Annotated in this window: 53 protein-coding genes, 1 tRNA gene and 1 pseudogene (2 of these 55 only partly in view); 28 read left to right on the top strand and 27 right to left on the bottom strand. The window is 57.9% G+C overall.

The features are described from left to right. The 6 genes from FGE05_RS05070 to FGE05_RS05045 form a co-directional block, all read right to left on the bottom strand. On the bottom strand, nt 1-1,650 hold the 5' portion of the coding sequence (locus FGE05_RS05070) for an ATP-binding cassette domain-containing protein (RefSeq protein ID WP_139642060.1). It extends 162 nt beyond the left edge of the window; the window shows 1,650 of its 1,812 coding nt (coding positions 1-1,650); the start codon lies at nt 1,648-1,650; its stop codon lies beyond the left edge, outside the window. Beyond that, on the bottom strand, nt 1,643-2,476 hold the full coding sequence (locus tag FGE05_RS05065) for a branched-chain amino acid ABC transporter permease (protein WP_139642058.1): 834 nt from the start codon (nt 2,474-2,476) through the stop codon (nt 1,643-1,645). The genes FGE05_RS05070 and FGE05_RS05065 overlap by 8 nt, the downstream gene beginning before the upstream one ends. Nucleotides 2,477-2,534: 58 nt before the next feature. Beyond that, nucleotides 2,535-3,698, bottom strand: coding sequence for a substrate-binding protein (locus FGE05_RS05060; protein ID WP_139642056.1), 1,164 nt, complete (start codon nt 3,696-3,698; stop codon nt 2,535-2,537). Between the two features lie 35 nt (nt 3,699-3,733). After that, nucleotides 3,734-4,630, bottom strand: coding sequence for a nitrilase family protein (locus FGE05_RS05055; protein ID WP_139642055.1), 897 nt, complete (start codon nt 4,628-4,630; stop codon nt 3,734-3,736). A gap of 379 nt (nt 4,631-5,009) precedes the next feature. Continuing rightward, nucleotides 5,010-6,245, bottom strand: a complete 1,236-nt coding sequence (locus tag FGE05_RS05050; protein ID WP_139642053.1) for an SRPBCC family protein — start codon at nt 6,243-6,245, stop codon at nt 5,010-5,012. 257 nt (nt 6,246-6,502) lie between these two features. Next, nucleotides 6,503-7,471, bottom strand: coding sequence for a LysR family transcriptional regulator (locus FGE05_RS05045; RefSeq protein WP_139642051.1), 969 nt, complete (start codon nt 7,469-7,471; stop codon nt 6,503-6,505). A 331-nt stretch (nt 7,472-7,802) separates the two neighbouring features. On the opposite strand from FGE05_RS05045, the gene proV reads away from it, so the two are divergent. The 9 genes and pseudogenes from proV to FGE05_RS05000 all read left to right on the top strand — a co-directional run. Continuing rightward, complete coding sequence (gene proV / locus FGE05_RS05040) at nt 7,803-8,963, top strand: glycine betaine/L-proline ABC transporter ATP-binding protein ProV (RefSeq protein WP_139642049.1); 1,161 nt, start codon at nt 7,803-7,805, stop codon at nt 8,961-8,963. 96 nt (nt 8,964-9,059) lie between these two features. Continuing rightward, the gene (gene proW, locus FGE05_RS05035) at nt 9,060-10,013 is read left to right on the top strand and encodes a glycine betaine/L-proline ABC transporter permease ProW (protein ID WP_139642048.1); all 954 of its coding nucleotides are present in this window, start codon (nt 9,060-9,062) and stop codon (nt 10,011-10,013) included. Between the two features lie 55 nt (nt 10,014-10,068). Then, complete coding sequence (gene proX, locus FGE05_RS05030) at nt 10,069-11,097, top strand: glycine betaine/L-proline ABC transporter substrate-binding protein ProX (RefSeq protein WP_139642046.1); 1,029 nt, start codon at nt 10,069-10,071, stop codon at nt 11,095-11,097. Nucleotides 11,098-11,409: 312 nt separating this feature from the next. Continuing rightward, complete coding sequence (locus tag FGE05_RS05025) at nt 11,410-12,729, top strand: FAD-binding oxidoreductase (protein ID WP_139642044.1); 1,320 nt, start codon at nt 11,410-11,412, stop codon at nt 12,727-12,729. Nucleotides 12,730-12,866: 137 nt separating this feature from the next. Beyond that, nucleotides 12,867-13,769, top strand: coding sequence for a dihydrodipicolinate synthase family protein (locus tag FGE05_RS05020; RefSeq protein WP_139642042.1), 903 nt, complete (start codon nt 12,867-12,869; stop codon nt 13,767-13,769). A gap of 1 nt (nt 13,770) precedes the next feature. Continuing rightward, nucleotides 13,771-15,261 (top strand): aldehyde dehydrogenase, encoded by a 1,491-nt coding sequence (locus FGE05_RS05015; RefSeq protein WP_055135259.1) that lies wholly within the window; start codon nt 13,771-13,773, stop codon nt 15,259-15,261. Nucleotides 15,262-15,405: 144 nt separating this feature from the next. Beyond that, a complete protein-coding gene (gene dddP, locus FGE05_RS05010; protein WP_024778802.1) occupies nt 15,406-16,752 on the top strand; it encodes a dimethylsulfonioproprionate lyase DddP in 1,347 nt (448 codons plus the stop codon). A gap of 10 nt (nt 16,753-16,762) precedes the next feature. Further along, complete coding sequence (locus FGE05_RS05005) at nt 16,763-17,719, top strand: GlxA family transcriptional regulator (protein ID WP_175361452.1); 957 nt, start codon at nt 16,763-16,765, stop codon at nt 17,717-17,719. 38 nt (nt 17,720-17,757) lie between these two features. After that, a pseudogene (locus FGE05_RS05000) lies at nt 17,758-18,726 on the top strand (GlxA family transcriptional regulator); the annotation flags it as partial. A gap of 96 nt (nt 18,727-18,822) precedes the next feature. On the opposite strand, the gene FGE05_RS04995 reads toward FGE05_RS05000, so the two are convergent. From FGE05_RS04995 to FGE05_RS04965, 7 genes are all read right to left on the bottom strand, one after another. Continuing rightward, nucleotides 18,823-19,818, bottom strand: coding sequence for an isopenicillin N synthase family oxygenase (locus tag FGE05_RS04995; protein WP_053193808.1), 996 nt, complete (start codon nt 19,816-19,818; stop codon nt 18,823-18,825). Nucleotides 19,819-20,097: 279 nt separating this feature from the next. Next, nucleotides 20,098-20,340 (bottom strand): ribbon-helix-helix protein, CopG family, encoded by a 243-nt coding sequence (locus FGE05_RS04990; RefSeq protein ID WP_024778806.1) that lies wholly within the window; start codon nt 20,338-20,340, stop codon nt 20,098-20,100. Nucleotides 20,341-20,387: 47 nt separating this feature from the next. Then, on the bottom strand, nt 20,388-21,005 hold the full coding sequence (locus tag FGE05_RS04985) for a dimethylsulfonioproprionate lyase family protein (RefSeq protein WP_139642038.1): 618 nt from the start codon (nt 21,003-21,005) through the stop codon (nt 20,388-20,390). A gap of 43 nt (nt 21,006-21,048) precedes the next feature. Next, nucleotides 21,049-22,077 (bottom strand): Ldh family oxidoreductase, encoded by a 1,029-nt coding sequence (locus FGE05_RS04980; protein WP_139642514.1) that lies wholly within the window; start codon nt 22,075-22,077, stop codon nt 21,049-21,051. A 58-nt stretch (nt 22,078-22,135) separates the two neighbouring features. Further along, on the bottom strand, nt 22,136-23,035 hold the full coding sequence (locus FGE05_RS04975) for a glycine betaine ABC transporter substrate-binding protein (protein WP_139642036.1): 900 nt from the start codon (nt 23,033-23,035) through the stop codon (nt 22,136-22,138). A gap of 202 nt (nt 23,036-23,237) precedes the next feature. Further along, nucleotides 23,238-24,173, bottom strand: a complete 936-nt coding sequence (locus FGE05_RS04970) for an electron transfer flavoprotein subunit alpha/FixB family protein (protein WP_139642033.1) — start codon at nt 24,171-24,173, stop codon at nt 23,238-23,240. Beyond that, entirely contained in the window at nt 24,173-24,922 is a 750-nt protein-coding gene (locus FGE05_RS04965; RefSeq protein ID WP_024778811.1) for an electron transfer flavoprotein subunit beta/FixA family protein, read from the bottom strand. Before FGE05_RS04965 ends, FGE05_RS04970 begins: the two co-directional genes overlap by 1 nt. 211 nt (nt 24,923-25,133) lie before the next feature. On the opposite strand from FGE05_RS04965, the gene FGE05_RS04960 reads away from it, so the two are divergent. From FGE05_RS04960 to FGE05_RS04950, 3 genes are read left to right on the top strand one after another with little or no spacing between them, the layout of a single operon-like run. Beyond that, nucleotides 25,134-27,170 (top strand): NADH:flavin oxidoreductase, encoded by a 2,037-nt coding sequence (locus FGE05_RS04960; protein ID WP_024778812.1) that lies wholly within the window; start codon nt 25,134-25,136, stop codon nt 27,168-27,170. A 57-nt stretch (nt 27,171-27,227) separates the two neighbouring features. Then, nucleotides 27,228-28,352, top strand: coding sequence for an S-(hydroxymethyl)glutathione dehydrogenase/class III alcohol dehydrogenase (locus tag FGE05_RS04955; protein ID WP_033034517.1), 1,125 nt, complete (start codon nt 27,228-27,230; stop codon nt 28,350-28,352). A gap of 45 nt (nt 28,353-28,397) precedes the next feature. Then, a complete protein-coding gene (locus tag FGE05_RS04950) occupies nt 28,398-28,781 on the top strand; it encodes a VOC family protein (protein WP_024778814.1) in 384 nt (127 codons plus the stop codon). A 44-nt stretch (nt 28,782-28,825) separates the two neighbouring features. Here the strand turns inward: FGE05_RS04950 and FGE05_RS04945 are convergent, their stop codons facing one another. Both FGE05_RS04945 and FGE05_RS04940 read right to left on the bottom strand, forming a co-directional pair. After that, nucleotides 28,826-29,611, bottom strand: a complete 786-nt coding sequence (locus FGE05_RS04945; protein ID WP_139642031.1) for a pyrroline-5-carboxylate reductase — start codon at nt 29,609-29,611, stop codon at nt 28,826-28,828. Beyond that, nucleotides 29,608-30,309, bottom strand: a complete 702-nt coding sequence (locus FGE05_RS04940) for a TetR/AcrR family transcriptional regulator (protein WP_024778816.1) — start codon at nt 30,307-30,309, stop codon at nt 29,608-29,610. The genes FGE05_RS04945 and FGE05_RS04940 overlap by 4 nt, the downstream gene beginning before the upstream one ends. Nucleotides 30,310-30,762: 453 nt before the next feature. Between FGE05_RS04940 and choW the strand changes: the two genes are divergently transcribed. The 7 genes from choW (at nt 30,763) to FGE05_RS04905 (ending at nt 38,793) form a co-directional block, all read left to right on the top strand. After that, nucleotides 30,763-31,611 (top strand): choline ABC transporter permease subunit, encoded by an 849-nt coding sequence (gene choW / locus FGE05_RS04935; protein WP_024778817.1) that lies wholly within the window; start codon nt 30,763-30,765, stop codon nt 31,609-31,611. Beyond that, a complete protein-coding gene (gene choV / locus FGE05_RS04930; RefSeq protein ID WP_053193827.1) occupies nt 31,608-32,831 on the top strand; it encodes a choline ABC transporter ATP-binding protein in 1,224 nt (407 codons plus the stop codon). The genes choW and choV overlap by 4 nt, the downstream gene beginning before the upstream one ends. A 29-nt stretch (nt 32,832-32,860) precedes the next feature. Continuing rightward, the gene (locus tag FGE05_RS04925) at nt 32,861-33,799 is read left to right on the top strand and encodes a LysR substrate-binding domain-containing protein (protein WP_139642029.1); all 939 of its coding nucleotides are present in this window, start codon (nt 32,861-32,863) and stop codon (nt 33,797-33,799) included. Between the two features lie 128 nt (nt 33,800-33,927). Next, nucleotides 33,928-35,184, top strand: a complete 1,257-nt coding sequence (locus FGE05_RS04920; RefSeq protein WP_139642026.1) for an SRPBCC family protein — start codon at nt 33,928-33,930, stop codon at nt 35,182-35,184. Between the two features lie 9 nt (nt 35,185-35,193). Beyond that, entirely contained in the window at nt 35,194-36,330 is a 1,137-nt protein-coding gene (locus FGE05_RS04915) for a hybrid-cluster NAD(P)-dependent oxidoreductase (protein ID WP_139642022.1), read from the top strand. Nucleotides 36,331-36,573: 243 nt separating this feature from the next. Next, entirely contained in the window at nt 36,574-37,488 is a 915-nt protein-coding gene (locus FGE05_RS04910) for a LysR substrate-binding domain-containing protein (protein ID WP_139642021.1), read from the top strand. A 351-nt stretch (nt 37,489-37,839) separates the two neighbouring features. Further along, a complete protein-coding gene (locus FGE05_RS04905) occupies nt 37,840-38,793 on the top strand; it encodes a glyoxylate/hydroxypyruvate reductase A (RefSeq protein WP_218938864.1) in 954 nt (317 codons plus the stop codon). A gap of 40 nt (nt 38,794-38,833) precedes the next feature. Here the strand turns inward: FGE05_RS04905 and FGE05_RS04900 are convergent, their stop codons facing one another. Then, nucleotides 38,834-39,775 (bottom strand): LysR substrate-binding domain-containing protein, encoded by a 942-nt coding sequence (locus FGE05_RS04900; RefSeq protein WP_139642019.1) that lies wholly within the window; start codon nt 39,773-39,775, stop codon nt 38,834-38,836. A gap of 201 nt (nt 39,776-39,976) precedes the next feature. On the opposite strand from FGE05_RS04900, the gene FGE05_RS04895 reads away from it, so the two are divergent. Continuing rightward, on the top strand, nt 39,977-40,357 hold the full coding sequence (locus tag FGE05_RS04895; protein ID WP_024776544.1) for a nuclear transport factor 2 family protein: 381 nt from the start codon (nt 39,977-39,979) through the stop codon (nt 40,355-40,357). A 303-nt stretch (nt 40,358-40,660) separates the two neighbouring features. Here FGE05_RS04895 and FGE05_RS04890 read toward each other — a convergent pair whose 3' ends face one another. Genes FGE05_RS04890 through FGE05_RS04880 form a run of 3 tightly spaced genes read right to left on the bottom strand, consistent with a single transcriptional unit; the run spans nt 40,661 to nt 42,665 of the window. Continuing rightward, nucleotides 40,661-41,293 carry a VOC family protein gene (locus tag FGE05_RS04890; RefSeq protein ID WP_139642017.1) on the bottom strand — a complete coding sequence of 211 codons (633 nt, stop codon included), beginning with the start codon at nt 41,291-41,293 and terminating at the stop codon, nt 40,661-40,663. Between the two features lie 8 nt (nt 41,294-41,301). Then, nucleotides 41,302-42,120, bottom strand: coding sequence for a helix-turn-helix transcriptional regulator (locus FGE05_RS04885; RefSeq protein WP_024776542.1), 819 nt, complete (start codon nt 42,118-42,120; stop codon nt 41,302-41,304). Nucleotides 42,121-42,125: 5 nt separating this feature from the next. Beyond that, nucleotides 42,126-42,665, bottom strand: a complete 540-nt coding sequence (locus tag FGE05_RS04880) for a kinase inhibitor (protein ID WP_069018530.1) — start codon at nt 42,663-42,665, stop codon at nt 42,126-42,128. Between the two features lie 410 nt (nt 42,666-43,075). Between FGE05_RS04880 and FGE05_RS04875 the strand changes: the two genes are divergently transcribed. Continuing rightward, nucleotides 43,076-43,480: a hypothetical protein gene (locus tag FGE05_RS04875; protein ID WP_139642015.1), complete on the top strand. Its 405-nt coding sequence runs from the start codon at nt 43,076-43,078 to the stop codon at nt 43,478-43,480. 249 nt (nt 43,481-43,729) lie between these two features. After that, on the top strand, nt 43,730-44,122 hold the full coding sequence (locus FGE05_RS04870; protein ID WP_139642014.1) for an ester cyclase: 393 nt from the start codon (nt 43,730-43,732) through the stop codon (nt 44,120-44,122). A gap of 58 nt (nt 44,123-44,180) precedes the next feature. Here the strand turns inward: FGE05_RS04870 and FGE05_RS04865 are convergent, their stop codons facing one another. The 7 genes from FGE05_RS04865 to FGE05_RS04835 all read right to left on the bottom strand — a co-directional run bounded on the left by FGE05_RS04865 (nt 44,181) and on the right by FGE05_RS04835 (nt 49,310). Next, nucleotides 44,181-44,423 carry a YceK/YidQ family lipoprotein gene (locus FGE05_RS04865; RefSeq protein ID WP_241802178.1) on the bottom strand — a complete coding sequence of 81 codons (243 nt, stop codon included), beginning with the start codon at nt 44,421-44,423 and terminating at the stop codon, nt 44,181-44,183. Between the two features lie 357 nt (nt 44,424-44,780). Then, nucleotides 44,781-44,856: transfer RNA gene (locus tag FGE05_RS04860), tRNA-Gly, on the bottom strand. A 63-nt stretch (nt 44,857-44,919) separates the two neighbouring features. Then, the gene (gene pgsA / locus FGE05_RS04855; RefSeq protein WP_139642010.1) at nt 44,920-45,480 is read right to left on the bottom strand and encodes a CDP-diacylglycerol--glycerol-3-phosphate 3-phosphatidyltransferase; all 561 of its coding nucleotides are present in this window, start codon (nt 45,478-45,480) and stop codon (nt 44,920-44,922) included. Nucleotides 45,481-45,512: 32 nt separating this feature from the next. Beyond that, entirely contained in the window at nt 45,513-47,336 is a 1,824-nt protein-coding gene (gene uvrC / locus FGE05_RS04850; RefSeq protein ID WP_139642008.1) for an excinuclease ABC subunit UvrC, read from the bottom strand. A 2-nt stretch (nt 47,337-47,338) separates the two neighbouring features. Beyond that, a complete protein-coding gene (gene uvrY / locus FGE05_RS04845; protein ID WP_024781217.1) occupies nt 47,339-47,980 on the bottom strand; it encodes a UvrY/SirA/GacA family response regulator transcription factor in 642 nt (213 codons plus the stop codon). A 126-nt stretch (nt 47,981-48,106) separates the two neighbouring features. Then, complete coding sequence (locus FGE05_RS04840; RefSeq protein ID WP_139642006.1) at nt 48,107-48,541, bottom strand: N-acetyltransferase; 435 nt, start codon at nt 48,539-48,541, stop codon at nt 48,107-48,109. 10 nt (nt 48,542-48,551) lie between these two features. Beyond that, nucleotides 48,552-49,310 carry a carbon-nitrogen hydrolase family protein gene (locus FGE05_RS04835; protein ID WP_139642004.1) on the bottom strand — a complete coding sequence of 253 codons (759 nt, stop codon included), beginning with the start codon at nt 49,308-49,310 and terminating at the stop codon, nt 48,552-48,554. Nucleotides 49,311-49,915: 605 nt separating this feature from the next. Between FGE05_RS04835 and FGE05_RS04830 the strand changes: the two genes are divergently transcribed. After that, nucleotides 49,916-50,986, top strand: a complete 1,071-nt coding sequence (locus FGE05_RS04830) for a 3-deoxy-7-phosphoheptulonate synthase (protein WP_139642002.1) — start codon at nt 49,916-49,918, stop codon at nt 50,984-50,986. Here FGE05_RS04830 and FGE05_RS04825 read toward each other — a convergent pair. Beyond that, nucleotides 50,965-52,068 carry a hypothetical protein gene (locus FGE05_RS04825; RefSeq protein ID WP_257225586.1) on the bottom strand — a complete coding sequence of 368 codons (1,104 nt, stop codon included), beginning with the start codon at nt 52,066-52,068 and terminating at the stop codon, nt 50,965-50,967. The genes FGE05_RS04830 and FGE05_RS04825 overlap by 22 nt on opposite strands. Before the next feature lie 327 nt (nt 52,069-52,395). Between FGE05_RS04825 and FGE05_RS04820 the strand changes: the two genes are divergently transcribed. From FGE05_RS04820 to FGE05_RS04800, 5 genes are all read left to right on the top strand, one after another. Next, nucleotides 52,396-53,274 carry a triacylglycerol lipase gene (locus FGE05_RS04820; RefSeq protein ID WP_139642000.1) on the top strand — a complete coding sequence of 293 codons (879 nt, stop codon included), beginning with the start codon at nt 52,396-52,398 and terminating at the stop codon, nt 53,272-53,274. Nucleotides 53,275-53,368: 94 nt separating this feature from the next. Further along, nucleotides 53,369-53,650: a peptidylprolyl isomerase gene (locus FGE05_RS04815; protein ID WP_016774509.1), complete on the top strand. Its 282-nt coding sequence runs from the start codon at nt 53,369-53,371 to the stop codon at nt 53,648-53,650. Nucleotides 53,651-53,785: 135 nt separating this feature from the next. Next, entirely contained in the window at nt 53,786-55,654 is a 1,869-nt protein-coding gene (locus FGE05_RS04810) for an extracellular solute-binding protein (RefSeq protein ID WP_139641998.1), read from the top strand. Further along, a complete protein-coding gene (locus FGE05_RS04805; protein ID WP_139641996.1) occupies nt 55,654-56,712 on the top strand; it encodes a microcin C ABC transporter permease YejB in 1,059 nt (352 codons plus the stop codon). Before FGE05_RS04810 ends, FGE05_RS04805 begins: the two co-directional genes overlap by 1 nt. Further along, on the top strand, nt 56,712-56,995 hold the beginning of the coding sequence (locus tag FGE05_RS04800) for an ABC transporter permease (RefSeq protein WP_139641994.1). It continues 739 nt past the right edge of the window; the window shows 284 of its 1,023 coding nt (coding positions 1-284); the start codon lies at nt 56,712-56,714; its stop codon lies off the right edge, out of view. The genes FGE05_RS04805 and FGE05_RS04800 overlap by 1 nt, the downstream gene beginning before the upstream one ends.

The following is a 56,995-nucleotide window of genomic DNA, read 5'->3' as shown; positions in this document are numbered from 1 at the left end:
CAGCAGGCAGCAAAGCTTGTAGCGATGTGCGAGTAGGGAGATCACTACGCCGATTTGCGTACGCTCGGTTTTTGTCAGCCCTGCAGTAGGCTCGTCGAGAAGCACGACGCGAGGTTCCAGGACGAGAACCATGGCCAGTTCCAACGCTTGCTGTTCACCATGGGACAAGTCGCGAGCGACCACATCCAGCATGGTTTCCAGCCCGGTGACTCGCAGCACGTCCAGGGCATAAGATGGCAAGGCCAGTGTGTCCGCCCGACTGAACAACAGAGGTCGTTCGTGAAGGGTACTCGCCATGCGCAGGCACTCGGCTACAGTCAGCGATTCGAAGATATTGGCGTTCTGAAATTTGCGCCCGAGACCAAAACGAACGCAGGCCTCAGCCGGCAGTCGACGGATATCGTTGCCGCAGAGATGCACCGCGCCTGAAGTACGATCGGCCCCGTCGCTCATGCAACGCATCAACGTAGTCTTACCCGCGCCATTGGGGCCGATCAGTCCAACCAGATCACCTGCCGCAGCCGTGAGGTTGATGCCCTGTAGAACCTTGAGCGAGCCATAGCTCTTCGTTACGTCCTCCATGACAAGTGCAGCACGCCCACCCGCCTCAGGAACAGCTCTGACTGCACGCTCAACCAGCGTGGGCGCTCGTCGCCCATGGGCACCGAACCCGAAGGGTTTGAGCAGCGCAGGCACGATGCCCTGCGGGAGCAGGACGATAACCAGCACAAAAGAGAGACCGAGGATGAGTTGCCACAAGAACGGCATCCGACTGCCCAGGTACGCGGTGGCAACGTTGATCAGAATCGCCCCGGCCATGGGGCCCCACAAAGTCCCACGTCCACCCAAGGCAACCCAGATGATCAATTCGGTTCCCAGGACGAAACCGGATAACTCGGGAGCGACCACGCCACTGAACGCGCCATAGCCAAAGCCTGCGATCCCTGTAATAGCAGCGGTCACGATCAGCAATATGATTTTGATGGAAGGAACGTTGATCCCCAAATAAGCACATCGGGACTCGTTGTCACGAATTGACGCCAGCACACGACCTGCGTCACTGCGTACAAATAGCCAGGCGAAAAGTCCTATCAGTGCAAGGCCAGCACCAGCGATCCAGTACCAGGTTTCCAGAGACAGGTCGAACGTTTCATAGCCGGTCAGGCCGGAGCTGGAACCTGTCCACTCCCCACCGGAAAGAAGCAGTTGGGTCATTACGATGGGCAGCACTAACGAGATCACCGTCGCGAAAAAAGGTGACGCTCCCCGGTAGAAAGAGAGCCACCCAACCAGGCCTGCAACCACCACGGGGACAACGACGGCCAACCCGATTGCGGTGGCAATCGTACCGGGCGACAGACCAAAGTGAGTGAACACCAATCCGGCGGCATACGCACCGATGCCAAAGAACGCCGACTGCCCGAAAGTCAGGTAGCCCATATAGCCCCAAAGCACATCCACCGTGAGGACCACGACTGCAAACAGAAATGCCTTGATCAACAGATTTAGGACATAGCTGTCGAAAATCCATGGTCCTGCGACCAGCAAGGTAATGCTCACCAAAGCCAGCACTACGGAGCGACTCCATGCCCCCTCTCGACTGGATCCCGTGGGTTCGGTATTTACCGCGTGCAAGGTAGTGTCAGACATGTGCGAACCCCTTTGGACGAATACGCAAGGTCAACGCCGCCAAGACGGCAATCGTGAGTCCGCCCAGCACTGGGCTCGCATAGGTACTGACGAGAACCTGGCATGCGCCAAACACCGCGCACGTCACTATCAGGCTGAGCATCGAATGCCCGGAAACCATCACCAGCATGAAGGCTGAAACCAGCCAGGTGATCCCCATGCCCGGGTCAATGCTCGAAAGCGGACTGATCAAAGCCCCTGCCAATGTGCCCAGGCCAGCGCCCAGGCTGAAGGTGATGAATCGTATGCGTCCGGCGTGGATGCCCAGGCCGCTGGCCAACTCCTCGTTCATGATGACCGCCCGGGTTTTGACGCCGAAGCGTGTACCGTTAAGGAGCGCCGTCAGTAATGCGCACAAGCCGAGAGCCAAGGGAATGAGCAGCAACCGATAAGAGGAGTAATTCGCCCCACCCAACGACCAGGTTCCTGTCAGCGGCACGTCTGCGAACTTCACATCCCGACCAAAGCCGATGATGATCAACTGACCTATCACGATACCCAGGCCCCAGGTTGCCAGGATGGCATCCAGGGGACGTTTATAAAGCGGACGAACAATCAGGTATTCGATGATCGCGCCTACCGTCACGCCAGTGGCGAGAGCCAACGGCCAAGCAAGCCAAGGACTCCATCCCAGTTGGGTCACGACAAAAGCCGCGTACCCACCCATTGTCAGCAAGGCACCATGGGCGAAGTTGACGATTTTCATGATGCCGAAAATCATCATCAAACCCGCAGTCACAATGAACAACATGGCTATTGTTGTAGTTATATCGAGAATTAACACCATGACATCTCCCTCCGGGGAGCCTGTAACGTGAAGCGATACTGAGTGATCGAGCAGTGGACTATTTCAAGTTCGGGCATTGGTTACCCGGGCTGACCCCCTCCTGGGTTTCAAGGATGCGGATCGAGCCATCGCCCTGGATCTGCCCAAGACGCATCGCCAGCGGCGTATGACGACTGGCATTCATTTGCACCACCCCCCGAGGCCCTACAATGGATACATCTTTCAGCGCGTCTATGACTTCTGCGGAGTCGGTGGAGTTGGCTTTTTCCACCGCGGCCTTATAGAGAAAGAAGGCTTCATATTGCGGCTCGGATAGCTCGTTTGGCGTAGACAGATTCCCGGCGAATTTCTGGCTGAGATCGGCCAGGAATTTCTTATTCTCCGGGGTATCGATACTGGTCAGGTATGAGGCGGACATATACATGCCCGTAGCGACATCCCCCATGGTCTTACCCGTGCCTTCGTCGATGGCCAGGTTGCCGTAGGGCAGCGCCAAGGCAGCCGCTTTCAACTGCTTTGCCAGTGACACGTTAGGTGCGCCCCCCGCCGTAGCACTGATAAGCGCATCAGGTTGCGTGGAACGAATTTTTGAGATGACAGCGGTCCAGTCACTGCCGTCCATCGGAAGGTATTCTTCGCCGATCACCTTCCCACCGTGCTGCTCAATGTACGCTTTTGTAAACTTGAGCATGCCCCGGCCAAAGGCGTAATCGTTGCCGACAAGAAAGTAGTTCTTTGCTCCGAGCTTTTGGGTGAAGTAATCCACTACCGGAGCGACTTGCTGTTCTGGCACCCAGCCGTTGGCATACATCCATTTATTGCAAGAGCGCCCTTCATAGAACGAGGTATAGATATAGGGAACGCGACCTCGGGAAATAACAGGCAAAGCGGCGTTGCGCGCCGCGCTGCTTTCCATCGCGATAATGGCATCGACTTTCTTTTCCAGCACCAGCGTATCGAATGCTTTCTGGGCACCGATTGCACCGGAAGCATCATCAACAATCTCCAACTGCACTGGACGACCGAGTATTCCCCCGGCGGCATTGATCTGCTCCACGGCGAGTTGAGAAGACTGAACAACAGCGGGTGCCACGACGCTGTTGGCGCCAGAGAGCCCCACCGCCACACCGATCCTGATCGGTTCAGCGGCGTGACCCTGGGTGGCGACGAATGCCATCGCGGCAAGAACAGCGATACGGATGAGGGGGTGAGTGGTGGTCATGTGGGTGTCCTCGATAGTTTTATTGTAGAGGTGGGTTAGTAGTGAGGCAGCGGCCAGCCCGTGCCGAGCATGGGGTCGTAGATGTCGGAGCGTCGGTCACGCAGGACCGTGTTGAACGTCGTGAGATGCCGGGATTGGCGAGACGCCTTCAGGTTGATGTCGGCGTAGAGGATTTGCTGGCGGTCAGCGCTGGCCGGGGCAACCAACGGCCAACCGTCGGCACCGACAATGAGGCTGTTGCCAACGAAGTGCTGACCGCGCTCGGTCCCGACACGGTTAGCGCAAATGATGTTCAGACTGTTGGCATGAGCATTGGCCATGGCCAGGGTGTTGGCCATGATCGTGGGATGATCGCCCTGGCCTGGCATGGGCACCCAATTGGTAGGCATACAGACGATATCAGCGCCTTGCATGGCCAACAGTCGATACACTTCCGGGAACCAGCCGTCATAGCAGATGATCATCGCCAAACGGCCAAGTGGCGTATGGAAAACCGGTAGACCCAGATCGCCGGCCTCGAAGTACAGATGCTCGTCACCCCACAGATGGAGCTTGCGATAAGTACCGACGTAACCTTCCGGGCCCACCATGACAGCGGAGTTGTACAGCTTGTGGCCCACTTGCTCGGCAACACCGCCAACGACGTAAACATTGTGCTGGCGGGCTGCGTCCTGCCACGCCTGAACGGTGAGGCCTGCCGGTACGGATTCGGCTAGTTCAAATGCTTCTTCGCGACAAGAAAAGACATACCCGCTGTTGACCAACTCGGGCAGAACAATGATCTGCGCACCGGCGCCGGCCGATTCAGCTATCAGGCGTAGCGACACTTCCAGATTTTCAGCCTTGCAGCCCACTCGTGGCTCCATCTGCACGGCTGCCACGGTAATGCTCGGAAATACTTGGGTTTCATCAGAGGATCGCAAAGCAGGCATTTTATTTTTTCCAAAAAAAAGCCCCCGAATGCGCTACTCACGCAAATCGGGGGCTTCTATAGCCGATATGTACCCAGCACTACTGCCGGGGGTCTGCGATTTCGAGTACGAAATGGCGACCTATGGCGCTCAACCTACAGAGACATGTCGAATGATGTCAACGTTTTTTTGAGTGAACAACGTGAGGAAGCGACGCTCATCGTCGGCAGGTCCGTTCGAATCAGCGAGGCTTTGGCGACGAGATCCCCCTGCTGTCCTTGACCGGGATGAAGTTGGGAAATCTCGCTCAAATGGCAAAACAGCAGCACCAGTAAGCCTTTCCTGGCTGTATACATGCAGTTGTGGCCAACGCAGAACCGCTGGCCGTTGTCTCACGAAATCAATCCACCGGTTTGAGTGGTATCTGAGCCGGCAGACGCGTCAGCATGGTTTCACAATACCAATCATCGAACTGGCATACGCCGTTTTCTGCGATGTCCGAAAAAGGACCGGGTTCGTAAGTCGGAGAGGTAACACCGGCCTGCGTACCTTCAACCAAACGACGGTCTTGATCGTTGGTGGCGAGCCAGACTTTTGTCAGCCGGTCGATATCGTAGTCAACACCTTCAACGGCAGTACTGGGTACAAGCCATTTGGTCGTCACGAGCGTTTCGCCAGGGCCGATTGGAAGTACGCGAAAACTCAATGCGTGATCGCCGAGAAAATGGTTCCAGGTAGACGGGTAGTTAAAGTAGAGCAACGCACCAATGTCCGGCTCCCCGCTTTTATCCAGGCGTCCCGCCACAGCAGGCTTGCCATCCATTGTGTAACTCACGGCGCCCGCGGAAAGCGGAATGCGCGTCATACGGAAACGCCCATTCGGATCCATGACGAGTTTGCTCGGCATACCCGCGCTTTCGCAGCGTTGCCAGTGCGCAGTCAGTTCAGGATCATCTTCGCCCCCGACTCCTGCAACCGACAGATTCTCGACAAAGGAATTCATCAATTCAGGATGCGTACCGTCACAATGGAAGCACTCGCGATTGTTTTCAAAGACGAGCTTCCAGTTACCCTTTTCCACGAGATTGGACTCGAAAGCAACTTTGCAGTTATCCAGGAAATGGGGGGCAATGAAAGGACTTACAGAGTTCCTGAAACTATCGAACTCCGGCGCCTTATCAGCGACGCATACATAAATGTAAGTGTGGACAATTTCACAATGTACCGGCTTCAGATCATATTGAGTCCTGTCGAAATCGGCCCCCATGTTACCGGCAAATAAAAGACTGCCATCCAGCTCGAAAGTCCACTTGTGATAAGGACACACCAGCTTCGCGACTTTGCCTTGGGCGTGCTCGCAAACTTTAGAACCACGATGACGACAGGCGTTGTGAAAAGCACGGACCTGGCCGCTCTTATCCCTGATGATTAAAATCGGATAGTCGCCGATCTGCAACGTCAAGTACTGTCCGGGTTTTTCAATTTCAAAGGTATGACCGGCAAAAATCCAGTCTTTGTGCCAGATCTGCTCAAGATCCTGACGAAACACCTCAGGTTCGATATACAGTTCACGAGGTAGCGCGTGACGTGCTTTGCGCTTTTGAATCAGGTCAATCACGGATGTTGGCTTATTCATTATTATCCTCTACACATCAACCTGACGGTTAACGGCAAATATGTCCGGAAAACAGCGTCATGACCAACGAAGCCTGCGCGCAGAATCGTCAACTTAGACGCCGATACGCATGTCCCAGCCATGTTTAACAAGAGGGTACGACGGCTCACTCAGTCGGCAAAACTACATTTTCGTCGCTCAACTGATAACTTGCCGTTATGAGCCATCAAATCCGGACAATTCCATGCTTACAGCTGCTCTGTAATCAGAGGGAAAACCTACACGCTCCATCTGGAAAACTTCGAAAGGATCCAGTCCCGTACTCGCCGACAGGCATCTTCATATTCAGACCTTTCATTGCAAGCCACGTAATGAAGACTGTTTCGAAGCGTCACTTGGTGCTCGACGGGACGAACAAGCTGGCCCCTTTCGACCATTGCCCCGACAAGCTGATTCCAGCCCAATGCGACACCTTGGTGGGTCAAGACCATATTCATGATCAGGTTGTAGTCATTGGCATGAAAAATAGGCGGACAGTCGGCAGGACGCTCATCGATATCAACGTTCAGAAAGGCCAGCCACACCCCCCAGTCCACATGCTCAGCCACGCCCGAGCGTCCATATGGACTTAGATTAAGCAGCGAAGAATCGCGTACCCCTTCAAGTGAGGTCAGTTCGGGATGCGCTTCCAAAAATGCTGGAGAGCAAACAGGATAAATAATATCGTGGCACAGCTGGTAGCTTTTATACCCGTCCCCCACCTTGCGAATTTTTGAAATGATGATGTCCGGCTCTACGCCAGGTTCCATATTCACGAAATTCTGAGTGGTGATCAGATTGAACTCAATATCCGGGTTGGTCGCACGAAACTCCGGAAGATGCTCGGTTAGCCATAACGCAGAAAAAGCAGGTGAGCAACAAACGGTCAGAATATGCTTCTGCGTCGGAGCGGTTCTAATTCTTTCAGCTGCCTGCGCGATATTAACGAACGACAGTTGCGCCGCCTCAAAAAAAATCTTTCCCTCGGCGGTTAGTTCTACTGTGCGTCCGGAACGCATGAACAGTTGAGCGCCCAAGGAGTCCTCAAGCTCTCGAATCTGCCGGCTGATTGCGGCTTGTGATACGCACAAGGCCTCTGCTGCCCGAGTAAAGCTTTCATATTTAGCGGCGGCGACAAACGCTCTGACAGCCCGAAGGGAAGGCATCCTAAGCAGTAATGTATCGGGGTCAACGTGTCTGCTGAGCATGGTAAGCCCTCATCCTCCTATCATCCGCGAAAGCGGCGGAGCGTAACTCAATAGCCTAGCCCAGGCCATAAGAAGCGTCGTGATTGCGCCAAGGCAGTCGCTTCAGCCAGCAACGATAACGTTAGGTTATCCAAAAAGCCCTGTAAATGTTGTTGGATTTAAGACCCGGATCCCCATAGATTTAAAAAAAGCCCGACCACAAGGGCAAACAATAAAAACCAGGTACAGGTCATGCGCATATCCATCTTCTATTACTGCCCGCCTAAATTACCAACGCTCGATCTCAATTTGGTTTCGTGCGCTGTAGCGTTACACGCAAAGGAGGGACGCAATGACTAATCCAGACGAAATAATTTCCGTTAAGAATGTTTTTAAAATATTTGGCGCACAACCTGATGCGGCGATGAAAATGCTTAGCGCCGGAGCAAGCAAAAAGGATGTTTTCGAGAAAACGGGCCAAGTAATTGGTGTTTTCGACGCCAGCTTTGCCGTCAAGCGCGGTGAAATCTTTGTAATCATGGGACTTTCAGGCTCTGGCAAGTCCACGATGGTGCGATTGTTCAACCGCCTTATCGAGCCGACGTCCGGCAGTATTTATCTGAACGGTCGAGAAATTACCGGGCTGGATGACAAAGCGCTTCTCGATGTTCGCCGCAAAGAGATGGGCATGGTGTTTCAATCCTTTGCCTTGATGCCCCATATGAGCGTTCTCGAAAACACCGCCTTTGGGCTGGAAATTTCCGGCATCAGTGAAAAGGAACGTCATGAGCGCGCCAGGGAAGCCCTCGCCCAGGTCGGGCTTGCAGGGCAGGAGCACAGTTATCCGCACCAACTTTCCGGCGGCATGCAACAACGCGTAGGCCTGGCCCGTGCGCTTGCCAACGACCCGACCATCCTGCTGATGGACGAAGCCTTTTCCGCTCTGGACCCGCTTATCCGCAGCGAGATGCAGGGTGAGCTCATTCGCCTGCAAGCCGAGCAAAAGCGGACCATTATCTTCATCTCCCACGACATCGAGGAAGCCGTTCGCATCGGCCATCGCATCGCAATCATGGAAGGGGGACAGGTGGTGCAAATCGGCACGCCTCAAGAGTTGATCAGTCAACCAGCCAATGACTATGTGCGTACATTCTTCAAAGGATTCGACAGCTCCCGCATTCTCAAGGCAGGCGATGTGGCCAGGCTTGATCCGGAATCGGTTCGCAAGGCAAATGGCCAAGCACCACGATTCAAAGCTGGCCTACCGTTTGGTTATTTGATCGACGAACTTGGACAACTACTCGGGGTCGTCGATATCGATACGAGCGGCGCGGGTGGCAGCACGCATTACACCCTCCATAAACACCAGCCCGTATTTACCGATACTCCCCTGCACGAGGTGCTGGAGATTGCAGCCCACCTGCCCTATCCGGTCCCTGTACTGGACCGTTCGGGCGCGCTCACCGGGACGCTGTCAAAGAGCGAGTTACTGCAAACGCTCAGCCGCCATTAATACAGCCGCGCCCCGCCAAGCTGGCGCGTCCCTGATGACCTGAAGTATCCGCGGCCCTTATAGCGCCGCTACGGTGATATGAAGAGGTAAGCCCTGATGTCCGAGTTCAGTTTTCTCGATCCGTTTCAAGTCGCCACTATCCCACTGGGTGATTGGGTTGAAAGCATCCTCAATTTTCTGGTGCACAACTTTCGCGATGTGTTCCGCGCCATCCGTTGGCCGATTGACCAGGTACTAAACGGCATCGAATACATTCTGCAAAGCATTCCACCCAGCATCGGGATCCTCCTGTCTTCTTTGCTGGGATGGCAACTGGCCGGGAAACGCATGGCCTCACTGTGCTTTGTGACCCTCACGCTGCTAGGCCTTATCGGCGTCTGGTCCGAGTCGATGACCACCTTGGCACTCGTACTGACATCGGTATTCTTTTGTGCATTGCTAGGTGTACCGCTGGGGATTCTCTGCGCCCGCAGTGACAATCTGGAAAAGGTCCTGCGCCCCGTACTCGACGCCATGCAGACGCTGCCGGCGTTCGTTTATCTCGTGCCCGTCGTCATGCTGTTCGGCATCGGCAACGTGCCGGGCATCCTGGTGACCATCGTCTTCGCCCTGCCCCCTCTGGTGCGCCTGACGAACCTGGGCATCCGCCAGGTACCTGAGGACAAAATAGAAGCTGCTCGCGCTTTTGGCTGCACTCCACGGCAGATGCTGACCCGCGTTCAGTTGCCACTGGCGACGTCGACCATTATGGCCGGACTCAATCAGACCTTGATGCTGTCCCTGTCGATGGTGGTCATCGCTTCAATGATCTCGGTGGGTGGTCTCGGCCAGATGGTCCTGAGGGGCATCGGCCGCCTGGACATGGGCTTGGCCACGGTCGGCGGGACAGGCCTGGTGCTGCTTGCCATCTTCCTTGACCGCCTGACCCAGGCCATGGGCGCCCGCACCGGAGCCGACCCAAGCCTGCGCTGGTATCACACCGGTCCCGCAGGCCTTCTGCTACGCCTGTGCGGCGCGAGACAGCCTGCGGGGCGGAGCAAGACCGCCTGACCCTTCCATTCGATCTGCCGCAATGAAGATAAAACCCCAAAAAAGGTACGCGACGATGTCTGAATTCAAGCTTTCCCGCAGCATGCTCAATTGCGCTACAGCCCTCGCCATTGCGGCCATGTCGCTTTGTGCCAACGCTTCGGTGAACCAACCGGGAGACGGTGTGAAGATCACCCCTATCTTCCCTTCTATTGCTGAAGAGCGGTTTCGCGGTGAAGTGGCCGTCGAGGGTCTTCGAGAGCTGGGTTACAAGGTACAAGAGCCCAAGGAGACAGAGTACAGCGTCATGATGATGGCCTTGGGTAACGGTGATGCAGACTTTACGGTGCACTTGTGGGACAAGCTGCACGACAAGTTCTATCAGCAGGCCGGGGGCGACAAGGTCATGGTCAAGGCGGGCGACATCATGCCCGGCGTACTCCAGGGTTATTTGATCGACAAGAAAACCGCTGACGCGTATGGCATCAAATACATCACTGACCTGAAAAAGCCTGAAATCGCCAAACTGTTCGACACCAACGGCGACGGGAAAGCAGACATGACAGGATGCAACCCTGGATGGGGCTGCGAGCTGGTCATCGCCCATCACATGAAGGCCTATGACCTGGAGAAATCGATTAACGTAAACCAGGGTTCCTATTTTGCACTGATGGCCGACACCATCACTCGCTATAAAGAAGGGCAGCCGATTCTCTACTTCACCTGGGTCCCCCAGTGGATCGCCACTGTTTTGGTAGAAGACAAGGATGTGGTCTGGCTGGAAGTACCGAAAACCGACCTGCCGGATGGCAAGAATGATGTCGACACGATGTACAAGGGCAAGAACCTTGGCTTTGCAGTAGACAAAGTCGAAGCCGTGTTGAACAAAGACTTCGCCCAGAAAAATCCGGCGGCCTTGAAGTTCCTCTCAGTGATGCAAATCACCACCGCTGACGAAAGTGCCCAGAACTTGAAGATGCAAGAGGGCGAGAAAAAGCCTGCCGATATCCGTCGTCACGCCAAAGAGTGGGTAGCCGCACACCGGCAGCAGTTTGACGAATGGTTGCAAACCGCTCGCGCTGCGGCGACACAAGCTAACAATTGATATGAATACAGCGGTGGGGCAAGTCGATGACGGGCTCCACCCTGTAGATTTTAGCCAAGTTTGGGATGTAGGCCGGTATAGATTCGATAACCCAGGCAACTGCAAAAACACTTCAATTCCGTCAGACCACATAGTCGTTTGAAACTTTAAAAGCTTGATAGCGACGTCTATTGAATACTCGCTCGCATGAATTGCCAACTTTCGCTGGCGCATACGGTGGTTCAACGGTTGATAGGACGATGACCGCACTCCTTGGCGCTCGGTCGTTTTGCATGACTGGCGTCGGATCGGTTGAATGAACAGGATCTTGAAATGTTGAAAGTATCTTCGTTACCTGCCGATGACCAATCCTGCGGGTGGTACCACTTGAGCAAGGGGCGCCAGATCAAGCCAGCCCACCAAGGCCATAGCCACGCACGCTGGGTCATTGTCGGTGCCGGCTTCACAGGGCTTGCCGCCGCCCGTCAGCTGGCGGCTCATTTTCCCGATGACACCATCCTGTTGATCGAAGCTCAGGAAGTGGGTTTTGGCACCTCCGGTCGCAATGCCGGGTTCGCTATCGATTTGCCGCATGACATCGCCGCGGAGGATTACATAGGCGATATCGCCACGGCAAAAACAACACTTAAACTTAATTTGAGTGGCCTGAATTATCTAAAAGAGTTAGTTGAACAACACAGCATCGATTGCCAAATGAAGCATTGTGGCAAATATCAGGCCGCCGTTGAACCAAGAGGCATCGCCGTTCTGGATGCCTATCGCCGCGGACTCGATAAACTCGATCAGCCCTACCAGATGATTGAGGCTGGTGAATTACCCGAACATATTGGCACGCATTTCTACCGTAAAGCATTGTTTACCCCAGGGACTTCTCTGCTTCAGCCTTCGGCGCTTGTCAAAGGCTTGGCCGACAGTCTTCCCAGTAATGTGACGCTGTACGAAAACACTGCAATCACTCATGTGGAATATGGCACAAAGACGGTACTCAAGCATGCCTCAGGTTCAATCACCGCGGACAAACTGATCCTGACCAATAATGCCTTTGGTATGAGTTTCGGCTTTCTCAAAGGGCGAATGCTGCCGGTGTTCACTTATGCCAGCCTGACCCGCCCCATGACCGAACAAGAGCAAGCTCGCCTCGGCGGCCGACCTTATTGGGGTGTCATCCCTGCGGATCCATTCGGTACTACGGTACGTCGCACACCGGACCACCGTCTTCTGATCCGTAACAGTTTCAGCTTCAATCCGGACGGCCGCAGCGATTCAAAATACTTGAAACGCTTTGTTGCCAGGCATCAGGCATCTTTCGAGCAACGCTTTCCTATGTTGCCTGAGATGAAGTTCGAATATACCTGGGGAGGCGCATTGGCGCTTTCACGTAACCACATGGGGCATTTCGGCGAACTGTCGCCCAATGTCTATGGAGCACTCTGCTGCAACGGGTTGGGGGTTACCCGTGGGACAGCCACCGGGAAGCTCTTAGCGGACTGGCTGGCCGGGGAGCACTCTGAACTCATCGATTTCGTCTTGAAATCGCCGGGGCCATGCCCTAACCCCCCTGCTCCACTGGTTTCAGCAGGCGTCAATATAAGTTTGCGCTGGGGGCAATACCGAGCCGGTAAAGAAAGCTGACCCGCCCCATATTTTAAGAAGTTCCAGTCCGCTTGTTCGTTCTTCTGCAGGCGGCTTCCCATGGTTGAAAAACTGGCGGCGCTGACCTATCGAGCGGCGCCGCTTGAAAGACAGTGATACTAATTGGAGCGAGATTGATGAAATTTGAAGGCATTTACACACCGGCCATTACGCCCCTGACCTCTGACGGCAGTATCGATAAGACAGCCTTTGCCGAAGTCCTGGAGTATCTGGTCGACTCCAAAGTGCACGGTGTCATTATTGGCGGCTCAACCGGCGAATATTACGCCCACTCTCCCCAGGAGCGTTTCGACTTGGCCGCCCAGGCCAAGGACGTGTTGCGCGGTCGTCTACCGCTGATCGTGGGTACCGGGGCCATTCGCACTGAGGACTCGGTCGCCTACGCCGAAGCAGCGAAGGCCATCAAGGCCGATGCATTGTTGGTTGGCTCGCCCCCCTATGCGCTGCCAACGCAAAAAGAGATCGCATTGCATGTCAAGGCTGTGGACCGCGCGGCCTCGCTCCCCATCATGCTTTACAACTATCCAGGCCGCATGAGCGTAAGCATGGGCGAGGAATTCTTTGATGAGGTCAGCGATGTGACAAACATCGTCGCCATCAAGGAAAGCTCCGGCGACATGGCCCAGTTGCACCGTTTGGCCTGTAAATACCCGCGCATCGCCCTGTCTTGCGGATGGGACGATCAGGCCCTGGAGTTTTTCGCATGGGGCGCCCGCAGCTGGGTGTGTGCCGGTTCCAACTTCATCCCTCGCGAGCACGTCGCCCTGTACGAGGCCTGCGTCGTCGAGAAAAACTTCGACAAAGGCCGTCGCATCATGGCGGCGATGATGCCACTGATGGACGCTCTGGAAGGCGGGAAGTTTGTCCAGTCCATCAAGTACGGGTGTGAACTGAATGGCTTGAGCACCGGTGGCCTGCGCGCCCCCCTGCAGGGCCTGGATGTGGATGAAAAGCAGACGCTGCAAGGCGTCGTCACCGAGCTCAAGCGCAACATCGCGCAGATCACTGGAGGTGCCTGAAATGGCTGATCTACTGACCAAGGAACAGTACGCGGCCATCGCCGCCAAGTTGGAATTTCCTACCCAGGCATTCATCAACGGCGAGTTCCGGGATGCCCTCTCTGGAAAAACGTTCATCACGACGAACCCGGCCACGGGTGAAAAGCTTGCAGAGGTTGCGGCATGCGATACCCGTGACGTCGACGTTGCCGTGGCTGCCGCCAAGCAGGCGTTCGAGGATGGGCGCTGGCATAAGCTGTCACCGGGCGCACGCAAGCAAGTGCTGCTGCGCTTCGCTCAATTGCTGGAAGACAATGCACACGAGCTCGCCGTGCTGGAAAGCCTGGACAGTGGCAAGCCAGTCAGCGAATGCCAGAACGTCGACGTGCCCGATACCATCCATACCCTGCGCTGGCATGCGGAGCTGATCGACAAGGTGTACGACAGTACCGCGCCGACCGGCCAGGGTGCGGTAACCCTGGTGGTGCGCGAAGCGATCGGTGTCGTCGGCCTGGTCCTGCCTTGGAACTTCCCATTGCTGATGCTGGCCTGGAAGATCGGCCCTTCCTTGGCCGCTGGCTGTTCCATCGTGGTCAAGCCGGCCAAGGAAACCACCCTGACCGCATTGCGTGTTGCCGAGTTGGCGCATCAGGCCGGTATTCCGGCAGGCGTATTCAATATTACCCCTGGCGGCGGCCGGGAGGCTGGCGAAGCAATCGGTCGGCACATGGATGTGGCAATGGTCAGCTTCACCGGTTCTACCGACACGGGCCGGTTATTTCTCAAGTACGCGTCCGAGTCGAACCTCAAGCGCGTGGTGCTCGAACTGGGGGGTAAGAACCCCGCCGTGGTGATGAATGATTGCGAAGACCTCGATCAGGTTGCCCAGTATGTGACCGCCGGCGCTTTCTGGAACATGGGCGAAAACTGCTCGGCCTCCTCACGGCTGATTGTCCATGAAGACGTCAAGGATGAACTGCTGAAACTGATCGGCAAGCATTTGCGTGATTGGAAAATGGGCGACCCACTGGATCCTGAAAATCGCCTCGGTGCCATGATCAGCAAAACGCATTTCGATAAAGTGCGCTCGTATCTGGAATTGGCCGCCGAGCAGCAACTCAACGTGACGCAAGGTGGCGGGACTGAGTCCGGCGTCTTCGTCCAGCCGACGATCATCGACGGAGTCGAACGTGAAAGTCGCCTGTTTATCGAAGAGATCTTCGGGCCGGTACTGAGTGTCACCAGCTTCAGTACTCTCGACGAAGCCATAGAACTTGCCAACGACACAGTCTACGGCCTGGCGGCATCCGCCTATACCGGCAGCCTGCGTAATGCCTTGCGCCTGTCGCGGGAGATTCGTGCGGGCGTGGTCACCGTCAACTGTTTCGGGGAAGGCGACGCATCTACACCGTTCGGTGGCTACAAGGAATCAGGCTTTGGTGGTCGCGACAAATCCGTCTGGGCGCATGACCAATACACCGAGCTGAAAACCATCTGGATTGACGCTTCGTAACCTGATCAGGCACGTGCTGTATTGACGACGCTCAGTAGCCCGGTCACCGCTTCACGCAAGCGGTGACCGGGCTATGGACGCCCTTCGGCTTGTTGGTCGCCTGGTCAGGCAGAACCTTTCACAGATTGAACTCTGGACGCCATCATGACTTCTTCACCTTTTTCGATTCCAGCCAACGCCCGACGCATCGACCCAGCCAGACAACGTGCAACTGCATTAAAAAAAGATGGCTCCGCCGAGGACAACGACCGCGTCGAAATAGGCCCCACGCCGCTGGCTTTTGCGGAGTGGGAACGTTTGGGCCTGGAACCGCCCCATCTGCCCACCCTGCGTACATACCGATTGCAACGACTGGTTGATCAGTTGGTAGCCCGTGACCTGGGCGGCATTCTGTTATTCGATCCGCTGAATATCCGCTACGCAACCGATACCACCAACATGCAGTTATGGACGACCCATAATCCCGCACGGGCATGCTTCGTCGCCGCCAGTGGACATGTTGTCCTGTGGGACTTTCATGGCTGCGATCACCTGTCCGCCCACTTGCCGCTGGTGACAGAGTTGCGCAGTGGCGCGTCTTTTTTCTTTTTCGAGACCGGTGAGCACACCGACCGACACGCCAGACATTTCGCCGCGCAAATCGACGAGTTGCTGCGCCAACACGCCGGTGTCAATCGTCGGCTTGCGGTGGATCGAATCGAAGTCGCTGGCCTGCGCGCCTTGGATGCATTGGCGATCGAAATCTGCAGCGGCCAGGAAGTGACTGAATTCTCCCGCATGATCAAGGGCCCTGATGAGGTCAAGGCGATGCGCTGTGCGGTGGCCGCGTGCGAAGCTTCGGTAGCCGAAATGCACCAGGCCATGCGTGCCGGCGTGACTGAAAACGATGTCTGGGCCGCCCTGCATGCCGGTAATATCCGCCGCGGTGGCGAATGGATCGAGACCCGAATTCTCAGCTCCGGCCCTCGCACCAATCCCTGGTTCCAGGAGTCTGGCCCACGGGTGTTGAGCGACGGCGACTTATTGTCATTCGACACGGATCTGATCGGCACCTACGGCATGTGCGTGGACATGTCCCGCAGTTGGATCTGCGGCGGGCTGGAGCCTACGGCCGAACAGAAACGCCTGTATCGAATTGCCCATGACCATATCACCCACAACATCGAGCTGATCAAGCCAGGCGTGCGCTTCACGGAGCTGACCAAGCAGTCGCATCGGCTGCCCGAACTCTGCCGCGCCCAGCGATACGGCGTGCTGTTCCATGGCGTCGGCCTGTGCGACGAGTACCCCAGTATCCGCTATCCGGAGGACTTGGAATCTTACGGATACGAGGGCGAGCTGCAGCCAGGCATGGCCCTTTGCGTCGAAGCGTACGTGGGTGAAGTGGGTGGCCGCGATGGCATCAAGTTGGAGAACCAGTTGTTGGTCACCGAAACCGGCTATGAACTGCTGACGCACTACCCTTTCGACGACAGTTTTCTGCAAGCATGAAACTCGATCGATGAATCAGTTAACCGTGTGTCATCAAACATCAAGCATCGGCTTCCTCTTGCTTGAGAACTTCTCCCTGACGTGCTTTACGCAATGCCTGGACGTGCTCGTGACGGCCAATCTGATTCGGCCAGGCTCGGTAAAAGTTCATACATTCAGTTGCAACGACTCCGAAGTCACGAGCGACCTGGCCATCCCTATCAGGCCGGATACCCCGCTTACCGACATTAGAATCGCCGCCCTGGATCTGATGATTGTCTGCGGTGGGTTGCGTACGCCAAGAGTCGTGCCTGACGGACTGGTGAAACTCTTGAACAAGCTCGCCAGCATGCCCATTGCGCTCGGTGGGTTGTGGAATGGCGCCTGGTATCTGGGTAAAGCCGGGTTGTTGGATGGCTACCGCTGTGCCATTCACGCAGAACAACGGATCGCTTTATCCGAATGTTCACCCAACACAAATGTAACTCTGGACGCCATGGCAATTGATCGAGACCGGCTCACGGCGGCCAGCCCCGCGGGGGCATTTCAAATGATGATCAAGTGGCTTTACGCAACGCTTGATCAGGATGTCGTGAATGCGGTTTTTGAGCTGCTGGATCATGACCAGTCCAGGTTTCGTACATCAGTGCCGGTTCAAGATGGCAAGGTCAGCGCCGCGCTACGAGAAATCATCACATTGATGGAATGTAACCTGGAAGAGCCGTTGAGCCAGGATCAACTCGCCGAGTGTGTTCGGCTATCAAGACGCCAAGTGCAACGCCTCTTCCAGGAACAATTGGGAATTCCTCCACAACGTTACTACCTGGCATTGCGCCTTAAAGGCGCCCAGCGCCTGATACAGAACTCAAGCCTTACGATCATCGATGTTTCAATCGCCTGCGGCTTTGCCTCGACCCCCCATTTCAGCAAATGCTACAGCTCTTTTTTTGGTTATCCACCGTCGAGGGAAAGTCGCCACGAACTGTGAGAGCTGCACGGGTACGTAATATCCAAAAGGAGCGCAACATAGTGTCCACTTCGCAGCCCCCTGTCCCACAATCCGTCGGATTCCTGCTGTTGGATGGCTTCACTTTCATTTCCCTGGCATCAGCGATAGAACCCTTGCGCATGGCCAATCAGCTCTCCGGTAGAGAGTTGTACCGATGGTTCACCCTGGGCCAGGACGCAAAGCCCGTGCGTGCCAGCGCCGGCTTGCAAATAACACCCGACACCAGCATGCAAGAAACCCCTCCGTTATCCACCGTGATCGTGTGCGGCGGAATGCATATCCAGGACAGCGTCAGCCATGAACATGTGCTTTGGCTGCAGAGCCAAGCCCGCCTGGGTCGCAAGTTGGGGGCCATCTGCACAGGGAGCTGGGCGCTGGGCAAAGCCGGACTGTTGGAAGGACACCGATGCAGTGTTCATTGGCAATGCCTGGAGCTGATGCGCGAAGCGTTTCCAGTGGCAGATATCACGCCACACCTCTTCTCCATCGATAGAAACCACTTGACCTCATCGGGCGGCACCGCACCGATGGACATGATGTTGCACATCATCAGAAGCGAGCATGGCCGTGAATTGGCCGCGGCAATTTCCGACATGTTCATGTATGAACGTATGCGAGATGATCAGGATCAGCAGCGCATACCGCTCAGGCATACACTGGGCGCCAACCAGCCCAAACTGCAAGCGGCCATCCTGTTGATGGAGGCCCATCTGGACGCGCCCCTCGAACTCAAGGTGCTGGCACACAAGGTCGGGATTTCACGGCGCCAACTGGAGCGGTTGTTTCAAAAGTACTTGGACATTTCTCCGTTGCGCTATTACCTCAAGCTGCGCTTAGTCCGGGCACAGCAGTTGTTGAAGCACTCCCCATTATCCATCCTGAAAATAGGTACGCTGTGCGGCTTTGGTTCAGCAGACCAATTCACCAGAAGCTATCGAGGGTATTTCGGCGTCACGCCACGTCATGAACGCACTTCGTCGAATACCCATGGGACAACCCCTGTACATTCCCAGGCAGCCACCGCCTCCACGCAGACGGTGACCGGGTTTTAATGGGGCTCAGATAAACGGAACGTAGATCAACTAGTGGCTGGCGCCTTCGATAGGCTGCAGATGGGCATAGCTGGCGACAAAGCGGCTGTATTTGTGTTGACCGCAGGTGTAAGGCGCGTACTTGGCCGGGTTATCGGCACTGATGCACGTGGCGACGGTCTCAACCGGCGCGTCGAAGTCCAAGTCAATGAAGAAGGGAATGGAATACCGTTCGACGCCGCTGGTATTGATCACGCGGTGCATGGTCGACGTGTAGCGATCATTCGTCAGGGTTTGCACCAGATCACCGATATTGACAATGAATGTGTCCTCCACCGGTGGGGCGCTTACCCATTCTCCAGCGCGATTGCGTACTTGCAAGCCGCCGACCTTGTCCTGGAAAAGAATCGTCAGAAAACCATAGTCCGTATGCGCTCCGATCCCGATTTCCTTTTGTGAAATTTCGCCACTCTGCGAGGGGTAGTGCAACAATCGCTGAATGGTGATCGGCTTGCGCTGCAGTTTTTCAAAGTAGTCCGCGGGCAGATCCAGGCTCAGGGCAATGGCGCTGATGAGCTTACGAGCCAGGTCAAGCATCGCACGATGATAGGCCTCGCAGACGTCGGAAAATTGCGCGGGCTCTGACGGCATCAGGTTCGCCCCGAAGAACGGAGACACTTCATCATCATGGGCGCCGTAGTCGAAGCACTCCTTGAAATCGCGGGTGTTTTCCGGATCGACGTTTTCCGCGTACATGGGAATGTAGCCGCGAAGCGTGGGACCTGAATGAACCACGTTCAGCTCATTCTTTTTATCAAAAGGCAGGGCAAAGAAATTTTTTGTCTGAGCGTACATCGCGTCTATCAAGGTGCGAGAAACGCCGTGATTCCTGATATAGAAAAAACCGACTTTCTCGCAAGTTTCGCCGATCTGGCGCGAAACTTTCAGTGGATCGCTCCCATCCAGTAATGGCGCGATATCAATAAAAGGGATTTCTTCAAACGTAGTCTGTTTGCTTGCAAGCCGGGCATCGGTCAGCTGAATCATCGGTATTCCTCAACAAAAGCGCCGCGTTTTAGTTATTCTGAAAAAGTTCCAGCGTACGAAATCAAGAGCGTTGTTCTTGATCCTTATGCTGAAATCATTGTTCAGGACTGAGCGGACACCAACAAACCATTTTTCATTCAATACTCATGAGAAAAAATCAATCATGAAAACTGAATCAAGCCTATAACTCCTGATGTTATATGCATGTCATTTCAGGGTTTGTTTAAGTCAGGTTTCGTTGATCGTTAGACTTGGCAGATTCAGGACACGTTATCAGGTTCATTCATCCGTATTGCAATCTTTGCGAAGCCGTCGTGCAAGGCTGTGGCGCCTCGTATCTTTCTCCAAAAACTCAACCGCTATGAACGCTTCGATACCCGCTCCAGCTTCAACTTTCTCGATAAAACTCAGAATCGCCTTCCTCATGAACCAGTGGGAGGTGCGATCCAGCTTGGCTGATGCGGACTTCAGCCTGGCCCGCGTTTCCTCGTCCAACTTGATGCCCTGTGTGGTCACTGCCATATTTTCTTTCCTCATTCATTAACCGAGTTCGTTCTTATAACGAGGCACTAATGCATCAAGCTCCACAGGGCCAGAAGCGGAACGTTTGTCGATTTCATGGCATGGACACAGGATGGAAAGTTGAACACGACGCCCCCAGCCCCGGGCGTCCACCACCCCACATCCTCGCGATACCAGTCGCCCGGCGAAAGAACGAGATAGAACTCGGCAGGCGGGTGCTGGTGATAGGGATAGCAGGTCTGCGGCATCATGAGCGCCAATCCCAAGGTCAAGGTGGAACATTCCAGCAATCCTCCCGGCCCGGCGATTATGCCGTGACGATGTCGCTCCACGAAAGCGCTGTCCTGGTCGGCCTGGGCCTGGCGGTTTATCCAAGGGACATGGGGCAAGAGCGTGCCTAACGCGTCCCATATCGATACCAGGTCATCATCGCTCCTGGGCGCCGCGTGAAGGGCTTCGGCTAAATGAGGCGCCAAAAAACCTGGCAACGCGCTTGAAGTTTTCGCCGGTTTGCGAATTGTCCATTGGGCCGCATTCAGAGATGCGGCGTGCGCCTGCGCCTCATCGCAAAGGCTGCCCGACAGGACGTTTTGCAGCGAACGCTTCAGCCGTTCGCCGCTGCGGATAATGTCCCGCTCCCACGCCATATTTTCAGTGCTGTTCATCATCGTTTTCGCCCACGTTTCCCAAGCGATGTATCGAACGAGCTTACAAACGGCTCAACTGTTCCAGCAGACCAACAGAAACACGGATCCCATCATTCTGGGCGTTGACCGTTGCGTGTTGCCGCTCCCATCCCGGTCTGTGAACGCCCATTTGCGTCAAGCGAGCCATTTGGTTGGCAAGCCGCTGCTCGAATCCCTCTGAAAAATACGTCGGCGCCAAAAGCAGTATCAACAGGCCACAGCCAGGCGACTGGGCCCCCTGGTTGAACGCCGGCGCATCCAGCGACCAGTTGGCGCCCGTGAGCCCCGCTGCCAGTACTTCGACCATGAGCATCAGGTTGGCCCCGCGATGACCACCAAAAGGCAGCAACGCACCACTCAGCGCTGCCAGGGCGTCACGTGTTCCGTTGCCATACTGGTCAACCGCCCATCCCTCGGGAATACCGCTGCCTGTCGAGGCGGCATGGGCGATGTTCACGAATGCCGTGGCACTGCATGCCTGGTCGAACAATAGCGGGACGCCATCGGCCGAGGGCGCGGCAAATGAGATCGGATTGGTCGAGTAGGTCTTGCCCCTGGCACCAGGAACGGCAACCAGGGCCGGCCCGTTTGCGACCGCCAATGCGATCAGTCCGGCCTGGGCAAACCGCAGCGTGTAGTCGCCGAGTTCACCGCTGGTGAAACTATTGCACTGGCTCAACGTGGCCATGCCATTGACATGCGCGGCATGACACAACGAATCGAAACACCGGTCGACGCCGAGCTGGGCAATTCCACCTTGGGCATCAGATTTGAAGATGATTGCGCCGGCGCGGCTGATGCGTGGCTCGACACATGGATTAATACGTCCGGAGGAAAAGCCCGGTAAATAGTCGGCGAGGTGTCGAAACCCCACGGCCTGGTTACCACGCGCTTGCGCCGCAACGGTGGCGTGGGCCAATGAATTGGCCACCGCTGGGGAGCAGCCCTTCGATTCGCAGAGATGCTTCACCCAGTCGACCGCTTCATCAAGGGTAAAGCGACGATAGGCTGTGGTATTCAAGGGTATCGCCTGAATGTTCGTTCGAAGAATCCGGAGCCCTTTGCGAAGGGCTCCGGACGGCAACACAACTATTGGCTGGCAGCAGCCATTATGGGGCTGGTGTTGCGGAGGCGGTCTGGCTGCCGAACATCGCGTCGAAGCGGGGCTTGTTGGCGGCGTAGTACTCTGCAACTACCTTGTCTGCCGAACTGTCACGGGCGGTCGCCATCAGCTTCTCGAGGTCGCTCTTGGGAATCTTGAAGTTGGCGAAGAACCGGGCGACATCGGGATGTTCGGCGCTGAAGCCTTTGCGGGCAATCGCGTGAATTTGCTCGGCACCACCAAAGATCTGCTTCGGATCGTCCAGGTAGCGCAGTGGCCACTTGGCGAACATCCAATGTGGACTCCAGGCATTGATCAACGCCCATTTGTCACGCTTGAGGTTGCGATCCAGCTCGCTCAGCATGCCCGACTCCGAAGAGGCAACCATCTTGTAGCCATCGAGTTTGTATTCCTTGATGGCCTTTTCCGTCAGTTTGTACTGACCGTTGCCCACTTCCGATGTCAGGATCTTGCCGCCGAGTTTTTCCCGCACATCTGGCTTGTTGAGGTCCTCGACACTGGCAATCTCGCTGGTGGGAATGGACGTTGGTACGGCCATGCCGATCCGGCCTTCATACAGCACGCCGAGGTCTTCGAGCTTGTCCTGGTATTTGTCGTAGAACGACTTGTGGGTGCTCGGTAGCCAGACCATCGGGATCAGGTCGATATTACCGTTGGCCAGGGCCTGGAACTGAATGCCAATATCGGCAAGTATCAATTTGACCGGTTGTTTCAAGTGGTCGCGCAATGCTGTATCTGCCAGCTTTACAGCAATTTCCGTATCCGACCAGTTCACCCATCCGATGCGGATTGGCGTGGGTTCCTCGGCGTGGGCCATCAGGCTGCCGGCGGCCATCGCCAGGCCCGCAAACCAGCCGATACAAGTTTTGCTGGACAACGTCATCATGGTGCATCTCCGCGTACTGTATTAATAGTTATTGGCAGGGCAGAAGAAGAATTAACGCTCCCTCATCAGAGCAGAGTGTTATTACGCTCCTCAAGGGATTTAATGTTATGCATGAATAAGTTTTAGTTATGCGAGAAGTCTTCCTGTCTCTCGGTCGCTCGGTCCTCCTCCGCCCTCAGGCGAAACTTATCAACGTAAGCACTCACAGTGCTTTCTCGAGTGCCGGTAACGCCTCGAACACATCCGCCACCAACATGTAGTCCGCCACTTGAGCAATCGGCGCTTCAGGGTCCTGGTTGATCGCAACGATGACCTTTGAACCACTCATGCCGGCCAGATGCTGAATGGCGCCGCTGATACCTGCCGCAATGTAAAGCTCTGGTGCGACGATCTTGCCCGTCTGCCCGACCTGCAAATCGTTGGGGGCAAAACCCGAATCGACTGCGGCACGCGATGCGCCTACGGCACCGCCTAGCTTGTCTGCCACTCGCTCGATCAAGGCGAAATTTTCTTTGCTCTGCATCCCGCGGCCACCGGACACGACGACGCGGGCGCTCGACAGATCAGGCCGTTCGCTGGCCGTCAATTGCTCGCTCACGAAGCGCACATTGCTCGCACTTTGTCCGCCCTCCACCGCCACCACTTCGCAGCGATGTTCATGGGACAGGGCCTGGGCGAACGCCGATGCGCGGACCGTGAGCAACTTGATCGGATCGAGGGACTGCACGGTGGCGATGGCGTTACCGGCGTAAATGGGCCGCTGGAAAGTGTCCGCCGAGACAATGTGGGTGACGTCGGACAGCATGCCGACATCCAGGCTGGCCGCGACCCGGGGCAGCACGTTGCGGCCCATACTGCTGGCGTCGGCAACGACGTGTGTATAACCGCCGGCCACCAGTGACGTGATCAGAGGCTGGATATTTTCGGCCAAGGCATTTTCGAACATCCCCCCCTGCGCCAGGAGCACCCGATCCAGACCCTGGATCAGCGCCGCCTGTTGCGCCACTACCGATGCGTCAGCCCCACCCATCACCAGCAAATCCATCTTGGCGCCCAGGGCCGTGGCGGCGGTCACGGCACTCCACGTACCTGCCGTCAGTTGACCGGCGCTGTGCTCGGCGATCACCAATGTACGCATCAAATCACCCCCGCAACGTTTTTCAATTTATCCACCAGTTCGGCCACCGAACCGACGTTGATTCCCGCTTTGCGCACGGCAGGCGGGACAACTCCTAATAATCGAGCGTGTTCCTTCACGCTTGCGCCCAAGGTGTCAGCGGCAATGATTTCAAGCGGCTTTTTCTTGGCTTTCATGATGTTGGGCAACGAGGCGTAGCGCGGTTGGTTCAGCCGCAAGTCGCAGGTCACCACCGCAGGCATGGCGAGGGCGAGCACCTGGCTGCCACTGTCGACCTCTCGCTCGACGACCCATTGACCATCCACCTGATTGATGGCTGAGGCGTAGGTGGCCTGACCGCTGCCGATCAACTGCGCGACCATTTGCCCGACCTGATTGTTCTCCTGATCGATCGCCTGCTTGCCGAACAGGATCAATTGCGGCTTTTCCTGATCGATCACTTTGCTCAGGTACTTGGCGACGTTGAGCGGCTCAAGTACTGCATTCGTCTCGACCAACAGCGCCCGGTCCGCGCCGAGTGCCAATGCCGTGCGCAGTTGTTCCTGAGCGGCCGACGTACCCACGGAGACAACCACCACTTCGGATGCCACCCCCTTCTCCTTGAGGCGTATCGCCTCCTCCACCGCGATTTCGCAGAACGGATTCAAGGCCATCTTCACGCCACCGAGCTCGACGTCTGAACCGTCGGCTTTCACCCGGACTTTCACATTCGGGTCGATGGCGCGCTTTACCGCAACGAGCACTTTCATAGTTCTTCGCACTGCCCCCTGGCACTTTGGATCGATGCGGGATGGCCGGACGCACGCGCCGTACCACCCCTGTTTCGACTGGATGGTAATCCCGGTTTTTCCGCCACGCAAGAAAAATGTACACCTATGTCTTAATCGTTGACACACATGAACATTCAACATACCGTTATGTCAAACCAAGCCTGATGTTCTGTTCTCGGAGCGCAACACCATGTCCAGCGATCCTCTGCTGCAGCCCTATAAGATCAAACACCTGACCCTCAAGAACCGGATCATGACCACCTCTCATGAGCCGGCTTATCCTGTCGACGGCATGCCGAAGGATCTGTACCGCGCCTATCATGTCGAACGCGCCAAGGCTGGCGTGGCACTGACCATGACGGCGGGCTCCGCCGCCGTTTCCCGTGACAGCCCGCCAGTGTTCAACAACGTGCTGGCGTACAAGGATGAAGTGGTCAAATGGATGAAGGATCTGACCGACGAATGTCACGAACACGGCACGGCGGTGATGATTCAACTGACTCACTTGGGGCGGCGCACACGCTGGGACAAGGCCGACTGGCTGCCGGTCGTCTCACCCTCCCATCGCCGCGAAGCGTCCCACCGGGCTTTCCCGAAAAAGATGGAAGAATGGGACATCGACCGCATCATCAAGGACTATGTGGACGCCGCCGAACGCATGAAGGCCGCCGGGCTGGACGGCTTGGAACTGCAGGCCTACGGACACCTCATGGATCAGTTCTGGTCGCCACTGACCAACGACCTTGATGGCCCCTACGGCGGTTCGCTGGAGAACCGGTTGCGCTTTACCTTCGACATCCTGCGCGGCATTCGCCAGCGCTGTGGCGAGGACTTCCTGTTGGGGGTTCGCTACACCGGCGATGAAGATCTGCCCGGCGGTTTCGGTGCCAAGGACGGCATCCAGATCTCGCACATGCTCAAGGACAGTGGCCTGGTCGACTTCCTCAACGTCGTTCGCGGCCACATCGATACCGATGCCGGCCTCACCGACGTGATTCCGATCCAGGGCATGCGCAACTCCCCGCACCTGGATTTTGCCGGCGAGATCCGCTCGGCCACCGGCTTCCCCACCTTCCATGCCGCGAAGATTCCCGACGTCGCCACCGCCCGCCATGCCATCGCCTCTGGCAAGGTGGACATGATCGGCATGACCCGGGCGCACATGACCGACCCGCACATCGTGCGCAAGATCATCGAGAAGCGCGAAGAAGAGATCCGCCCCTGCGTCGGCGCCAACTACTGCCTGGACCGCATCTATCAGGGCGGTGCCGCGTACTGCATTCACAACGCCGCCACCGGGCGCGAAACCACCATGCCCCACGAAATCCCCAAGGCGTCGGTCAAGCGCAAAGTGGTGGTGATCGGCACCGGCCCGGCGGGCCTGGAGGCGGCACGGGTAGCCGGCGAACGCGGCCACGACGTCACGGTGTTTGAAGTGGCCGATCAACCCGGCGGCCAGATCCGCCTGACAGCGCAGAGCGAGCGCCGCCGCGAGATGATCAGCATCATCGACTGGCGCATGGCGCAATGCGAACGGCTGGGCGTGAAATTCCATTTCAATACCTGGGCCGAGGCCGAGACGGTGCTGGCTGAAAATCCGGATGTGGTGATCGTCGCCACCGGAGGCTTGCCGCACACCGAAGTGCTCAAGCACGGCAATGAACTGGTGGTGTCTACCTGGGACATCATTTCCGGTGACGTCAAGCCGGGCCAGAACGTGCTGATCTTTGACGATGCAGGCGACCATGCGGCCCTGCAAGCGGCCGAAGTCATCGCCAACAGCGGCGCGAAACTGGAGATCGTCACACCGGACCGCTCGTTCGCACCCGAAGTGATGGCGATGAACCTGGTGCCCTACATGCGCAGCCTGCAAGACCTGAACGTCACCTTTACCGTCACCTATCGGGTCGACTCGGTGGAGAAACGCGACGGGCAATTGGTGGCTAACTTCGGCAGCGATTATGGCCAGGTGCATAAACAGCGAGTGGTCGATCAGGTGGTCATCAACCACGGCACCCTGCCCCTCGACGATCTGTACTTCGAACTGCGTCCCCATTCGCGCAACAACGGTGCGGTTGAACAGCATGATCTGATCGCCGGGAAAACCCAGAACATCGTTACCAACCCCGAGGGCCGCTTCCAGCTGTTCCGGATCGGCGACGCGGTGTCGGCACGCAATACCCACGCGGCCATCTACGATGCGTTGCGACTGGTCAAGGACATCTGAAGTCATGCCCCTGATCCTGGATCAGGGGCAATTCACTATTCGAAACGAGGCTCTACCATGTCAGCACAGACCTTGAAATCAAGGGCTGCGGTCGCATTCGCGCCCAATGAACCGTTGCAACTGGTCACCATCGATGTCGCACCGCCCAAGGCTGGTGAGGTCCGGGTGCGTATCGTTGCCACCGGCGTCTGCCACACCGATGCGTTTACCCTTTCAGGAAGCGACCCGGAAGGTATCTTCCCTAGCGTCCTGGGCCATGAAGGTGGCGGTATCGTCGAAGCCGTCGGCGAAGGTGTCACTTCGCTGCAGGTCGGCGACCATGTGATTCCGCTCTATACCGCCGAATGCGGCCAGTGCAAGTTCTGCCTTTCCGGCAAGACCAACCTCTGCCAAGCCGTCAGGGCGACCCAAGGCAAAGGCCTGATGCCCGACGGCACTTCACGCTTTTCCTATGAAGGCAAACCGTTGTTCCACTACATGGGTTGCTCGACATTTTCTGAATACACCGTGTTGCCGGAAATTTCCCTGGCGAAGATTCCCAAGGAGGCGCCGTTGGAGCAGGTCTGCCTGCTCGGTTGCGGGGTGACCACCGGAATCGGCGCCGTCCTCAACACCGCCAAGGTCGAAGCGGGCGCCAGTGTGGCGGTGTTCGGGCTGGGCGGCATTGGCCTGGCAGCCATCATCGGCGCAAAAATGGCCAACGCCGGGCGTATCCTCGCTATCGACATCAACCCTGCCAAGCGAGAAGTCGCGCTGTCGTTGGGCGCGACGGACTTCATCAATCCCAAGGAATACGACAAGCCGATCCAGGACGTCATTGTCGAGCTGACCGAAGGCGGCGTGGACTACTCGTTCGAATGCGTCGGCAACGTGCAACTGATGCGTGCGGCACTGGAGTGCTGCCACAAGGGCTGGGGCGAGTCGATTATCATCGGCGTCGCCGGCGCGGGCCAGGAAATCAGTACCCGCCCTTTCCAGCTCGTTACCGGTCGCGTGTGGCGTGGCAGCGCGTTTGGTGGCGTGAAGGGCCGCACCGAGCTGCCCAGCTATGTGGAGAAGGCCAGCCGAGGAGAGATCCCACTGGACACCTTTATCACCCACACCATGCCCCTGGAAGATATCAACAAAGCATTCGAGTTGATGCATGACGGGCAAAGCATTCGTACCGTCATTCATTATTGATTCGGCCGATCCTCATTTCCCCCCCCCCACAAAAAGGAAGCAACGATGTCCGTTTTTACCCATGTAACCGTCGGCACCAATGACCTGGCAAAAGCCCGTGCGTTCTATGACGCAGCGCTGAAAGAAATCGGCCTCAAACGCGTCGCCGATCTCAGCGAGAATGGCTCCATCTGGGGCGTCGACAAGCCTTCGTTTTTCGTACTCAAGCCGGCCAACGGCAATCCGGCGACTGTCGGTAACGGCGGTACTGTCAGCTTCGAGGCACCGAGCCGTGCTGCGGTCCACGCCTTCCACGCCGCGGCGCTGGCAAATGGCGGCGTCTGCGAAGGCCTGCCAGGCACGCGTGGCTGGGCTGAAAACGCCTATGCTGCCTACGCTCGGGATCTGGACGGGAACAAGCTGGCGGTCTACTGCTTCAAGGCAGAGTAAATAAGACGCTTATCGAAGCCCCCTTGACCGGGGGCTTCGGTTTATCAGGCATGAAGCCCTTTGCGGGCAACCGCAGCACCGGCCTCCAGAGCCCTTCCGATGTGCGCTTCGAAACGACTATCGATCATTGATTGCAACGCCGCGGCCGTGACACCTCGATAGGCGACCAAGGCCTCGATCATCTCCTGCGCATCGTGGTTTTCCAAAAGCTGGCTGCCATTGACCACAACGTTCTTCGCAGCCAATTGTGCGATATCGGAAGGAATGCCGGCAGCCTTCGCCTGATTAGCCAGTGCGGTCATCAGCAACGCAGGAAAAGCCGGACCGGTACCCGAGAGCGCCGAGAGGTAGTCGATGAAGCCCTCCTCCTGAACCTCGGCTGCAGTGCCTACCGATTCGAACAGCCGCTGTACCAGCTCCCTCGCGGCCGCGTTCACTTCCCCCCAGCAAAACCACGGGGTAAAGGATTGCCCGATTTCAACCGCCGCGTTAGGCATCGCCCGCACGACTGCCGACGCTGAGGTTTGTGCGGCAATCGTCTGCGCCGTAACCCCAGCCATCAAGGACACGACGGTCTTGCCCGTCGCGTCAATGTCCAGGCTGGCGAAATGCTCGGGGCGCACCGCGATGATTACCATGTCGCTACGTGTCACCAGCGCCTGATTGTCCGTGACCAGGCAAACGCCTTGTTGTGCCAGCGGATGACTGCCGGTGCGATTGGAAATGATCAGATTGCCAGCCGGCAACAGCGACTTCGCCATGAGCGCTTTCGCAATCGCTCCACCCAACCAGCCCGTTCCGCCGATGATACCGAGCGTTTCGCTGATCATTTTGCAGAGACCTCTTCGAAAGTGTCCGCCAAGGGAACGAAAAGCCCTGGCTCTTTCTCGGCGTAGCCAAATTTCCCATAGAAGCGATCCAGCTCGCGTTGCTTGGGAACCTTGCCGGTGAAGATGCTGACGTAATGGGGAATACGCTGGAAACGCGTGGTGATCAGCTCACTGGTGTTCATGCTGATATAGCCGATCTGGGTCAGGTAGATCGTCCGGGCGCGCGTATCGGCACCCTGACTGTCATAGCCAAAACGCTTGAACATGTTTGCCAGGGCGCTCATCCGCTGCTCGTCCACGGTCGCGACCTCTTGAGCCACTTCAGCCGACTGCAACGCCCAACTGCGCACGGCAAACTCGAATTGCGAATCGAACAGTTGCGGATTGAGCCAGCACTCGAACACATTCAGGATCGCCTCGGAAATGCTTTCGGCATAGCTTTCGCACTGCCGGATCAAGCCCCCCGTGTTGGTCTCCCGCCAACGGGAAAGCAAGGCGGCCAACAGCTGTTCGCGATCCTCGAAAAACCAATAGAAGCTGGTGCGTGACAAACCCAGGCGCTTGGCCAGCGGCATGACACGAACGGCATCGATGCCCGATTCCTTCAAGGCCTCGTAGGCCGCTTCCAGCCAGCCCTCCGTCGACCCCCGCCAGCCTGCGTCCTGGGCCTTGCCACGTGCCTTCCCTACCTGGGGCATTCTGCTCACCTTCTTAATAATGCGTAACGCGAATGTACTCGGATGCCCCTCTAATGTACACCTAAGTACATTTAGTTGACTTTCTCGGCTCAAGAGTGAATGAAGTCATTAATGATAAAAACTCATGAGACGCGGACATAAAATGGTTTGTCGGTAAAAGACTCCTGACTGACCATACCCCACAGGCAACGGACTCCATACCAAAACAACAACGAGCCGCCATCATGAATCTTGCAGCGCACACCTTTGAAAGCCTTTCGACGTCCGGCCAAAGAATACCGGGGCGACTGGCATTGCCTCACGCTACTTCTGTTACTTATCCCCTGCCCAAACTTCGATAACTGCTGAAGCGACGCCCTGCGCAGTCGCTTGTGCGCCTGCTAACCCGGCGCGCGAAGCGCTGCCCGGACGGTTGCTGGCGTGCGATTTCTTTCTATCAGTCGGATTAGTGATATGTGGATAACACAAGAGAAGCTTCCCCTGGGCGAACACATCGCCCGGTATGTCGAATGGTTGACTCAGCACGGCGCAGGTATCTTCGATGCCATCTCGCTGTCGCTGTCGGGTGTCATCACCGCATTCAGCGGTGTGCTCCTTTGGTTCAACCCCTTGGCGTTGATCGCTGTATTTGCCCTGCTGGCCTATTACATTCAGCGCAAGGTGAGCCTCACCCTGTTCATCACCCTCGCCTTCCTGCTGATATTCAACCTCGGTTATTGGCAAGAGACCCTGGAGACTCTCGCCCAAGTCACCTTCGCCACACTCGTCTGCGTGGTCATCGGTGTACCGCTAGGCATCGTCGCGGCACATCGACCCTGGTTCTACGCGACCTTGCGGCCGGTCCTCGACCTGATGCAGACCGTACCGACCTTCGTTTACCTCATTCCCACCCTGACCCTCTTCGGCCTGGGCGTGGTCCCGGGCCTGATCTCCACAGTGGTATTTGCAATCGCCGCACCTATTCGCCTGACGTATCTGGGCATCAGTGATGTTCCCGAAGAACTGATGGATGCTGGCAAGGCCTTTGGCTGCTCGCGCCGCCAATTGTTGATGCGCATCGAACTGCCCCACGCCATGCCCAGCATCGCCGCCGGAATTACCCAATGCATCATGCTGTCACTTTCCATGGTCGTGATCGCCGCCTTGGTGGGGGCCGACGGGCTTGGCAAACCCGTGGTCAATGCGTTGAACACCGCCGATATCTCGATGGGTTTCGAAGCGGGCCTGGCGATCGTGCTGCTGGCGATCACGCTCGACCGCATCTGCAAGCAACGCGAGACCGCGAAAAGAGGTGACGTATGAGCATCATCCGTTTTGAAGACGTCGACGTGATCTTCTCCGCTCGCCCGAAGCCTGCCCTGGATTTGCTTGACCAAGGCTTTTCACGTCCGGAAATTCTGCAGAAAACCGGCCTGATCGTCGGCGTGGAAAAGGCCAACCTGGAGATCAACAAAGGCGAAATCTGTGTATTGATGGGCCTCTCCGGCTCCGGCAAATCCAGTCTGCTGCGTTGCATCAACGGCCTGAACACCGTGAGCCGCGGCAAGCTCTTCGTGGAGCACGAAGGCCGCCAAATCGACATCGCTTCCTGCTCCCCCGCCGAGCTGAAAATGATGCGCACCCAGCGCATCGCCATGGTGTTCCAGAAGTTCGCCTTGATGCCCTGGCTGACGGTTCGCGAAAACATCAGCTTTGGTCTGGAAATGCAGGGCCGTCCGGAAAAGGAGCGGCGCAAGCTGGTGGATGAGAAGCTTGAGCTGGTGGGCCTGACCCAGTGGCGCAACAAGAAGCCCAACGAACTGTCCGGCGGCATGCAGCAGCGGGTTGGCCTGGCCCGTGCACTGGCTATGGACGCCGACATCCTGCTGATGGACGAACCGTTCTCGGCCCTCGACCCGCTGATCCGCCAAGGCTTACAGGACGAATTGCTCGATCTGCAACGCAAGCTGCACAAGACCATCGTTTTCGTCAGCCATGACCTGGACGAAGCCCTGAAGCTGGGCACACGCATCGCCATCATGAAAGACGGCAAGATCATCCAGTACAGCAAGCCCGAAGAAATCGTGCTGAACCCGGCCGACGACTATGTGCGCAACTTCGTCGCCCACACCAACCCCTTGAACGTGCTGTGCGCGAAGAGCTTGATGACACCGCTGGACCAATGCGTTTTCGCCCGCGACGAATACTGCCTGGATACGGCTCAGAACCTGTGGATGGCGCTGAGTGCGCAGCGTCATTTGACCAGCGTTCGAAAAGGCGCCACCACCGCACACGTCCAACCCTGGAATCCGACCAAGGCAATCGAGACCTTGGCTCGACAACCGACGTGCGTCCCCTGCGCCACCACCATGCGCGACGCGCTGCAGATTCGCTACGAAACCGGCCACCCCCTGATTGTGCAGGACGAGGCTGGCGTCATCTTGGGCATATTGGGTGACAGTGAACTGTATCGGGCATTGCTGGGGCACAAAATGTCCCGGCCTGTTCCTACGGAACCCGAACGGGAATCTTCGGTGGCGTGAGTCACCTGGCACGGCGTTGGAACACACCTATGCAACCCAGCGATATCGATAAGAAGGTCAAGGGTTACCGACGGTTGATACCGTCGATGACGGCCTTGCTGGAATTCGAAGCCGTGGCACGGCTGACCAGCTTCACCCTGGCCGCCCAAGAGCTGGGCGTGACGCAGGCCGCCGTCAGCAAACAGATCCGCTTGTTGGAGGACGCCCTGGAAACCAAGCTGTTCCATCGCCTCCATCGGTCGATCAAGCTGACTCACGAAGGCTATGTACTGCATCTGGTCGTCGCGGAGTCCATTCATCGCATGGCCAGCGTCTTCGACAAAATTGCCGAAGGCATTGGTGAGCAGGAGATCACAATCGCCTGCACCGAGGCGTTTTCTCACTTGAGGATACTCCCCCGGTTGACCGCGCTGCGCACCCTGCAACCGAAGTTGAAGTTGCGCTTGATGACTCATCAGGTCTCGCCCAGTACCTACCGGGATGATATTGACCTGGCTATCCGTTTTGGCGATGGGAAATGGGAGGGCGGGAGTTCGGTTTTCCTGTTCGACGAAGAAGTGTTTCCTGTTTGTTCGCCGGCCTGGCTTGCCGCCAACACGCCCCCTTCATCCATTACCGATTTTCTCGACACGGCGTTGATTGACTCCGATTCCACCCTGGAAGGCTGGATGACCTGGAACCGATGGTGCCGGGAACTCGGCGATATGCGCCCCAAGCTCAATTACTCATTTCGCTGCAGTTCCTATAACGACGCGATACAGGCGGCCATACAAGGCCATGGCATTGCACTGGGATGGGGTCGGCTAATCGCACACCGGCTCAATAGCGGTGAGCTGATCAGAATTACGCCCTATAGAGTCAAGCCCAAGGACGCCTATTACCTGGTTATTCCGAGCGGCCGAACAGTTGAGCCTATTACCCAGGCGCTGATTGATTGGCTGCGCGACGATAGTTATTTAACTCACTGATTAAATAGAATTTTTACGCATAACGAAAAGTTATGCGAGCGTGAAAATAAAGCGCGTTGACGGTCTTATTCCACTTTTCCAAACTGTGCTTGCCGCCTGATCAACTTTGAGTTTGAGCGAGACCCATAATGACTATTAATGCCGTGAAAACCCATCGTGAACTTCTGACCGACCGCACTCCCGGCCATGGCATGCCGGGTGATTTATTTGGTCGCCCGGATATTTTTGAAACCGACGTCGACATCTTTTTCACCAAACATTGGATTCTGGTGGGGGTCACCAGCGACATTCCCGAACCCGGTGATGTCTCCACCCTCGACATCGGCAAATCCTCCATCCTGCTGGTGCGCGACGATGACGAGCACGTGCAGGCATTCCGCAATGTCTGCCGTCACCGCGGGGCTCGCTTGAAACAGGCTGGCAAGTCGACGGTGGGCATGCTGGTCTGCCCCTACCACCAATGGAGCTACGACCTGGATGGCAGCCTGAAACATGCGGCGCACATGGGCAAGGATTTCGACTCCAAATGCAAAAGCCTGATACCTGTGCATACCCGGGTCATCGGCACCCATGTCTTCGTCTGCCTGGGCGACGAACCACCGGAAGACATCATGTACCTTGAGCAGGTCATGACACCGCGTTTCGCCCAATACGACATTGCCCATTCCAAGATCGCCTACGAATCGGAAATCATCGAGAACGGCAATTGGAAGCTGGTCATCGAGAATAACCGCGAGTGTTATCACTGCGCCGCCACTCACCCGGAACTGACCGCATCTTTCCTGCCCGAAGATTTCGGATTCTGCACCGACGGCCTGGGGGAGGATTCTCTTCAAGCGCTGGCGGAGTATCACCAACGCAATGCAGACACCAAGGCCAACTGGGAAAGCGAAGGCTATATCTGCGATGCCGTCGAACACCTGGGCGAAGACGCCGTGACCCAATTTCGCTCACAGCGACTGGCCATTGCCGGCAATGGCGAATCCCAGACCCTGGACACCCGCGTAGCATGCTCCCGCCTCTTCGGTGACCTCACCCGCCGCGACTTGGGCGACATGCATCTTTGGACACATAACTCGTGGACCCATGTCATGAGCGACCACGCCGTCGTCTCCTACATCATCCCGCTGGCACCCGATAAAACCCTGGTCAGGACCAAATGGCTGGTCCATGCCGATGCCGTCGAAGGCGTCGATTACCAAGTGGATAAGCTGACTGAAGTCTGGGTCGCAACCAACCTGCAAGACGCCAATCTCGTTGGTATTACCCACAGCGGCACCCAGGACCCTTCCTACACGCCTGGACCGTTCTCGGCCTTTACCGAAACCTATGTCGACCAGTTCTCTCGCTGGTACGCGGCGCGTCTGGCCGCCCATGGCGTGTGAGGAATGAACATGACGACTTACGAAGAACTGACGCGCCCTGAAAACGTCGGCGTAGCCCAGCACTTTACCGACCCGACCACCTGGGGCACGTTTGGCGCGCAGTGGCACAGCGGAGAACAGAAAGCCCTGCAATGCTGCGCTGTGCGTCAGGAAACCCATGACGTCAAGACCTTCATTTTTCGCTGTGCAGACTTCAGCGCCCTGAGCTTCGAGCCTGGTCAGTTCATCACGATCTCGCCGGTCATTGGTGGGCAGACCATCGCTCGTTGCTACACCCTTTCGTCCTCACCGACCCGGCCTTTCGCGTTTTCCATTACCGTCAAGCGCGTGCCAGGGGGCGTGGTGTCGAACTGGCTCCACGACAACCTCAAGCCTGGCGATAGCCTGAAAGCGTCCGGCCCCGCCGGCAGCTTCACCCCGATCGGCCATCCGGCAGGTAAATTGTTGTACCTGTCGGCCGGCTCCGGCGTGACCCCCTTGATGTCGATGACTCGGGCCGCCTATGACATGGCCGCCAACCTCGACATCGTTTTTGTGCACAGCGCCCGTACGCCGGTCGACATCATCTTCCACGCGGAGCTGACGCGCATGCAGGCCGCCATGCCGGAACTTCGGGTGATCAGTATTTGCGAAGGACTTGGCGAAACAGCGCAATGGCAGCAACCCATAGGCCGACTCGATTTACCGTTGTTGAGCCAACTGGTACCGGACTACAAGGAACGGGAAATCTTTACCTGCGGCCCCCAGGGTTACATGGAAGCGGTCAAATCGCTGCTCAGGGAAGCGGCGTTCGATTTCGCCCACTATCATCAGGAAAGCTTCGACATTGCCGTACTGAATGAAGCACCGTTGATCGAGCAGGCCACTTCGCTCGACCCGCAAGCGGTGTTCACGGTGACCCTGGCGCGCTCGGGCAAGACCTTCAGCATGCCGGGCAACCAGACGGTGCTGTCTGCCGCAAAGAAAGCCGGTGCCATCGTGCCCTCCTCCTGCAGCCAGGGCGTCTGTGGTACCTGCAAGACCACCTTGGTGCAAGGTACGGTCGAGATGAATCACAACGGCGGTATCAGGCAGCGGGAAATCGACAAAGGCCTGCGTTTGCTGTGCTGCAGCAAGCCCACTTCTGACCTGGTCCTCGATCTCTAGACTCTGTACGAAAAGTCTTGAGACGAAGGTCAGGCAAGGCGAAAACAGCCGAGGAACGCCCGGGGTCGCGTCCGACTGTACTGGAGTACATGAGCATTCCGAGGCTGTTTTCAACGCAGCATGAACGAGTCTCAAGGCTTTTCGTACAGAGGCTAGACTTGCCTCACTAATTAGATAGTCACTGCACACGGGCTTCTGCACAATATCTGTGCGCCCAACACCTATAGAACAGTGACCAGCCTGATGAAACTGCAACCTTTGCCGCCGCTCAACAGTCTGGTGGCGTTCGAGTCCGCAGCCCGCCACTTGAGTTTCACCGTGGCGGCTCGCGAACTGAACGTCACACAAGGCGCCATCAGCCGCCAGGTACGATTGCTCGAAGATTACCTGGGCGCGGCGTTGTTCACCCGCACAACCCGGGAAATCAACCTCACCGCCACCGGCAGCCAGTATTACGAAAGTGTGCGCGACACCTTGCAGCAAATCGCTCAGGCCACGGCGGGCGTACGTCACTGGCAAGGTGCCCAGCAAGTCACGGTGGTCACCAGCACGGCAATGGCGTCGTTGTGGCTGCTGCCGCTTGTATCGGAGTTCCAGCGCCAGAATGAAGAAATTGACCTGCGCATCATCGCGACGGATCAAGTCAGCGATTTTTCCCGGCTGGACTGTGACCTGGCGCTTTATTACTGCAGCACGCCGCCGAAAAACATGAAAGTCACACCGCTGTTCAACGAAGAGATTTTCCCGGTATGCAGCCCCACCTATCTGGCGCAGCACCCAGGGATCGAGACGCTGGAACAGTTGGGGGGGTGCACCTGGTTGTGGCTGGAAGATCAGCACCGGGACTGGATTGGCTGGAGAGAATGGTTTCAACGCCTCGGCTACCCGGCGCCAGAACCCAGGCGCCGCATCAATATCAACAGCTACGCCATGCTGATCCAGTCAGCGCTGGCGGGCCAGGGGATCGCCCTGGCTTGGTCGGGCCTGCTGAGTAACCACTTGCAGACCGGCAACCTGGTGCGGCCGACACAAGCAATATTACGCACCGATGCGCAGTTCTGCCTGCTGGAACCCCAAGGCCGGGCCCAGAACAGACAAAGCGTCAACCGCTTCCGTCAGTGGCTGATGGCACATCTTGCCAAGACGATTGATACCTGAGAGACAGTCTTGGGTGGGCATTGAAACGCTGGCGGGCGAACTCGGCTGCGTCCAGGCAACATTTATCGGCCGTCCAACGGAGCAAACACATGCACCACCCATTCGACGAACAGCCGAACCTTTGCGCTGAGATGCCTGTTGCTCGGATAACTCACGCTCAATCGATGTCGCGGCCGACTCCAATCGTCGAGCACGGTGCACAGCCTACCTTCCCAAGCCTGCACATTTTCTATGCGAATCGCAGCCTATCGTCACCTGCTCTGACATTGATCATCGACGCCCTGCGATATCCTAATCGAGCAAGCAAAGTAAGCAGATAGCGTCCAGACGCACCTACAGAGATGCCTTCGTATGAGCAAGCCTGCCGCACGCCCTCACAAAGTTCTTATGCTTCTGACATCGGACTTCGTCACTGCCCGCTACGAAGCGCTGCGTACCCGAGCGCCCGATCTCGACATCGTCACTGAGCTTGGCCCAGGACTCGACCCCGACATTACAGCCCTTTTCGCCTTCAAGCTCCCCACTGGCATCGCGTCTCGCCTGCCTAACCTCCAGTTGGCCGCCTCGGTAGGCGCGGGGGCCGACGGAATCATTTCTGCGCCAGACCTCCCAATGCACGTCAAGGTCACTCGAGCTGTTGAGCCAGGGCTAGGCTTGAGCATGGCGCAGTTTGTGTCCTTGCAGATCCTGCGGCAGTTCCGCTCGCTGCCCAAGATGGAACAGCAGCACGCAGCGGGTGAATGGAAGCGCCTGCCGGTACCCGACGCGCGCCAAGTTACAGTCGGCATCATGGGACTTGGCTCGATCGGCGCGGTCGTGGCCGACGTAGTCGCCGCGCTGGGCTTCAGCGTCATTGGCTGGACACGCTCGGATGAGCGCGAGTCGCGCGTGCCCGTCTTCATCGGGAAGGCAGGCATGGACACATTCCTCGAGCGCTCCGATTTCCTGGTGTGCCTGCTGCCAGGTACTGCGCAGACCGCCGGGCTGCTAGGACGATCATGTCTTGAAAAACTTCCCAGAGGCAGTTTCGTAATCAACGTGGCACGCGGCGGTATCGTGGTGGAAGAGGATCTTCTGGCCTTGGTCAACGAAGGGCATTTAAGCGGTGCTGCCTTGGATGTCTTTGCGACCGAACCCTTGTCCCCGGACAGTGAGCTCTGGAGGCATGACAAGATCCTGGTTACTCCACACATCGCAGCACAACCGTCGATAGGCCCCGTAGTCGAGCAGTTCATCGAAAACCTGGACCGCCTTACCGAAGGGCAGCCGTTGCTTCACGAGGTCGACCGAAATCTCAATTACTGACGAGTTGAGTTTCGAGGCTTTCGGCTGCGACCAGGCAAATCTATCGGTCGTCGAACGGAGCAAACACATGTGCCACCCATTCGACGAACAGCCGCGTCTTTGCGCTGAGATGCCTGTTGCTCGGATAGATCACGCTCAATCGATGCCGTGGCCGACTCCAATCGTCGAGCACGGTACGCAGTTTTCCGCTCTCAAGATGCGGGGCGACCATGAACCTGAACGCCTGACCAAGGCCCACTCCACTGAGCAGCGTGCTCAAATACGCGGAGCTGTCGTTGACCCCGACCACCACCTGTCCCTGGACCAGAACCTGCTCGGCTGCCTTGCAGAACTCCAATGGGAAGGGCCTCCCGGTGAGTGATGAGAAGTAGCCCAGGATTGCATGTCCCGGCCCGCCAGTCGTCTTCTTTGCCGCTGGCCCAGGGTGCATCAACTCGGAAGGATGGATGGGAACACCGTGCACGGCAAGATACGACGGACTCGCACAGGTGACCCAGTCCAGGTCTGCGAGTCGTCGCGCGACAAGTGAGGTGTCGGCCAACTCTCCGCCGCGAATGACGCAATCGACACCCTCGCCGATCAGATCGATTGGCCGGTCACTGACACCGAGGTCGATATGGAGCTCGGGATATAGCGCGCGGAAACTTGGAAGCGCCGGAATCAGGATCATGTTCGCCAGCACCGACCCGATATCGACGCGGATGCGGCCACGCGGCTGGGCCTGTGCACGCACCATACTCTCGTCCATGTCATCAAGGTCGCCGATAAGCCGCGTCGCACGCTCGTAGTAAGCCGCCCCCTCCGAAGTCACGCTGACGCGTCGCGTCGTTCGGTGTAGCAGCTTCGTGCCGAGGTGACGCTCCAGGTCTTGCATCAGTTTGGTAACGGTCGGGCGCGGAATGTTCATCGAATCCGCGGCTTTTGAGAACGCGCCTGACTCGGCTATACGGATGAAAACGCGTAAGGCAAGCAATTGATCCATGGTCAAAAAGGGGCCGGGGGTGTAGGAAAGATGGGCGAGAATTATTCATCATCATGAATTAACAAATAGCTTTTTGCACATTTATTCACCGAAGTGAACTCTCTAAGCTCTCATCCATCGCCAGCCTCGATCACCCATAGACAGCGATACCGGGCAAGACTGACGAATCCACACCACAGATCCAGCCCCCAAGAGGACACTATGAAAACGGCTCTCCAATTGCTTCAAGCCTATCAAGACAACATCCAGGCGCCGACGTCAGCCGCGGCCTTGTTTGCCGAGGACGGCGTGCTGGAAATACCGACTGTTCATGTGCACGCGCAGGGACCTGCCGCCATTGAGCAACTGGTCGCCGACCTGCTTGTGAAGATTCCGGACTTCCGGTTCAAGGATTTCAAGGTTTGGATCGACACGCCCGACAAGGTCTTCGGCGAATACTCGGTCGAGGCGCTGGTCGTCGGCACGGGCAAGGTCTATCGGCAAACCTATGCAGGCTTGCTCATCGCAGAGGGCGGGAAAATCAAACTGCTCAGGGAAGCGCTGGACACAGCTGCCGGAGCGCGGGCATTCAGCATGGACTGAGAGTCAGTGCGGCGGCCGTCCCGATGGCCGGGCGACGCAACGAGCGGCTGTGGCTTGGGCACGTCTGGCGTTGACTCGACCGGGTTTCATAGCGGCTACAGGGCCGAGCCGGTGCGTGCTGTTGATGGCAACCCCGGTTGGTAGACCCGTCCCAATTCTTCAATGCCTTGATGAATGTGAACCAGGGTTTGGTGAGGGACGGGGATATCAAGCCACGCGGCCACCGGTCGAAACCTCTTCCATTCGCGCGATCATTTCCTCCTGCAGATCAGAAGGTGTAAACCTTATTCAGGACGCGACACCCTATAAATTCCTGAGCCCCGCTGGTGTTTCGATACAGGAAACCAAGCGTGACGCTTCAATGCTATCGCATCGATGAAGCCGAACTGGCCCGGAAAAATTCATGGCATCAAGCAGGTGGCTGATCCTCTCTGGCGCAGGATGGAAAATATCGAGCATCTGCAATGAGCAACCTTTATCTTCAAGCATCGCTGCAGGGTGCGCCGACTGTCCCCATTGAATCAGGCTGGGGGCGGCTCCCCCCAAAGGCAATCCACCGTCCGCCAAAATCGTAATATCCCAGCACAACTCACCTCGGCTCATCGGCTGTACCTGGCCGACGACTTCCGCGAACATCGAGCCAAGCGATTTCAGGCTGTCGGTTCCAGCAACCCAATGGGCCAACCGAGGAGACGCGTTGTCTGGTAACCCGTCCAGGGCGAACCAGCGAGGCCGCCCTACAGGCGCGGCCGCCGGGTTGATCGCGATCACTTCCAGATAGAAACTCGTCCCCAGTCGCAGCAGCTTGTTGTGGGTTCCCATAAGCGAATGACAGCCGCCTTGTTGAAGCTCCACACCCAATCGTTGACTCGCAAAGCGCTCACCCGCCTCCAACGTAGGCGCCACGACGACTAAATGGTCCAGTGATGTCTGCATGACGGCTCCTAAATCCCTGCCCGCAATTCACGTGGCGACAGACCATAGTGTGAGCGAAAGCGCACGGCAAAACGTGAGGCCGAGGCGTAACCGCAGGCCGCAGCAATTTCCCCGATAGGGCGAGACGTTGTTTGCAACCCTTGCAACGCCGTCGCCAGTCGAACGCTCTCCAGGATATTCCTGAAACTGTCCCCCTCATTCGCCAATTGGCGACGCAACGTCGACTCCCCCAGGTTCAGGCGTTGTGCAATGGTCGCAACTGTCCAGTCTTTCTCCGGACTGCCCATGACGATCTGCTGCACACGTTCGCGAATTGGATCGTTGCGCCCCATCAGCAGAGGTCCGACCTGGCCACCCAGGCACAGACTCAGAAGAACCGCTTCCCCGTAGAGCGCGCGTAATGCGTCCGGGGAGTTCGCATGGATAGAGGCCAACAATTGATCCCATGCCTGTGTTGTGTGCCTGTCCAGAGGGACGCATAGATCAGTCTTCAGTTCACCATGACGGCTCATGATCTGCTGGCTATATCGGGTGCTGAAGTTACGCAATGTCGAGACGGGAAAGGTTACCGCATCGGCGACGTAGTGACCGTGAAGTCCGGGGAAGTTCGAGATACCCAGCTCGCGTCCGGCCGGCATCAGGATCAGATGTTGCGGCCCGGCACGCATCTCCCGATCATCCCATTGCAACAGCTTCTCCCCTTGTCGCACTCGACACAAGGTGGTCACGAACACCGGCACCCTTGGCAGGGTCAATGGCTGTCGCGCCCGTATGACACACGCATCGATAATGTTTTCCCGGTGCTGTATGCCGTCACAAGGGCGCATCGTTCTTAACGTCCGTAAGTTGAAGTAATGGTCGCTTTGGCAAGGGCGTTGGCATTGAGCATGTACCCTACCAAGGCACCGCTGGCCTCGCTGTCGAGTGGTAGCTTATCCACTTTCAACGCCCATACGGTGAATTGATATCGATGGGGTTTATCCCCTACAGGTGGGCAAGCCCCGCCAAATCCCGGCTGGCCAAAATCGGTTCGCCCTTGTACTGCACCGGCAGGCAGGTTCGCCCCCACTCCTCTTGGCAAGCTATTGGTGGAAGTCGGCAGGTTAACCACCGTCCAATGCCACCAACCGCTACCGGTCGGTGCATCGGGATCATAGACCGTGATCGCATAGCTTTTAGTACCTGCGGGAGCGTTTGCCCAGGAAAGCTCGGGAGAAGTGTTGCCACCTTCGCAACCGAAGCCTTGGAACACTTCGCGTTTGGTCAGCGGACGGTTGTCAGCGATATCCTGGCTGGTCAGTGAGAAGTCGGCGGCATATCCACTGAATGCTACTGCCATGGAAAGTGCAGGCAGGACTGATCTGATGTTCATCGCGGCTCCATCTGAGTCTTAGAGTGAAGCTCGATTCTAGGTTGAACGAAGAGTGGCTACTGTGCCGAAATGCTCGATAAGAGTGCCGAAATGCTCTTTTTTGTTTGGGAAGCGATCCCCTGGCTTCCGTGGGCGATTTCGCCTCTAACCCACAGTTGTGCTCAACCTCAACACTACCCGTTTCGCGCCGCGCAAACGCCAGTCGCCCTCGCCGCAGTGAGTTCCGCCCAGATACCACGGCCATCGGTCTAAACTGCGTGTGTAAGTGGTACTACTCCCCTCCGCGCTTTTGGTAGCAGGCGCTTTTGGACAATTGACGCTTCTGGTCAGCCCTCGCAACACTTCACGCCGCTCACAATAATAATTACTGCCGGGCGCCTAGGCGTGCGGATGAGACAAGGAGTTCTTAAATGCTTGGTTACTATGCGCAATACAGCAAGGAATACATCACAACCCTGATGGTGGTGACTACCCTCTTCTTTGCCTTGCCCATCTTTTTCGCCCCGCTCCAATGGGCCCGGCTTATGCGCTGGAGCGTCCCCGAACACGAACATCTGGCTATCTATTTCGGCCGTTGCCTCGGTGCATTCATCCTTGTCGTTGAAGTAGCGATGTTGCGTTCAGCCACCACCGGCACCAGTTTCAGTTATGCCTTCGATATTCTTTTCGTGGTCTTCACGCTGATGTTCTTCGTGCATGTCTACGGCGCAATCAAACAGATCCAGCCTATTACCGAAACGCTCGAAATCGGTTTCTGGGTGATCCTCTTCGTACTCAATATTCTGTTCTACCCAGCCGCCAGCATCACGCTGTAAAACCTTCACTGGCCCGCGACCGGAAGTTTGCTGGTCGCCGCTCAACCCTATTGAAAGTCAGCATTGCCTGGCGCCTTCGCGTCGGCGGCCCCGTGTCCGCCGGACGCTCCGCCATGGTCGTTCAGCAACGCGATGACCACTGTCACCTACACCGCTGACTTTCTACTCTGCTCACTGCCTTGATGAGACATCACAATAGGACCTAGGATCGCAAAGGCAAGAACAGACATGAAAAGGAGAATCAGCCCCATGAGCCCGAACCTTGCCGATCTTTATAGCGACTACATCGCCTGCCTGAATGCACAGGACTGGGAAAACCTGGGCCATTTTGTGCACCCGGATGTGGTTCACAACGCGAAACCATTAGGGTTGCACGGCTATCGAAGCATGCTGGAAGCCGATTATCGGGCCATTCCCGACTTGCGCTTTGCGATTGCATTCCTGGTGATCGACCCACCTAAGTTGGCAGCTCGCCTGGCCTTCAATTGCGCACCGGTTGGGGAATTCCTGGGCCTGGCGGTGAATGGGACACGCATCTCGTTCGCCGAAAACATCTTCTATGCGTTCGAGGGCGGCAGGATCCGCGAGGTCTGGTCGGTCATCGATAAGACAGCGATCGAAGCTCAGCTCCGATCAGCTTAGCCTCAGCTCTTCAACCAGGCCCTGTCGCAGCCGTCCTGATGGTCGAGATCAGCCAGCGCTACTCGTCGGCACTCTTCATATGAAAAATCGTGTACGGCAGGATCAGCGTATCGGCGACGAAGCTGAACGGCAGGTCGATGACTGCAAACGGAGTCAGGGCACTCATGGCCCCAGCGTTGTCGTCAGCCGCGCCTTTGATGATCTCCAGATCGACAGTAACGCCGCAGTAAGGATGGAGGCCACACATGTGCCCGTAACTGGAGCTTTCGTTGACAGTCGCGCACCCTGTCAGCAGCGCCATGGTCAAAACCGTTAGCATCAACCGCATGATGTACCCTCACCCCTGGAAGGGCGAGACTGTAGCACTGAAACCGGCCCACCTCTCATTGTTGCTACGGAAGATTTTGCAGCGCGTCGTCTACAGCGCGGGACGTTGCGACTTTTCCCACTCCTCGCCGTGGCCGTCCTCTGCGAATGGGTAATCACTCCAGCATGGATCAACCGAAATCGCCACCCGCAAAGGCCTGCAGACTTGCTAAACAGATGAATATCGTTGATGGCGAGAACGATTGATCAAAAACGCGAGGGCCCACGCTTCACCCTACAAATCTCAGGCACAAAAAAAAGCCACTCATCTGAGTGGCTTTTTTCTGAATCTTGGAGCGGGAAACGAGACTCGAACTCGCGACCCCGACCTTGGCAAGGTCGTGCTCTACCAACTGAGCTATTCCCGCGTCTTGGTGTGGCGCATTCTATAGATTCAGATTACGCCGTCAACCCTTTGATTCAAAAAAGTTTTATTTCTTCTCTACATCCGTCCGCAGATGCGGCCAGGCGGCGCGCAGGTACTGGACCATCGACCACAGCGTCAGGCCGGCGGAAATCAGCAGCAATGCATAGCCCAGCAGCACCCAGAAGCTGAAGTCCGAGGGGTTGGCCAGGAGGATGACCAGGGCGAGCATCTGCGCGGCGGTTTTCCATTTGCCGAGGTTCGACACGGCGACCTGGGCGCGGGCGCCCAGCTCGGCCATCCACTCGCGGAGTGCCGAGACGACGATCTCACGACCGATGATCACTGCCGCCGGCAAGGTCAGCCAGAGGTTGCCGTGTTCCTGCACCAGCAGCACCAGGGCCACGGCGACCATCAGCTTGTCGGCCACCGGATCGAGGAACGCGCCGAACGGTGTGCTCTGCTCCAGACGGCGGGCCAGGTAACCGTCCAGCCAGTCCGTTGCGGCGGCGATGGCGAAGACCGAAGCGGAGGCCATGTAGCTCCAGTGGTACGGCAAATAGAACAACAGTATGAAGATCGGAATGAGCAGGACGCGTAGAACGGTAAGCAGATTTGGGATATTCATCGGCACAACTGGCTGCGAGGTTGACGGGCATTCTACTCGCTATGCAGGTTTGCATAAATCGACTCTGCGAGCTTTTTACTGATACCAGGGGCTTTGGCGATCTCTTCGATGCTGGCACGAGACAGCTCCTGCAATCCACCGAAATGTTTCAACAGGTCCCGTCGCCGGGTCGGGCCGACCCCTGCCACGCCTTCCAGGGTGGAGGTGCGGCGAGTCTTGCCACGGCGGGCACGGTGGCCGGTAATGGCGAAGCGGTGGGCTTCGTCGCGAATCTGCTGGATCAGGTGCAACGCCGGAGAGTCCCCTTTCAGGGTGAATTCATGGGCCGCATCGTTCAGGTACAGGGTCTCGAAACCAGCCTTGCGCGTAGCGCCCTTGGCGACGCCCAGCAGGATCAGGTCGGGAACCATCAACTCATTGAGCACGTCGCGAGCCATGGACAACTGGCCTTTACCGCCGTCCACCAGCAGGATGTCCGGGAGTTTGCCCTCCCCGTCCTTCAGCTTGCCGAAGCGTCGCATCAGGGCCTGGTGCATCGCCGCGTAGTCATCGCCGGCGGTCACACCTTCGATGTTATAGCGACGGTAATCGGACTTGATCGGGCCTTCCGGGCCGAACACCACGCAGGACGCCACGGTGGCCTCGCCGCTGGAGTGGCTGATGTCGTAGCACTCCAGCCGCTGCGGTGGTTCGTCCAGGTTGAGGACATCGGCCAGTGCATCGAACCGAGCCGCGACGTGCTGGCGGTTAGCCAAGCGCGCACCCAGGGCCTGTTCGGCATTGGTGACCGCCAGTTGTTGCCAGCGTGCGCGGGTGCCGCGCACGCGATGGCTGATGGTCAGCTCGCGACCGCGAAGCGTATGAATGGCTTCAATCAGGGTCGGGAAATCCTCGTGGACCACGTTGACGATCAATTCGCTCGGCAGGTCGCGCTCCGGACTGCTGACGTAGTATTGGCCGAGAAACGCCGACATGACCTCGGCCACATCTTCCTCGATACCCACCTGGGGGAAGAAGTTCTTGCTGCCGAGCACGCGGCCGCCCCGCACGCTGATCAGATGCACGCATGCACCGCCCGGGTTGATGAACGACGCGATCACATCGACGTCGCCGCTGCCGCCCTCCATGCTCTGCTGGTCCTGAACGCGGCGCAGCAGACCGATCTGGTCGCGCAGCTCGGCGGCCTTTTCGAATTCCAGATTGATCGCCGCCTCTTCCATCGCGCTCGACAACTCGTCGGTCAGCGCATTGCTGCGACCTTCCAGGAACATCACCGAGTGACGCACGTCCTCGGCATAGACTTCGGGCTCGACGAATCCCACGCAAGGCGCCTTGCAGCGTTTGATCTGGTATTGCAAGCAGGGTCGGGTGCGGTTCTTGTAATAGCTGTCTTCACACTGGCGCACGAAAAAGGTCTTCTGCAGCAGGCTCAGGCTTTCACGAATCGCACCGGCGCTGGGATAAGGACCGAAATAACGACCCTTGGCCTTTTTCGCGCCACGGTGGATGCTCAGGCGCGGGAACGCCCCGTCGGACAGGAACACGTAGGGGTAGGATTTATCGTCCCGCAGCAGGATGTTGTACGGCGGCCGCCATTCCTTGATCAGCGTCTGTTCAAGCAGCAGCGCTTCGGTTTCGTTGGCGGTGATGGTGGTTTCGATCTGCGCGATGCGCCCCACCAACGCGGCGGTCTTGGGGGCCAGGCCGGTCTTGCGAAAGTAGCTGGCCAGGCGCTTCTTGAGATTCTTGGCCTTGCCCACGTACAGCAGGCGCGCATCTCCGTCGAACATGCGGTACACGCCGGGGCGGCCACTGCATGTGGACAGGAAAGCACTGGGATCAAACGGTTCGGTCATTATCAGGCGCTGGCATCGACCATGCCGTGACGCACTGCCAGCAGTGTCAACTCGACATCACTGCTGATCGAAAGCTTCTCGAAGATACGGTAACGGTAGGTGTTGACGGTTTTCGGAGACAGGCACAGTTTATCGGAGATGATCTGGACTTTCTGGCAACCGACGATCATCAGGGCAATCTGGATTTCCCGCTCCGACAACGCGTCGAAGGGCGATTCGTTGGTCGGCTGGAATGATTTGATCGCCAACTGCTGGGCGATCTGCGGGCTGATGTAGCGCTGCCCGGCGAACACCAGGCGGATGGCCTGGACCATTTCGTTCAAACCGGCACCCTTGGTGAGGTAACCCGCCGCCCCCGCCTGCAACAACCGGGTCGGGAACGGGTCTTCCTCACAGACGGTCACCGCGACCACCTTGATATCCGGGTGACTGCGCAGCAGTTTGCGCGTGGCCTCAAGACCGCCGATGCCAGGCATCTTCACGTCCATGAGTACCACGTCGGGTTTCAATTCACGTGCCTTGATCAGGGATTCTTCCCCGGATTCGGCCTGACCAACCACCTGCAGACCGTCGATGTCAGCCAGCATTCGTGTAATGCCCGTACGAACGAGATCATGGTCATCGACCACTAACACCCTAATCAAGCAGACACCTCACCATTTGGTCTTATATGGACTGCCTCACACCTTAGCAAAAAGCTTCCGACAGACCTAGCGCCAAGAGGCATTAAAAAGTTACAGCGAATCTTCCCGGATGCGCTATCCAAGGCCTCAGGCATCGGCGTCTCGCTGCATCCTCAGGAAACATTCATCCTCGCCCGCGACGTATAACCCCATGCGCTCGTAGAGCTTCCTGGCCGGGTTGTCCTTGAACACCGTCAGACGCAACGCCGGCCGCCGCTCCGACGCGACCATGCCCCATGCCTGTCCGATCGCCCAGGTACCGGCGCCCTGCCCGCGGAACGCCTGATCGATCTGTAACTCCCGGATGTACAACGCCCGGGCATCCCGACTGAGGCTGACAAAACCCAGTACCTGCTCCCCGCCACAGATGACCCAGTTCTGACGAATGATCCACGCCAGGTCGAACGCCTCGTCCTGCCAGAGCAAATCATGGCGCAGGTAATACGGCAGCATATTGGTGCAGGTCAGTTGCCGGGCGAAATCGATATCTGCGGTCGTGGCCGCACGCCACTGGAAACTCATGGGTACCTCGTCAAAGTGCTGTCAACGGTAAGACCTGTCCGGCCCAACCAGTGACGTCGTGACGAGCGATGACCAACACATCGCCCCTACCCGGCGCCATAGCAATCAGCGAGCCGTCGGGCCTCCAGACCGCGCTATTACCAGCCGACACCCAGCCTCCCGTAACGCCACCATGATTGGCCATCAGAATCGCCATGGCGTGTTGCCTGGCATAACCTTGCAACAATGTCGTATCCGCTACGTAGCCACCCTCACTGATCAGCACCCCTGCCGCATAGAGCGTAGCGCCTCGCCCCGCTGCCGAGGCGGCGTGGGAAGCATGGGAAAAGTCCGCGCATACCGCTAACGCGATGTGGTCGCTCCCTATTTCCAGCATCGAACCGCCATGCCCCGGAGAGAAGACACTTTCTTCTCCGGGGTGCAGATGTTGCTTGCTGTAGACCCCGAGGGATCCATCAGCACCGAATACCAAAGCACCGATCAGAACCGGCGCGCTTGTTGCCAGACGAATGGGCATACCGACCACTGTGGTCAGACCCAACTCTCGCGCCAGCTCACGCAGCGGCTGCAACATGCTGTCGTCGGGCAGAATAGCCAGCTCCGCCGCCAGGTCCCGCTCATACCCCGTCAAAGACAGCTCGGGGAATACCAATAGCTGAACGCTCTGTTCAGCGGCAACCCGCATGAAACGCTGGTGGCGGATGAGATTGGCACGGACATCCCCAGCGATGGAAATCGACTGGGCAGCGGCGAAAGTTGAAGGAGTCATATTTCAATCATGGATGTGGGTCTACAGAAAGTGTGTCATAAAGTTCGTCAGACTCAACCCATTACAAACAGTGCATCAGAGCTATAGAACATTCTTATTGAACCGGCGCCCCGGGGTCGAGTAAGCTCAGAACCATTCATCGGAGACAGACCATGTTCAACGCCCTCTCACCGCTTCAACCCGTCAGCGCTCCGCGCTCGGTTGCGGCTGTCCGGGCGAACGGTGTTGCTGCTCCGGTCAACTTTTATTTTGGGTATTGGTTTAGCCACTGGCGCGCCTGATACCCAACCGGCGCCCACTTTAAACGGGTCGCCTTCCAGAGTTCATAAACCCCCGGTCGGCCTCCCGACCGGGGGTTTTGTTTTTTCAGCCCTGTACGTTTGCAACACCAACAACTTTGAGGATAGAGCCATGAACTACGCCACTTATTACCGTTACGACTTTTGCGCCTGGCGATTTACCAGCCTCCGCTCGGGACAGCCTGCCGCCTCCGATCGGTCACCTATCGGTGGCATGCAAACACTTGAGGCCAGTACGGCCAACTGTCGAACACCCCACTAGGGCCGGCGCGGGAAGAACCCGCTGCCCGCCCAGGAAGCCAGATCATGAATTCGTCCGTCTCCGCTTTGCCGCTGTCCACGCTCACCCCTGCCAATGAAGCCCTGACCCTGCGTCTGCCCAGCTCGTTGCAGCTCAAGCACCAATTGCCGCTCAGCCACGCGTTGAGCCAACAAGTCGACGCCCATCGCCAGGCCATCCGCGCAATCCTCGACGGTGAGGACGCTCGCCTGCTGGTCATCGTGGGCCCCTGCTCCCTCCACGATCCGAAATCCGCCCTCGAATATGCCGCCAACCTCGCTCGCCTGGCCCACGAAGTGAGCGACCGTATGCTGCTGGTGATGCGCGCCTACGTGGAAAAGCCCCGCACGACGGTGGGCTGGAAAGGCCTGGCCTACGATCCCGACCTGGATGGCAGCGATGACATGGCCGCCGGCCTGACCCTGTCCCGGGAACTGATGCGTGAAATGCTGCAGCTGGGCCTGCCCGTCGCCACCGAACTGCTGCAACCCATGGCCGCCAACTACTTCGACGACCTGCTCAGCTGGGTCGCCATCGGCGCGCGCACTACCGAATCGCAGATCCACCGGGAAATGGCCAGCGGCCTGGGCATGCCGGTCGGCTTCAAGAACGGCACCGACGGCGGCGTCGGGATCGCCTGCGACGCCATGCGCTCCGCCGCCCATCCCCACCGGCATTTCGGCGTCGACAGCCAGGGGCATCCTGCAATCATCCAGACCCAGGGCAATCCCGACACTCACCTGGTGCTGCGGGGTGGACACCGCGGCCCGAACTACGACCGCCAGAGCGTCGCGCAGATACACAGCGACCTGAGCCGTCTGAAAATACCGGCCCGGATCATGGTGGATTGCAGTCACGCCAACAGCGGTAAGGATCCCTCGCGCCAGCCAGAGGTATTCAATGACGTGCTGGCGCAGCGGCTGCAAGGGAACCGATCGTTGATCGGCATGATGATCGAGAGCCACCTGTTCGAAGGCTGCCAGCCCATCAGCCCGTCAATGCGCTACGGCGTATCGGTGACCGACGGGTGTCTGGGCTGGGCATCCACCGAGCAACTGCTGCGCCAGGCCCATCGTCAGTTGCTATCGGCCAACTGAGCTTCGTGCGCGCCCTCCTTAGGGAGGGCGCTCCTGGAGCGCACATGCACCTCGACCCCGGCGAAAGGCTGACTCACATCGTCCAGGCGCTCGACCTGATAGCGAACGCGCACCGATCTGCCTTGTTGACTCTGCCAATAGTCCGCCGGGACCACGAAGGTCATCGGCTGACCGACGTTGGCCGGGACGATTTCGCGCTCGCCGACATAGGCATAGCTGCCATCGCATTGCAGCCAGACCAACTCGCCAATCTCGAATCCGCCAGTCTCGATGATCACCTTCACTCCCTTCTCCTGCTCATCGACATCCAGTTCCCCCTCCTTCAGACCCAGGATCCGAGGCGCCTTCAGCGGCGGGCGGACCAGGGGGCCGATATGCAGCGACAAGGACTCGGCACGGCGCACGGAATGCCCGCGTCTGACGACGTAGGAAAGGTCCAGGTGATGCCCCAGATGCGGGGCGATCAGCGCATGATCTATCCAGAACGAGACCTCGCGACCGACGGCATGGGCTTCGATGTCCAGCACGTCACGCCAGAGTGCCCTGGAGTCCCTGCTGCCGATCAGGATCAGCCGGTCCCCGACAGCCATTCTTGAATAGGGCCGAATGACCACGCAGGTGCCCTCGGGGAGACGCTTCGGATCAAGACTGCCGCCCACCGCATCGGTGGCAATGGCCGGCAACAGTTGCGGCGCTACGTCACCGATCACCAGTTGCAGGGCCTCCGAATGCATGGGCGCCGGAAGTCGTTTACCGGTGACTTGATAAAAGATCTCCAGCGAGCCGCCGTCCAGCTCGGCAATGTGGGGTTCGCGCACGACGAACGTGACGTCCCGGTCGACTTGTCGCTCCGTGATGGACCTGCGTATTTCATGCCGGTACGGCTCGCCGTCCGAATTGAGCCCGTACCAGAACAGAAGGACCTCATCGCCGCACGTCATCAACGGATAGGGTTTGAGGGTGATAGCGACCTTGCTCCAGGCCGGGTTGATCACCCCGCCTTTTGCCGCCGCCAGGATGGGGGCCCGGAATTTCGTCCGAGCGCTAAGCCGGGCTCGCCGGCCAAATGGGTCAGTGGTCATGTATGGATTCCAGTCCTTGGATGAGGACGCCATCTCCCTTTAACGGCGCCCGATAGAGCCATTAGAACCTGCTCCTCGCAAACCCGCAGTCAGACAAGACGACAGCGCGGGTGGTCCCTTGCACTTGAGACTGTAGCTGCATGCAACAGGGTCTATCAGACGCATCCCGAAACCAAACACATCATTCGGCCACTTTTCTGATTCTTCCTGCCTTCTCTAGTCCGTTTTCGGTCGGCCATAGCGGTTTCTTCCTACACCTCGGCGCAGAAGCCTGCATTACAGTGGTGTCGCAAATTCAACATGAACCTCTTCGAAAAAGGTACGAACATGCAACGGAATGCAACCACTCAATTTCCTATCCTGTTGGTACATGGTTTGTTCGGGTTTGACAGGGTCGCTGGCTCCGAACTGTTCCAAGGCATCAAGCAGGCACTGCGCACCGCCGGCGCCCGGGTATTCATTCCCTACCTGTCGGCCACCTACACCAACGAGGCTCGCGGTGAAGACTTACTGGCCCAGATTGATCGGGTCCTGAGCGGCACCGGGGCCACCCGGGTGAACCTGATCGGGCATGGCCAAGGTGCATTGGCGTCCCGTTACGCCGCCGCACTGGAACCCACGAAGGTCGCCTCGGTGACGTCGGTCAGCGGCCCCAACCACGGCTCCGAACTGGCCGACTTCCTGCGCAAGGCCCTCACGCCCGGGCGCCTGCCGGAGCATGTCGCCGGTAGAGTCGCCACGTTGTTCGTCGACTTCATTTCATTGCTGAGCGGCCAGGCACACCTCCCCCACAACGCCATCGCCGCACTGGCGGCCCTGACCACCGAAGGCGTAGGCGCGTTCAACGACAAATACCCGCAAGGCTTGCCCAGGAGCTGGGGGAGCAAGGGGCCGGAGCTGGTCAACGGCGTGCGCTACTACTCCTGGAGCGGCACGCTGCAGGACATACCTGGCGATGCCCTGCGGACAACGCACCCCTTCCAAGTGTTCTGCCGGGCCTTTTCCGAATACTTCATCACCGAAGCCGGGCAGAACGACGGCCTGGTGGGTCGCTTCAGCTCGCACCTGGGCAAGGTCATCCGCTCCGACTATCCGATGGATCATATGCAGGCCATCGATCAACCGTCCGGGTGCGCGTACAAGGGGACAACCCCGCTGGAACTCTACGTGCGGCACGCCGAACGCCTGCGCAAAGCGGGCCTGTGATCGGCGGGTTCAAGGTTCTGACGCATTTTTGACAACAACCCTTCAACGATTCCGGTAGGCTCACACCCTTTAAATCCATTGAAAGGAATGTCCCATGGCCAAAGCCACTGCCCGCCACATCCTGGTTTCCAGCGAAGACAAGTGCAACGAACTCAAGGCCCAGATCGAAGCCGGTGCCGATTTCGCCGAAGTCGCGAAGGCCAACTCGTCATGCCCGTCCAGCCGTCAGGGCGGCGACCTGGGTTCGTTCGGCCCAGGCCAGATGGTCAAGGAGTTCGACACCGTCGTGTTCAGCGCGCCGATCAACGTGGTGCAGGGTCCGGTCAAGACCCAGTTCGGTTATCACCTGCTGGAAGTGACCAGCCGCCAGGACTGAGGGTGACGGTGGCGAGGGGGCTTGCTCCCCCGCCACCTTAGCTCCTCGCCACCACTCCTTGACCACCGGGCTGGCGATCAACGCGCCGCTCGCGTACAAATCGTGGTCATCGATCACCCGGCTTTAAGGCTGACAATGCGACTGGCGTTTTCCTCACTGTTCTTGACTGCCGCGCTCCTGCTGACAGGCGCCGCCGGCGTGTCTGCCGCACCGCAACATGCCCTGACCGTCTATGGCGAACCGGCCAAATACCCTGAAGGCTTCAGCCATTTCGCCTATGCCAATCCCCAGGCCCCCAAAGGTGGCACCCTGCGCCGTTCGGCCATCGAGATCGGCCAGTTCGACCACGTGCTGCCCTACATCGACAAAGGCATCGGGGTCAGCCAGATCGACGGCATGCTGTATTCACCCCTGGCCCAACGCTCCCTGGATGAGCCCTACACAGTCTACGGCCTGGTTGCCCAAAGCATGGAACGCGCGGACGACGGCCTGTCCCTGCGCTTTTACCTGAACCCCAAGGCCCGCTTCGCCGACGGCAAGCCCATAACCGCCGAAGACGTGCGCTACAGCTTCGAGCTGCTGATGACCCAGGGCAGCCTGCGCTATCGCACCCAATTCGCGGCCGTCAAAGGCGTCGAAGTCGAAGGCGAGCGCACGGTTCGCTTCGATTTCAAGAACAACGAAAACCGCACCTTGCCCCTGGACATCGCCACCCTGCCGGTGCTTCCCGAGCATTGGTGGAAAACCCGCGACTTTGCCAGCGGCGGTGGCTATGAAGCGCCGCTGGGCAGTGGGCCGTACCGGGTCGGCAAGGTTGACTCCGGGCGCAGCATCACCTTCGAGCGCAACGCCGACTGGTGGGGCAAGGACCTGCCGGTCAGCCGCGGGCTCTACAACTTCGATCATTTCAGCATCGAGTATTTCGGCGACACCGACGTGGCGCGCCAGGTGCTGCGCGGTGGCGCCTACGACTACAACCGCGAATTCTCCGCCACGGGCTTTTCCATTGGCTACGACAGCCCGGCACTGCGCGACGGGCGCCTGCAAAAAGCCCACCTGGCCACCGAAGCCCCGCAAACGGCCCAGGGCTTCGTGTTCAACCTGCAAAAGCCGCAGTTCCAGGATCGTCGCGTACGCCAGGCCCTGGCGATGCTCTGGGATTTCGAATGGAGCAACCGGCAGATGATGCGCAACCTCTACGTGCGCCAGCAGAGCTTCTTCTCCAACACCGACCTGGCCGCCCGACAATTGCCCGATGCGAGCGAGCTGGCGATCCTTGAACCGTTGCGCGGAAAAGTCCCCGACGAGGTCTTCACCCAGGTATTCCAGGCTCCGAAGACCGACGGCAGCGGCGTGATTCGCGACAAGCAATTACAAGCCCTGGCGCTGCTGGAACAGGCCGGCTGGAAACCCGAAGGCGATCGCCTGGTCAATGCCGAAGGCGAACCGCTGACTTTCACCTTCCTCAACAGCCAGAACGGCATGGACCGCCTGCTGCTGCCCTATAAACGCACCCTGGCGCAGATCGGCATCGACATGAGCATCCGTCGCATCGACCCGTCCCAGTACATCAATCGCCTGATGAGCCGTGACTACGACATGATCGTCACCGGCTACCCGGTCAGCGTCTCGCCTGGCACCGAGCTCTACAATTACTTCGGTTCGGCGGCGGCCAACGACCCGGGCGCCAACAACTACATGGCCCTGCAGAATCCCGCCGTCGATACCCTGATCGACGGGCTGGTCAAGGCCACCACCCAGGATGACATGCTTCGTCACGCCCACGCCCTGGACCGGGTGTTGCAATGGAACTACTACTGGATTCCCAACTACTACCCACCAGGCAGTTCGACCGTGTGGTGGAACCGCTTCGGCATGCCGAAGGTGCAGGCCGCCAATGACGAAGCCATCGAGAGCTGGTGGGAAGTCAGCACCACCCCCTTGACCAATGAGCAGATGACCGCCGAACGAATCAGGCGTGGCACCTCCGGAGGGCGTCACTGATGTGGGCCTATATCGCGCGTCGCCTGCTGCTGATCATTCCGACCCTGGTGATCATCCTGCTGGTGAACTTCGTCATCGTCCAGGCGGCACCGGGTGGCCCGGTGGAACAGGCCATCGCCCACCTGCAAGGCATCGGCGGCGCCACCGTCGGCAGCTCGGGCAATGCCATGACCGGCAGCTCCCGGGCCAGCCGCGGCCTGGACCCGCAACTGATCAAGGACATCGAGAAACAATACGGCTTCGACAAGCCGGCCCATGAACGCCTGTGGCTGATGCTCAGCAGCTATGCCCGCCTGGACTTCGGCAAGAGTTTCTTCCGGGGTGCCACGGTCACCGACCTGATCCTGGAAAAGATGCCGGTGACCATTTCCCTGGGGCTGTGGGCCACGCTGATCACCTACCTGGTGTCGATCCCGCTGGGCATCCGCAAGGCGGTGCATCATGGCTCGGCCTTCGATGTCTGGAGCAGCACGGCGATCATCATCGGCTACGCCATGCCGGCCTTCCTCTTCGCGATGTTCCTGATCGTGGTGTTCGCGGGCGGGACGTCGCTGAACTGGTTTCCGGTGCGCGGGCTGGTGTCGGACAACTTCGAATCGCTGTCGACCCTGGGCAAGATCACCGACTACTTCTGGCACCTGGTGCTGCCGGTCACGTCGCTGGTGATCGGCGGCTTCGCCACCCTGACCATCCTGACCAAGAACTCGTTCCTCAATGAAATTACCCGCCAATATGTGGTCACGGCGCGGGCCAAGGGCATGAGCGAACGGCGGGTGTTATACGGGCACGTGTTCCGCAACGCCATGCTGTTGGTGGTCTCGGGGATTCCCCAGGCGTTCATCAGCGTGTTCTTCGCCGGGTCGTTGCTGATCGAGGTGATCTTCTCCCTCGATGGCCTGGGCCGCATGAGCTACGAGGCGGCCGTGTCCCGGGACTATCCGGTGGTGTTCGGCTCACTGTTCATCTTCACGCTGTTCGGCCTGCTGATCAAACTCATCGGCGACCTCTGCTACACCTTGGTGGACCCGCGCATCGACTTCGCCGCGAGGAACGCCTGATGTTCAGATTCTCGCCTCTGGGCCGACGGCGCTTCGAGCGCTTCAAGAAAAACCGCCGCGGCTGGTGGTCGCTGTGGTTGTTCATCGGCCTGTTCATCCTGACCCTGGGCGGCGAGCTGATCGCCAATGACAAGCCGCTGGTGGTGAGCTATCAGGACTCGCTGTATTTCCCGGTGTTCAAGCGCCACACCGAACAGGAATTTGGCGGCCAGCTACCGTTCCAGGCCGACTACCGCAGCAGCTACGTGCAGAACCTGATCCACAAGGACGGCGGCTGGCTGCT

It is taken from the genome of Pseudomonas sp. ICMP22404, assembly GCF_006227205.1.
GTDB lineage: Bacteria > Pseudomonadota > Gammaproteobacteria > Pseudomonadales > Pseudomonadaceae > Aquipseudomonas.
The sequence above is the reverse complement of the archived record's forward strand: the minus strand, read 5'-3'. Positions and strand labels throughout refer to the sequence as shown.

Excerpts from the sequence above, each read along its gene's own strand:
- FGE05_RS04825 (WP_257225586.1), bottom strand. The coding sequence starts at position 52,068 with ATGACCACTGACCCATTTGGCCGGCGAGCCCGGCTTAGCGCTCGGACG.
- FGE05_RS04945 (WP_139642031.1), bottom strand. The coding sequence starts at position 29,611 with ATGATCAGCGAAACGCTCGGTATCATCGGCGGAACGGGCTGGTTGGGT.
- FGE05_RS04900 (WP_139642019.1), bottom strand. The coding sequence starts at position 39,775 with ATGGATCAATTGCTTGCCTTACGCGTTTTCATCCGTATAGCCGAGTCA.
- FGE05_RS04875 (WP_139642015.1), top strand. The coding sequence starts at position 43,076 with ATGCTTGGTTACTATGCGCAATACAGCAAGGAATACATCACAACCCTG.
- FGE05_RS04865 (WP_241802178.1), bottom strand. The coding sequence starts at position 44,423 with ATGGCGCTGCTGACAGGGTGCGCGACTGTCAACGAAAGCTCCAGTTAC.
- FGE05_RS05025 (WP_139642044.1), top strand. The coding sequence starts at position 11,410 with ATGTTGAAAGTATCTTCGTTACCTGCCGATGACCAATCCTGCGGGTGG.
- FGE05_RS04985 (WP_139642038.1), bottom strand. The coding sequence starts at position 21,005 with ATGAACAGCACTGAAAATATGGCGTGGGAGCGGGACATTATCCGCAGC.
- dddP (WP_024778802.1), top strand. The coding sequence starts at position 15,406 with ATGACTTCTTCACCTTTTTCGATTCCAGCCAACGCCCGACGCATCGAC.
- FGE05_RS04970 (WP_139642033.1), bottom strand. The coding sequence starts at position 24,173 with ATGCGTACATTGGTGATCGCCGAGCACAGCGCCGGTCAACTGACGGCA.
- proW (WP_139642048.1), top strand. The coding sequence starts at position 9,060 with ATGTCCGAGTTCAGTTTTCTCGATCCGTTTCAAGTCGCCACTATCCCA.
- FGE05_RS04920 (WP_139642026.1), top strand. The coding sequence starts at position 33,928 with ATGACTATTAATGCCGTGAAAACCCATCGTGAACTTCTGACCGACCGC.
- FGE05_RS04870 (WP_139642014.1), top strand. The coding sequence starts at position 43,730 with ATGAGCCCGAACCTTGCCGATCTTTATAGCGACTACATCGCCTGCCTG.
- FGE05_RS04805 (WP_139641996.1), top strand. The coding sequence starts at position 55,654 with ATGTGGGCCTATATCGCGCGTCGCCTGCTGCTGATCATTCCGACCCTG.
- choV (WP_053193827.1), top strand. The coding sequence starts at position 31,608 with ATGAGCATCATCCGTTTTGAAGACGTCGACGTGATCTTCTCCGCTCGC.
- FGE05_RS05020 (WP_139642042.1), top strand. The coding sequence starts at position 12,867 with ATGAAATTTGAAGGCATTTACACACCGGCCATTACGCCCCTGACCTCT.
- FGE05_RS04910 (WP_139642021.1), top strand. The coding sequence starts at position 36,574 with ATGAAACTGCAACCTTTGCCGCCGCTCAACAGTCTGGTGGCGTTCGAG.
- FGE05_RS05055 (WP_139642055.1), bottom strand. The coding sequence starts at position 4,630 with ATGCCTGCTTTGCGATCCTCTGATGAAACCCAAGTATTTCCGAGCATT.
- choW (WP_024778817.1), top strand. The coding sequence starts at position 30,763 with ATGTGGATAACACAAGAGAAGCTTCCCCTGGGCGAACACATCGCCCGG.
- FGE05_RS04885 (WP_024776542.1), bottom strand. The coding sequence starts at position 42,120 with ATGCGCCCTTGTGACGGCATACAGCACCGGGAAAACATTATCGATGCG.
- FGE05_RS04960 (WP_024778812.1), top strand. The coding sequence starts at position 25,134 with ATGTCCAGCGATCCTCTGCTGCAGCCCTATAAGATCAAACACCTGACC.
- FGE05_RS04940 (WP_024778816.1), bottom strand. The coding sequence starts at position 30,309 with ATGCCCCAGGTAGGGAAGGCACGTGGCAAGGCCCAGGACGCAGGCTGG.
- uvrC (WP_139642008.1), bottom strand. The coding sequence starts at position 47,336 with ATGACCGAACCGTTTGATCCCAGTGCTTTCCTGTCCACATGCAGTGGC.
- FGE05_RS05045 (WP_139642051.1), bottom strand. The coding sequence starts at position 7,471 with ATGCTCAGCAGACACGTTGACCCCGATACATTACTGCTTAGGATGCCT.
- FGE05_RS04895 (WP_024776544.1), top strand. The coding sequence starts at position 39,977 with ATGAAAACGGCTCTCCAATTGCTTCAAGCCTATCAAGACAACATCCAG.
- pgsA (WP_139642010.1), bottom strand. The coding sequence starts at position 45,480 with ATGAATATCCCAAATCTGCTTACCGTTCTACGCGTCCTGCTCATTCCG.
- FGE05_RS04830 (WP_139642002.1), top strand. The coding sequence starts at position 49,916 with ATGAATTCGTCCGTCTCCGCTTTGCCGCTGTCCACGCTCACCCCTGCC.
- FGE05_RS04810 (WP_139641998.1), top strand. The coding sequence starts at position 53,786 with ATGCGACTGGCGTTTTCCTCACTGTTCTTGACTGCCGCGCTCCTGCTG.
- FGE05_RS05065 (WP_139642058.1), bottom strand. The coding sequence starts at position 2,476 with ATGGTGTTAATTCTCGATATAACTACAACAATAGCCATGTTGTTCATT.
- FGE05_RS05015 (WP_055135259.1), top strand. The coding sequence starts at position 13,771 with ATGGCTGATCTACTGACCAAGGAACAGTACGCGGCCATCGCCGCCAAG.
- FGE05_RS04820 (WP_139642000.1), top strand. The coding sequence starts at position 52,396 with ATGCAACGGAATGCAACCACTCAATTTCCTATCCTGTTGGTACATGGT.
- FGE05_RS04925 (WP_139642029.1), top strand. The coding sequence starts at position 32,861 with ATGCAACCCAGCGATATCGATAAGAAGGTCAAGGGTTACCGACGGTTG.
- FGE05_RS04815 (WP_016774509.1), top strand. The coding sequence starts at position 53,369 with ATGGCCAAAGCCACTGCCCGCCACATCCTGGTTTCCAGCGAAGACAAG.
- FGE05_RS04965 (WP_024778811.1), bottom strand. The coding sequence starts at position 24,922 with ATGAAAGTGCTCGTTGCGGTAAAGCGCGCCATCGACCCGAATGTGAAA.
- FGE05_RS04890 (WP_139642017.1), bottom strand. The coding sequence starts at position 41,293 with ATGCAGACATCACTGGACCATTTAGTCGTCGTGGCGCCTACGTTGGAG.
- FGE05_RS04995 (WP_053193808.1), bottom strand. The coding sequence starts at position 19,818 with ATGATTCAGCTGACCGATGCCCGGCTTGCAAGCAAACAGACTACGTTT.
- FGE05_RS05005 (WP_175361452.1), top strand. The coding sequence starts at position 16,763 with ATGAATCAGTTAACCGTGTGTCATCAAACATCAAGCATCGGCTTCCTC.
- FGE05_RS04975 (WP_139642036.1), bottom strand. The coding sequence starts at position 23,035 with ATGATGACGTTGTCCAGCAAAACTTGTATCGGCTGGTTTGCGGGCCTG.
- FGE05_RS04835 (WP_139642004.1), bottom strand. The coding sequence starts at position 49,310 with ATGACTCCTTCAACTTTCGCCGCTGCCCAGTCGATTTCCATCGCTGGG.
- FGE05_RS04840 (WP_139642006.1), bottom strand. The coding sequence starts at position 48,541 with ATGAGTTTCCAGTGGCGTGCGGCCACGACCGCAGATATCGATTTCGCC.
- FGE05_RS05050 (WP_139642053.1), bottom strand. The coding sequence starts at position 6,245 with ATGAATAAGCCAACATCCGTGATTGACCTGATTCAAAAGCGCAAAGCA.
- proV (WP_139642049.1), top strand. The coding sequence starts at position 7,803 with ATGACTAATCCAGACGAAATAATTTCCGTTAAGAATGTTTTTAAAATA.
- FGE05_RS04915 (WP_139642022.1), top strand. The coding sequence starts at position 35,194 with ATGACGACTTACGAAGAACTGACGCGCCCTGAAAACGTCGGCGTAGCC.
- proX (WP_139642046.1), top strand. The coding sequence starts at position 10,069 with ATGTCTGAATTCAAGCTTTCCCGCAGCATGCTCAATTGCGCTACAGCC.
- FGE05_RS04880 (WP_069018530.1), bottom strand. The coding sequence starts at position 42,665 with ATGAACATCAGATCAGTCCTGCCTGCACTTTCCATGGCAGTAGCATTC.
- FGE05_RS05060 (WP_139642056.1), bottom strand. The coding sequence starts at position 3,698 with ATGACCACCACTCACCCCCTCATCCGTATCGCTGTTCTTGCCGCGATG.
- FGE05_RS04905 (WP_218938864.1), top strand. The coding sequence starts at position 37,840 with ATGAGCAAGCCTGCCGCACGCCCTCACAAAGTTCTTATGCTTCTGACA.
- FGE05_RS04955 (WP_033034517.1), top strand. The coding sequence starts at position 27,228 with ATGTCAGCACAGACCTTGAAATCAAGGGCTGCGGTCGCATTCGCGCCC.
- FGE05_RS04990 (WP_024778806.1), bottom strand. The coding sequence starts at position 20,340 with ATGGCAGTGACCACACAGGGCATCAAGTTGGACGAGGAAACGCGGGCC.
- FGE05_RS04950 (WP_024778814.1), top strand. The coding sequence starts at position 28,398 with ATGTCCGTTTTTACCCATGTAACCGTCGGCACCAATGACCTGGCAAAA.